Raw genomic sequence first — 55,002 nt, forward strand, 5'->3', positions numbered from 1 at the left:
CGGCCCCGCAACCTGCCGCCACCCCGGCAGCCACGGCGGAGACCCCGGCAGAGGTCGAGGAATCCGAGCCCGAATTGCTGAGCGCCCCGCGCGACGGCCGCGAGGCGGATGATCTGAAAAAGATTTCCGGCGTCGGGCCGAAGCTTGAAGAGCTGCTCAATTCCATGGGCTTCTGGCATTTCGACCAGATCGCCGCCTGGGGTCCGTCCGAAATCGCCTGGGTCGATGCGCGCCTCAAGTTCAAGGGCCGGATCGAGCGTGACAATTGGGTCGCACAGGCCAGCGAACTGGCCGGGTCCTGATCCTCTGCCCTTTGACGAGCGGCCGGAACCCGGCACCCTTGCAGGGCGCGCTGTAGGGGCATGTGCCCTGTTTCGGGCGTCGGGATGGATGGCAGTCACAGGAGGCCGACGTGATTCATGACTATGAAACCATGTTCAAAGGCCATGTGGAGCAGTCCGAACGGCGTCAGGCCAATGCTGACCTCATGGCTGAAATCCTGTGGAGCTATGTGCAGCCGAAATCGGTCATCGACCTTGGCTGCGGGCTCGGGTTCTTTCTGAAATCCTGCAAGGCGCGGGGCGCGACGATCAAGGGCGTGGATGGCGATTGGCTGGCACCGGGCGATAGTGTCATCGCGAAATCCTACCGGCAGACAGCCGATCTCAATCAGCCCTACACGGCCCGCAAGCGCTATGATCTGGCGGCCACGATCGAAGTGGCGGAGCATCTCTCGCCGGAGCGGTCGGAGGGGTTCGTGGATGATCTCTGCGCCTTGTCGGACGTGGTTCTGTTTTCCGCCGGTGTTCCGGGGCAGGGCGGGGCCGGGCATATCAATCTGCGGTTTCAGGGCGACTGGGCGGCGATGTTCCAGGATCGCGGCTATGGGTGCTACGATCCGATCCGCCGCCGCATGGGGGCGTTCGAGTCGGTCCTGCCTTGGCTGATGCAAAACGTGCTGCTCTACGTGAAGGACGGGGTGGAAATCGGCCCGGCCCTGGCCGAACATCGCATCCATCCCCGTGCAGCCTCTTACGTGTGCGATTGGCACTACAACAAGCGGGTCAAGACGTTTCAGCGCCGCTTGCGGGCCGCAAAACGCAAGTCGTAACCCCTTTTCCAAGAAAATCCTTCACAGATCGGGGGCGGCTGGTGTCTACTTGCCGCAATTGGGAAACAGGGGAATTGTTATGTCTGCACAGAATGACAGCACCAGCTGCCATACGAACTGCCTGATTGCCGGGGTCGTCCTTGGGGTCTTGCTGTTCCTGATCCTGAAATTCGCCGCCGGGTGGGGCCTCTTGATGGCGCTGATCCTCGGTCTCGTGGTGGCGGTGCTTTTGACAATCGTGCTGCGCATGGTCTTGTGTGTCGAGAGCGGGGCAGGGGCGTCTGCCTCGACGCCGGCATCTTCGCCCGCGCCAGCTCCGACAGCTCCGCCCGCACCGACCCCGACAGCTCCGCCCGCACCGGCACCGGCGGCCGCTCCGGAGCCGGAAGCCGCCCCGGAACCCGTCGCGGAAAGCGTTCCAGAGCCTGAACCCGAAGCCGCGCCCGAACCCGAAGCGGTATCTGAACCGGAACCGGCGGCAGAGCCGGAACCGGAGGCGACGCCAGAACCCGAGGAAACCCCGACGCCAGTCGCCTCTGCGCCGGAACCGATCGAGGAAGAGGCCCCCGCCGCGCAACCCGCCGCCATGGAGGCCGCGCGAGAGGGTGGGCCGGATGATCTGAAGAAGATCAAGGGCGTGGGGCCGAAACTGGAGCAATTGCTGCACTCGCTCGGTATCTATCACTTCGACCAGATCGCCGCCTGGGGGCCGTCCGAAGTGGCCTGGATGGATGACAATCTGCAAGGCTTCCGGGGCCGCGTGACCCGCGATGACTGGGTCGCGCAGGCAGGGCTATTGGCCGCAGGTGGAGAGACGGATTTCTCAAGAAAAGTTGACGGCGGGGATGTATATTGACCTCTGGGAGGATGCGTTTGATCATCCAAGAGGACAACCGACATGAAACTTGCAGAAGACATCTGGCTGGGATCTGTCGCGGCCCGTAACAACCTGATTGCGGCCGCGAACTACTCGGTCGCGTTCTACGGAAATGCTGCGGTGCAGAGCTGGTCTTTGGGCCTGACCGCGCCGCAGGTGTTCTGGTCCGCGATGGCCCGTGCCTTCGACGACACGCCCGGAAATGCCGATGAGGCACCGGTTGCGGAAGCACCCGTCGCGGAGGCACCGGTTGCTGTTGCGCCGGTTCTGGCCGTGGTCGAGGCCGCTCCGGAGCCTGCCGTGGCAGAGCCGGACCCGGTCATGGTCGAGGAAGACATCCCCGCCGCGACCCCGGACGCTGCCACCCCCAATCCGCATCTGCTGGACGAGCCACGCGGCGGCGTGGCCGACGACCTGAAACTGGTCAAGGGCATCGGCGCCAAGCTGGAGGCGGGCCTGAACGAGATCGGGATTTACCATTTCGATCAGTTGGCCGCGCTTGACGCGGCCGGAATCGACTGGCTGGACGAGCATCTGCCGGGCTTCAAGCGCAGTTGTGCGCGGTTCGATCTGGTCACGGGCGCAGGCGAATTCGTCTGATCCCGCCGCCATAGCGCAGCAAAAACCAAACGCGTCGGCCCGTCCGGCGCGTTTTTCCGTTTTCCGCTTGCGATTTGCGCCGCCGGACAGTGGACAATCCCCGCCGCTCTGCCGTAAACCGGGCCAAACCGCTAGCGACCCGAGGCCAGGCCAAATGCCCGATGCCCCCCGGACTGTTTCCCCCCAGGCCCGCAAGGCCCGCATCGCCGCTGTCGTTATGGCCGTGACGATGATCTTGTGGATGGGGGCGCAGCTTGTGGGTGGACAGTTGGGCCTGCCCGTGCGCTATGTGTTTCTGTTCGACCTTGCGGCAATTGCGGCTCTGGTCTGGGCCCTGATCGTGACGTATCAGGTCTGGCAAGCCCGCCGCGCAGAAAGGGACTGAGGATGCTTCAGGACAAAGACCGGATCTTTACGAATATCTACGGCATGCACGACCGCACCCTCGCGGGCGCCAAGGCGCGCGGCCACTGGGACGGCACCAAGGACCTGATCGGTCTGGGCCGCGACAAGATCGTCGAGATCATGAAGGCGTCCGGCTTGCGCGGGCGCGGCGGGGCTGGTTTCCCCACCGGTCTGAAATGGTCCTTCATGCCCAAGGAAAGCGATGGCCGCCCGTCCTACCTGGTGATCAACGCCGATGAATCCGAGCCCGGCACCTGCAAGGACCGGGAGATCATGCGCAACGATCCCCATACGCTGATCGAAGGGGCACTGATCGCCAGCTTCGCCATGGGCGCGCATGTCAGCTACATCTATATCCGCGGCGAATATATCCGCGAACGCGAGGCGCTGCAGGCCGCGATCGACGAGGCGTATGACGCGGGCCTTCTGGGCAAGAACGCCGCCGGATCTGGCTTCGACTTCGATTTGTACCTCCATCACGGGGCCGGGGCCTATATCTGCGGCGAGGAAACCGCGCTCATTGAAAGCCTTGAAGGCAAGAAGGGCATGCCCCGGATGAAGCCGCCTTTCCCGGCGGGCGCGGGCCTTTACGGCTGCCCCTCGACCGTGAACAACGTGGAATCCATCGCCGTGGTGCCGACCATCCTGCGCCGGGGCGCGGACTGGTTCGCGGGCTTTGGCCGCCCCAACAATGCGGGCACCAAGCTGTTTGCCATCTCGGGCCATGTGAACAATCCTTGCGTGGTGGAAGAGGCGATGTCGATCAGCTTCGAGGAGCTGATTGAAAAGCATTGCGGCGGTATCCGCGGGGGCTGGGACAACCTGCTGGCGGTGATCCCCGGCGGCTCCTCCGTGCCGTGCGTGCGCGGCGAAAACATGCGCGACGCGATCATGGATTTCGACTATCTGCGCAATGACCTGCAATCGGGTCTGGGCACCGCTGCGGTCATCGTCATGGACAAGTCCACCGATATCGTGAAAGCGATCTGGCGGCTGTCGAAGTTCTACAAGCACGAAAGCTGCGGCCAGTGCACGCCCTGCCGCGAAGGTACCGGCTGGATGATGCGGGTGATGGATCGCCTTGTGCGGGGCGAGGCCGAACTGGAAGAGATCGACATGCTGTTCCAGGTGACCAAGCAGGTGGAAGGCCACACGATCTGTGCCCTTGGCGATGCGGCGGCCTGGCCGATCCAGGGTCTCATTCGCAACTTCCGCGATGAGATCGAGGACCGGATCAAGTCGCAGAAAGCCGGACGCGTCAGCGCGGTCGCTGCCGAATAGGGATGCATCTGGCCCAGTTCAATATCGGCCGCATGGCCTATGAGCTGGACGATCCCCGCATGGCCGGTTTCAACCGCGGGATCGACATGCTGAACAGCATCGCGGAACGGTCCGACGGGTTCGTCTGGAAATACGAAACCGCCTTCGGGGGCGTTGTCCCCGAAGAGGTCGATGGCGACCCACGCATTCTGGTGAACCTGACCGTCTGGGACAGTGTTGACAGCTTGCGCTTCTATGTCTGGAACACGCTGCACAAGCATTTCGTGACCCGCCGGGCGGACTGGTTCACGCCGATGGACGAGGCCCATCTGGTGATGTGGTGGGTCCCGGAAGGGCACCGCCCGGATCTGGCGGAGGCTTTGGCTAAGCTGGAACATCTGCGCCAGAACGGAGAGACCGCAGACGCGTTCGGCTGGAATGCCGTTTCGAAGGCGTGACCGGGCGCTGTCCATCAAGCCCTTGATTATATGTGCAATAGGCCCCTAGGGTTCTTCAGATTTTTTTGACGGAGGCCATTCCATGAAACCCATTTCTCTCGCCATCGGCATTTCGCTCGCCCTGACCGGTCTCGCGCAGGCTCAAACCCTTGAAGATCTGATCGCAGGCGAGATGACTTTCTCGCTGGAGGAATATGGCGACCTTGTGCGCACCAATTTCCGCGTCTCGGCCTCCGGGCATTCGAACGGCATCGCCTACACGCTGACCGGCGAGCGGGGATCGTCCATCTTCACCGGCTTTTCCAATGATGGGGAGGATCAGGAATTCAACGATCTGCCCATGCCCCATGACGCGATTCACGTTGGCAGCAACTTTTCCATCACCTTTGATGAACCGGTTCAGGCGCTGATCGTTGCAACGGCCAATGACAACGCCACCGGGGACGGGTTCGACTTTGTCATGACGCCGCTGGAAACCGTCGATATCGAGATGCAGGGCACCTTCATGCGCAGCGAGGACCATCGCGGGACGCTGGCGCTGTTCGTTCTGGTGGAGCCGAGCGACACCTGGGAAAGCCTCTCGGAGGATGCTATTTCCGACGGGATCGACCTGGCGTTCTTTGCCTATCCGGTCTGGCCGCCCGCCTCAGAATAAGTACCTGCGTCACGCCATCTGGCGGAGGGCGCACCAAAACGGGAGGACGAGATGGCAGACACGGAAACCACACCGGCGCGCAAAGGGTGGTTGACGCGAGAGCGCAACGGCATTGCGTCTTTCGCGGATCTGTCCCGTATCCTTCTGGCGGTGATCGCCGGTCTGGTGGCGTTCTGGCAGTTCAACCAGCAATGGCGGATCGAGAATGAACGCGGCGCGCGGGCGGCCTATCGCGAGTTCCTGATCATCTCGATGAACAACCCCGAGCTGTCGCGGCCCGACCTTCTGGACCAGGACGCGACCCCGATCGAGAACGAGCGCTATTTCTGGTATGTCAATCTGATGAGCCAGACCTTCGAAGAGGTCTTCGCCCATGTCCCCGAGGTCGACGCGTGGGTGGCCATCGCGGAAATCCAGATCGCCTTTCACTGCGGGTTCTACCTTGGCGACGACTATGATCCGTCGCTGTACTCCGCGCGGTTCCGGGAGACGGTTGACCGGATCATCGACGAGGACCCCCTCGGGTTCTGCTACTGACCTGTGTCCCATCTGCCCATGAAGCGTTCTGCGGCCCCTTGAAAGCGTTGATGAATCCTATCCGAAAGGGTAGACTGTATCCAAATGGCACCCGAAAACGGGGCGAGTGGGTTCCTCTGTGGAGGCGGCAGTGACAGATCAACGTGCATATGACGGCGGCAGGCCGGTCTTGGTCGGTGTCTACCGGGTATGGGTGGTCGCCGTATTCGTGTCCTTCGCGGCGCTTGGCATCTGGCTGGGATATACCTGGGGTATTGGCGGCTCCATCCTCGGCACGGTGATCGGTGTGATGCTGGCAGGCATGGTCATGATGGTGCTGAACACGCCGGAGAAACTGGAAGCGGCGATTTACACGACGCTCGGGATCGCGTTCGTGGCGCTGATCATCTACCTGATCATCGCCTATTGGGGCGTGCGGATCTGAGCGGGGTGAACCGGCGGGAACGGGCCGATTCAGGCGGATAGCAATCGCCTGATATTGAATGTCAGACCGCAATGCCCCCATTTTGGCGCAGGGTCCGACTACGCCAGCCAAGGATTTTGCAATATGTCTCGATGTTTTCCCCTTCTTGTTATGTGCCTGTTTTTGGCACAGCCGGCGCGCGCTGATGATTGGGATGTGCTGCGCAATGACCCGGTGCTGAGCGAGGGGCTGGTGGCCTTTGCCATCGCACGCCACATCCATAATCGCTGCGACTCGATTTCCGCCCGGCGGTTGCGTGCGCTCGGGTTCATCAACAGCCTTGTCGGGCGGGCGACCGATCTTGGCTTTACCCGCTCGGAGATCGAGGATTTCGTCTTCAACGAAGACGAGCAGCAGCGCGTGCGCGCGATTGCCGATGCCCGACTGGCAGAACGCAACGCATCGCCCGATCAACGCGAAGGGTACTGCACCGTCGGCGAAGAAGAAATCAGTGCGAACAGTCAGATTGGCCGCCTTTTGCGGTAACCTTTTCTTTCCAATTTCATGCTTCAAGCCCATGCCCGCCCCCAAATGGCGGGCATGCGCGCATTGGGCGCGGTCATATACCGTTGTATACCGGGTTATCGGCTTGAAAAATGCCGCCATCACGTTGCAAAAGCGCGTCAATCGCGGCACTAGGGTGGCACGGCAATTTTCCGCGTGAATCCGGGCGGGGCTTGCGGTAGACACGCCGCCAACCGGAGCCAAGCGACGCGCAAGGGTGAAGCATGACCGATCTACGCAAAATCATCATCGACGACAAAGAGATCGAGGTCGATCCCGCGATGACATTGATTCAGGCCTGTGAAGAGGCTGGGGTCGAAGTTCCGCGGTTCTGCTATCACGAGCGTCTGTCGATTGCCGGCAACTGCCGCATGTGCCTGGTGGAGGTCGTTGGCGGCCCGCCGAAACCCGCCGCCTCCTGCGCCATGCAGGTGCGCGACCTGCGCCCCGGCCCCGAAGGCCAGCCGCCGGTCGTCAAGACGAACTCCCCCATGGTCAAGAAGGCCCGTGAAGGGGTGATGGAATTCCTGCTGATCAACCATCCGCTGGACTGTCCGATCTGCGACCAGGGTGGCGAATGCGACCTGCAGGATCAGGCGATGGCCTACGGCGTGGATTTCTCCCGCTACCGCGAACCCAAGCGCGCCTCCGAGGAACTGAACCTCGGTCCGCTCGTCTCGACCGCCATGACCCGCTGCATTTCCTGCACCCGCTGCGTGCGCTTCACGACCGAGGTTGCGGGCATCTGGCAGATGGGCCAGACCGGGCGCGGCGAGGATAGCGAGATCACCAGCTACCTCAATGAGACGCTCGATTCGAACCTGCAGGGCAATATCATCGACCTCTGCCCGGTTGGCGCACTGACCTCCAAGCCCTACGCCTTCACCGCCCGTCCGTGGGAACTGACCAAGACCGAAACCATCGACGTGATGGACGCGCTTGGCTCGAACATCCGCGTTGACACCAAGGGGCGTGAAGTCATGCGCATCCTGCCGCGCAACCATGACGGCGTGAACGAGGAATGGATTTCCGACAAGACCCGCTTCATCTGGGACGGTCTGCGCCGCCAGCGTCTGGACACGCCCTATATCCGTGAAAACGGTCGCTTGCGCAAAGCCAGCTGGCCCGAGGCGCTTTCTGCTGCCGCTAACGCCATGAAGGGCAAGAAGGTCGCGGGCCTCGTGGGCGATCTGGCCCCGGTCGAAGCCGCGTTTGCGCTCAAAGGTCTGATCGAAGGGCAGGGCGGCAATGTGGAATGCCGCACCGATGGCGCGAAGCTGCCTGCCGGCAACCGGGGCGCCTATGTGGGCACCGCGATGGTCGAGGATATCGACAGCGCCAAGACCATCCTGCTGATCGGCACCAACCCGCGCGACGAAGCGCCGGTTCTGAACGCCCGCATCCGCAAGGCGTGGATCAACGGCGCGCGCATCGGACTGATCGGCCCCAAGGCCGACCTGACCTATGACTACTACCATTTCGGGTCCGACCGGAAGGCGCTGACCGATCTGGTCGCCAAGGTCGAAGCCAAGCCCGATACGATCGTGATCGTCGGTCAGGGCGCGCTGCGCGAAGCTGATGGCGAAGCGGTTCTGAGCCAGGCATTGGCCTATGTCGAAGGTTGCGGCGCGAAGCTGATGGTGCTGCACACGGCTGCGTCCCGCGTCGGTGCGATGGATGTGGGTGCGGTGACCGAGGGCGGTCTGCCTGCGGCCATCGACGGGGCAGAGGTGATCTACAACCTCGGTGCCGATGAGGTGGATATCGCCGCTGGCCCCTTCGTGATCTACCAGGGCAGCCATGGCGACCGGGGCGCGCATCGCGCCGATGTGATCCTGCCGGGCGCGGCCTACACGGAAGAACAAGGTCTCTTCGTCAACACCGAAGGCCGTCCGCAACTGGCGCTTCGCGCGGGCTTTGCGCCCGGTGAGGCCAAGGAAAACTGGGCGATCCTCAGGGCGCTTTCGGCGGAACTGGGCGCGGCGCTGCCTTACGACTCGCTTGTGCAGCTGCGCAACGCGATCGTCGACGCGGTTCCGCATCTGGCGATGATCGACGAAGTTCCGATGAACGAGATCGCGGCCCTGGAGCTGCGCGCACCTGCCGAGGCCGATTTCGTGCCAGCGGTGAAGGATTTCTACCTGACCAACCCGATTGCCCGCGCATCGGCCGTGATGGCCGAGCTGAGCGCTGCGGCAAAGGCGCGGTCTGAGGCCGCGATCGCGGCGGAGTAAGCGGAGTGCCGGGCGGCGGAACGCTCCGGCCCTTCGTGGGTGGCGGTGCCATGGTTCTGGCGCTGGCGGGCTGTACGCCCGATCCGGCGGCCACGCAGGACCGGCATCCGGCGCTGTTTGAGTATCTGGGGGTCGAAACCCGTCTCCTGGATGAAAATCTGGTGAATTTCCGCGTGGAGATGCGCGGTGCAAGGGGGCGAGAGGACGTGGCGGCCTATGCCGAATGTGCAGCAGCTCAGTACACGCTGATCCGGGGCTACGGATTTGCGCGACATGTCCGCACAAATGTGCAGGAAGAGGCTGGCCTTTGGCACGCAGATGCGGTTTACACCGTGTCACCGGCGCTCCCCCGGGGGGTGCAGACGATAGACGCCGAAGTGGTGGTCGCCGACTGCGCCGAGCAAGGCATACCGACGGTGTGAGGACAGATGGCTGAATTCTTTACAACCACTCCCGGCATCGCGCTGATTATTATCGCGCAGTGTCTTGCGGTGATCGCATTCGTGATGATCTCGCTTCTCTTCCTGGTCTATGGCGACCGGAAGATCTGGGCGGCGGTCCAGATGCGCAAGGGCCCCAACGTGGTGGGGGTCTTCGGGCTACTGCAGTCGGTCGCGGATGCCCTGAAATACGTCATCAAGGAAGTGGTGATCCCGGCGGGCGCTGACAAGCCCGTGTTCATCCTGGCACCGCTGACCAGCTTCGTTCTGGCGATGATTGCCTGGGCGGTGATCCCCTTCAACGATGGCTGGGTTCTGGCGGATCTGAACGTCGCCATTCTCTATGTCTTCGCCGTCTCCTCGCTGGAGGTTTATGGCGTGATCATGGGCGGTTGGGCATCGAACTCCAAATATCCGTTCCTCGGTTCGCTGCGCTCTGCCGCGCAGATGATTTCCTACGAGGTTTCCATCGGCCTGATCATCATCGGTGTGGTGATCACCACAGGCTCGCTCAACTTCTCTGACATCGTGCGCGCGCAGGACGGGTCTTACGGGTTCTTCAGCTGGTACTGGCTGCCGCATTTCCCGATGGTCTTCCTGTTCTTCATCTCGGCCCTGGCCGAAACCAACCGCCCGCCCTTCGACCTGCCAGAGGCGGAATCGGAGCTGGTCGCGGGCTATCAGGTGGAATATTCGGCGACGCCCTTCCTGTTGTTCATGGCCGGGGAATACATCGCCATCTTCCTGATGTGCGCCCTTGTCACGCTGCTTTTCTTCGGCGGCTGGCTGTCCCCGATTCCGGGCCTGCCCGATGGCGTGCTGTGGATGGTCGGCAAGATGGCCTTCTTCTTCTTCATCTTCGCCATGGTGAAGGCGATCACGCCGCGCTACCGCTATGACCAACTGATGCGGATCGGTTGGAAAGTGTTCCTGCCGCTGTCTCTGGGCTGGGTCGTGATCGTGGCCTTCCTGGCAAAATTCGAACTCTTCGGCGGTGCCTATGCCCGCTGGATGATCGGGGGCTGATTGATGACGCAGATCGACTACACCCGCGCCGCGAAATACTTCCTGCTGGCGGATTTCGTCAAAGGCTTCCAACTGGGGCTGAAGTATTTCTTCGCGCCCAAAGCCACGGTGAACTACCCGCATGAGAAAGGCCCGCTCTCGGTCCGCTTCCGGGGTGAACACGCGCTGCGCCGCTACCCCAACGGCGAAGAGCGCTGCATTGCCTGCAAACTGTGCGAGGCGATCTGCCCGGCACAGGCCATCACCATCGACGCCGAACCGCGCGAGGATGGCAGCCGCCGGACCACCCGCTACGACATCGACATGACCAAATGCATCTATTGCGGCTTCTGCCAGGAGGCGTGCCCGGTGGATGCGATTGTCGAAGGCCCTAATTTCGAATTCGCCACCGAAACCCGAGAAGAGCTGTTCTACAACAAGGAAAAGCTGCTGGAGAACGGCGCCCGGTGGGAAGCCGAGATTGCCCGCAACCTTGAGCTGGATGCCCCCTACCGATGACCAAAGCCCCGCAAAACCCCTTCGCGGCGCTGATGGCGCAGACGCAGGACATGGCCAAGGATTGGGTCAAGCAGGTCAATCCTGCGATGGCGCAGTTCACGCCGCAGGGCTTTGAAAAGCTCTGGCCGACCATGCCTGCCGAGATGATGGAGGCGTTCATGGGCAAACAGTTCAACCCCGATGGGCTGGATGCCAAGACCCGCCTGCTGCTGACGCTTCAGGGCCTGACCATCCAGGGCGCCGTGGCGGAACCGCAGATCCGCCTGACCGTGCGCCACGCGCTGGAGGCCGGGGCATCGAAACAGGAAATTGCCGAAACCATCGCGCAGGCCGCCATGTTCGGGGGGGTCCCCGCCATGACCAAGGCGATGGAGCTTGCCCGTCAGGCCATCGACGGAACCGAGGAGTAACCCCATGGGTATCGCCGATTTCACCTTCTACCTCTTCGCCATCACCACCGTGGTGGCCGGCCTCTTCGTGGTGGTCAGCCGCAACCCGGTGCATTCGGTCCTGTGGCTCATCCTGGCCTTCCTCAGTTCTGCCGGGCTCTTCGTCCTGATTGGGGCGGAGTTCGTGGCGATGCTGCTGGTGATCGTCTATGTGGGCGCGGTCGCCGTGCTGTTCCTTTTCGTCGTCATGATGCTGGATGTGGATTTCGCCGAACTGAAGGCGGAGATGGCCAAATACATCCCCATGGCGGGCCTTATCGGCGTGATCATCCTGATCCAGCTGTCCATGGCGTTCGGCCCCTGGGCCACGGCCGAAGGCGTTGACCTTCTGGCGACCCCCAATGCCACGCCCGAAGGGGCCGCGCACAATACCGCTGCTCTGGGGGCCGTGATCTATGACCAATACTTCCTGCTCTTCCAGCTTGCGGGGCTGATCCTGCTGGTGGCCATGATCGGCGCCATCGTGCTGACCCTGCGCCACCGCACCGACGTCAAGCGCCAGAACGTGCTGGCCCAGATGTATCGCGATCCGGCCAAGGCGATGGAACTGAAGGACGTGAAGCCGGGGCAGGGGCTCTGATGGCTTGGTGGGGTTGGGTGGCCATTGCCGTTGCCCTGGCCGCCGCAGTTTACACAACGTCCCGCAAACGGGGCGGAACCGACCGGAACTGAGACCGGTCACAAAGAACTCTGGCCGCACCGGCAAAGGTGCGGGCGCGATTGAATAACCAAGGGGTGACAGGCCCCGGAGGGACGAGATGAGTATCGCACTGGAACATTACCTGACGGTGGCGGCGGCGCTGTTCGTCATCGGGATTTTCGGGATTTTCCTGAACCGCAAGAACGTGATCGTCATCCTGATGTCGATCGAACTGATGCTTCTGGCGGTCAACATCAACCTCGTCGCCTTTTCCGCCTATCTGGGCGATCTGACGGGGCAGATCTTTACTCTCTTCGTGCTGACCGTCGCCGCCGCCGAGGCCGCGATTGGTCTGGCTATCCTCGTCTGCTTCTTCCGCAACCGCGGCACCATCGCCGTGGAAGACGTCAACGTTATTAAGGGCTGAGCCGACATGGAAACCTTCCTCCTCTTCCTCCCGCTCGTTGGCGCGATCATCTGCGGCTTTTCCTGGCGTCTGATCGGGGAAACGGCGGCCTGTTGGGTGGCAACCGGCGCGCTGTTCCTGTCCTGTATCCTCAGCTGGTTTGTCTTCCTTGGCTTCGATGGCGAGACCTATACCCGCGATCTCTTCACCTGGATCGCGTCTGGCACGCTGGACACCAGCTGGTCGGTGCGCATCGACCGTCTGACTGCGATCATGCTGATCGTGATCACCACGGTCTCGGCGCTCGTGCATCTCTACTCCTTCGGCTACATGGCCCATGACGAACATTTCCGCGAGGGCGAGAGCTACCGCCCCCGGTTCTTCGCCTACCTGTCCTTCTTCACCTTCGCGATGCTGTCGCTGGTGACCGCCGACAACCTGCTGCAACTGTTCTTCGGTTGGGAAGGGGTGGGCGTCGCGTCCTACCTGCTGATCGGCTTCTACTTCCGCAAGCCGAGCGCGGGCGCTGCTGCCATGAAGGCCTTCATCGTCAACCGGGTGGGCGACTTCGCCTTCCTGCTTGGCATTTTCGCGATCTACAAGCTGACCGACAGCATCAACTTCTCGGTGATCCTGGCGGAAGGTCCGCACCTGGCGGAGCAGACGATCAGCTTCATGGGGCGTGAGTTGAACGCAGCCAACACCATCGGCATGCTGCTCTTCATCGGGGCCATGGGGAAATCGGCGCAGCTGTTCCTGCACACCTGGCTGCCCGACGCGATGGAAGGCCCGACCCCGGTGTCGGCGCTGATCCACGCCGCGACCATGGTGACGGCGGGTGTCTTCCTGGTCTGCCGTATGTCGCCGATCATGGAATACGCGCCCTATGCGACCAATTTCATCGTGATCATCGGGGCCGCGACAGCCTTCTTCGCGGCGACCGTGGGTTTGGTGCAGAACGACATCAAGCGCGTGATCGCCTATTCGACCTGTTCGCAGCTTGGCTACATGTTCGTGGCCGCCGGTGTGGGCGTTTACTCGGTGGCCATGTTCCACCTCTTCACCCACGCCTTCTTCAAGGCGATGCTGTTCCTTGGTGCAGGCTCGGTCATCCATGCGATGCATCACGAGCAGGACATGCGGAACTATGGCGGTCTGCGCAAGAAGATCCCCTTCACCTTTGCCGCGATGATGATCGGCACGCTGGCCATCACCGGCGTCGGCATCCCGCTGACCGGCTGGATCGGCTTTGCGGGCTTCGCCTCCAAGGATGCGGTGATCGAGAGCGCCTTTGCCTTCGGTGGCGGTCTGGGAACCTACGCCTTCTGGATGCTGGTCGTCGCGGCCTGCTTCACCAGCTTCTATTCCTGGCGCCTCATTTACCTGACCTTCTATGGCAAGCCGCGCGGCGACAAGCATGCGCATGAGCATGCCCATGAAAGCCCCAAGACCATGCTGATCCCGCTGGCAGTGCTGGCGCTTGGCGCGGTCTTCTCTGGCGCGATCTGGTACAACCAGTTCTTCGGCCATACCGATACCGTGGGCCGCTTCTTCGGCGTGCCTTACGCGGTTGAGGGCCACGCGGATGAGGCTGGCCATGGCGAGGAAGCGATGGCGGCGGATGGTCATGGCGAAGCGGCAACCGACGGTCATGGCGAAAACGCAGCCCCTGCCGACAGCCACGCCACCGAGGACAGCCACGCAGCCGCGGATGACGGCCATGGCGAGGCGCATTATGTCTTTACCGGCCACGCGGGCGAAGGGGCCATTCACATGGCACCGGATAACCACGTGCTGAATGACGCGCATAGCGTGCCGAAATGGGTCAAGCTGGCGCCCTTCGTCGCCATGATCATCGGCTTTGTCACCGCGACGCTGTTCTACATCGTGCGTCCGACCCTGCCCGCCCGCACCGCCGAGCTGTTCCAGCCCGCCTATCAGTTCCTGCTGAACAAGTGGTATTTCGACGAGATCTACAACTGGATCTTCGTCATCCCCGCCGCCTGGATCGGGCGGACCCTGTGGAAGCGCGGCGATGGCAACATCATCGACGGCGGCATCAACGGGCTGGCCATGGGGATCATCCCCTTCTTCACGCGGCTCGCGGGCCGGGCGCAGTCCGGTTACCTCTTCCACTATGCCTTCGCGATGGTTCTGGGCATCGCGGTGCTGATCACCATCGCAACCTTGAGCTTCGGGGGCTGAGAGCAGAGACATGCAAGACAATCTTCTCTCCATCGTTACCTTTCTTCCCCTGGTGGCTGCGCTGTTCGCGCTGATCCCGGATGGCAAGTCTGAAGGCGGCAAGAAGAACGCGAAATACTTGGCGCTGGCCGCAACGCTTGCGACCTTCGTGATCTCGCTGTTCATCCTGCTGGAATTCGACGCCTCCAACCCCGGCTTCCAGCTGGTGGAAGAAGGCGAATGGATGCTTGGCCTGACCTACAAGGTCGGCGTCGACGGTATCTCGGTGCTCTTCGTGATGCTGACAACCTTCCTGATGCCGCTGGTCATCTGGTCGTGCTGGGAGGTGGAGCATCGCGTCAAGGAATACATGATCGCGCTCCTGGTTCTGGAAAGCCTGATGATCGGCGTCTTCGTGGCGCTGGATCTGGTCCTTTTCTACCTGTTCTTCGAGGCGGGCCTCATCCCGATGTTCCTGATCATCGGCATCTGGGGTGGTCAGAACCGTATCTATGCCGCGTTCAAGTTCTTCCTCTACACCTTCCTCGGTTCGGTGCTGATGCTGGTTGCGATGATCGCGATGTATGTGGATGTAGGGACCACGGATATTCCGACGCTGCTGACCCACCAGTTCAGTTCTGACACGATCTCGATCATGGGCTGGCATATCGTCGGCGGCTTGCAGACGATCCTGTGGATCGCCTTCTTCGCCAGCTTCGCGGTGAAGATGCCGATGTGGCCGGTCCACACCTGGTTGCCCGACGCGCACGTTCAGGCGCCCACGGCAGGCTCGGTCGTTCTGGCCGCGATCCTTCTGAAGATGGGCGGCTATGGCTTCCTGCGGTTCAGCCTGCCGATGTTCCCCGTTGCCTCTGACCTGATGGCAGAGTTCGTCATGTGGCTTTCCGTCATTGCCATCATCTACACCTCGCTTGTTGCGATGGTGCAGGAGGATATGAAGAAGCTCATCGCCTATTCCTCCGTCGCCCATATGGGCTACGTCACCATGGGCATCTTCGCGGCAAACCAACAAGGCATTGACGGGGCGATCTTCCAGATGATCAGCCACGGCTTCGTGTCCGGCGCGCTCTTCCTTTGTGTCGGCGTCATCTATGACCGGATGCACACACGCGAGATCGACGCCTATGGCGGCCTCGTGAACCGGATGCCCGCCTATGCGCTGGTGTTCATGCTGTTCACCATGGCCAATGTCGGTCTGCCGGGCACGTCGGGCTTCGTGGGTGAATTCCTGACGCTGATGGGGGTCTTCCAGGTCAATACCTGGATCGCGGTCTTCGCCGCGACCGGTGTGATCCTGTCGGCAGCCTATGCGCTGTGGCTCTACCGCCGGGTGGTCTTTGGCGACCTGATCAAGGAAAGCCTCAAATCCATCACCGACATGACCCCGCGTGAACGCATGATCTTCGCGCCGCTCATCGTGATGACCCTGCTTCTGGGCGTCTACCCGAGCCTCGCCCTCGACGTGATCGGCCCCTCGGTCGAGAACCTTGTCCACCATTACGACCTGGCCGTCGGACAACCCATGTCCGACACCGCCGTCGCCGCCAGCCACTGAGGTCCCGAGATGTTTGCGTCCGATATCGCCATTCTCCTGCCCGAGATCGTCCTGTCCGTTTTCGCGATGGCGGGGCTGATCGCAGCGGTCTACACCTCCAAGGACGGGATGGCCCCGGCCCTTGTCTGGCTGACTGCCGCGCTGCTGGCGCTGATGGGCATCTATATCGGCCTGACGGGTGAGGGCAGCCAGGTCGCGTTTGACGGCATGTTCATCAATGACGGCTTTGCGCGCTTCGCCAAGGTGGTGATCCTGCTGTCGGCTGCCGCGATCCTGCTCATTGGCAAGGATTTCATGCAGCGCGACGACCTGCTGCGGTTCGAATATCCGATGCTGATCGTGCTGGCGACGGTCGGCATGATGGTCATGGTGTCCTCGGGCAACCTGATGACGCTTTACATGGGGCTGGAGCTGCAATCCCTGTCGCTCTACGTCGTTGCCGCCATGCGCCGCGACAGCGTGCGGTCCACGGAAGCGGGCCTGAAATACTTTGTCCTCGGGGCGCTGTCCTCGGGCATCCTGCTGTATGGCGCGTCGCTGACCTATGGCTTTGCTGGCACCGCCGATTTCGCGGGCATCGTGGCGGCGGTCGAGGGTGGCGCATCGCTTGGCCTGATCTTCGGTCTGGCCTTCATGGTCGCGGGTCTGGCCTTCAAGGTTTCCGCCGCGCCCTTCCACATGTGGACGCCGGATGTCTACGAAGGCTCGCCCACCCCGGTCACCGCCTTCTTTGCCACCGCGCCCAAGATGGCCGCCATGGGCCTGCTGGCCCGCCTGGCCCATGATGCCTTCGGCAGCGTGGTCAGCGACTGGCAGCAGATCATCGCGCTGCTGGCGGTTCTGTCCATGTTCCTCGGTGCCATTGCCGCAATCGGCCAGACTGACATCAAGCGCCTGATGGCCTATTCCTCGATCTCTCACATGGGCTTTGCCCTGATGGGTCTGGCCGCGGGCACCGAACAGGGTGTCAGCGCCATGCTGATCTACATGGCGATCTATGTGACCATGAATGTCGGCACCTTTGCCTTCATCCTGTCGATGCAGAAGGATGGCCGCCACGTCACCAATATCTCGTCGCTAAACGCCTTCTCGACGAAAGAGCCGATCAAGGCCGCCGCGATCCTGATCCTGATGTTCAGCCTTGCCGGTGTGCCGCCGATGGTGGGCTTCTTCGGCAAATACGCGGTGCTTCTGGCTGCTGTGGATGCGGGCCTGAACCTGGTGGCGATCCTGGGTGTGGTGGCGTCTGTCATCGGTGCCTTCTACTACCTGCGCATCGTCTACTTCATGTATTTCGGTGAGGAACGCGAAGGCATCGACGGCAAGATGAGCCCGCTGGCCTATGCCGGTCTGATGGCCGCCGCCGCGATCATGCTGCTTGGGGTGTTCAACCTCTTCGGTGTGGACAGCCTGGCCGAAGCCGCTGCCGCGACGCTGGTCCGCTAAGACATGACTGGCTGGCCCGAGGGCGTCGGCCGCAGGGTTCTGCAAACGGTCGATAGCACCATGGCCGAGGGCGCGCGCATTGCGCCCTCACTGGCCGGGCCTGAATGGGTGCTGGCGCTGGAGCAGACGGCAGGCCATGGCCGCAGGGGCCGGGCCTGGTCCTCGCCCAAGGGCAATTTCTTCGCCTCACTGGTGTTGCAGCCAAAGGAAGCCCCCGATCAGGTGGCGCTGCGCAGCTTCGTTGCGGCCCTGGCCCTGCGTGATGCCTTTGTCGCGGCGACGGGGCGGGCGGAGGCGTTCAAGCTCAAATGGCCCAATGACGTGCTGCTGAATGGCGGCAAGGTTGCGGGCATCCTGCTGGAAAGCATTGGATCGGGGCAGGGGGTCACGCATCTGATCATCGGGATCGGCGTGAACCTTGTGGCCGCCCCCGGGGCCGATCAGGTGGAAGAGGGCGCGGTTCTGCCCGTCAGCCTGCTGTCCGAAACCGGCATTCGCGTCAGCCCCGAAGAGTTCCTCGACCTGCTGGCCGTCGCCTATGCCCGGTATGAGCAGCAATTCACCACTTATGGTTTTGCCCCCATCCGCACCGCCTGGTTGCAGGAGGCCGCGCGGTTGGGCGAGACCATCACCGCCCGCACCACCGCCGAGACGATGACCGGGCGCTTTGAGACCATCGACGACAGCGGTAACCTGATCCTGACCACGCCCAAAGGGCAGCGGGCTGTACCGGCTGCCGACATCTTCTTCTGACCAAAAGGGGGCAACGCCCATGCTTCTGGCCATCGACACCGGCAACACCAACACCGTTTTTTCCATCTGGGACGGGCGGCAGATGCTGGCCACCTTCCGCACCACGACCGAACATCAGCGCACGGCGGATCAGTATTTCGTCTGGCTGTCGACGCTGATGGCGCACAAGAAACTTGATGTGACGATCACCGATTGCATCATTTCCTCCACCGTGCCGCGCGTGGTGTTCAACCTGCGCGTTCTCTGTGACCGCTATTTCGACTGTCGTCCGCTGGTGGTGGGCAAGCCCGATTGCCTGCTGCCCAACCCGCCCCGCGTCGATGCGGGCACGCAGGTGGGACCCGACAGGCTGGTCAATGCCGCTGCGGCCTTCGACCGGCATGGGGGCGATTTGATCGTCGTCGATTTCGGCACCGCCACCACCTTTGACGTGGTGGCCAGCGACGGGGCCTATGTGGGGGGCGTCATTGCGCCGGGCGTGAACCTGAGCCTGGAGGCCCTGCACCACGCCGCCGCCGCGCTGCCCCATGTGGACGTAACCAAGCCGCAAAACGTCATTGGCACCAATACCGTGGCCTGTATGCAGTCGGGCATCTTCTGGGGCTATGTCGGCCTTGTGCGCGGGATCTGTGACCGGATCTGCACGGAATACGAGAAACCCATGCGGATCATTGGCACCGGCGGGCTTGCGCCATTGTTCTCGCAGGGGGATGTGCTATTTGACCTGATCGAAGACGACCTGACGATCCACGGGCTGACCGTGATCCACAAATACAACAAGGATAACGGGCAGATATGACCTCCTCCCCTCGACTGATCTACCTTCCCCTCGGCGGCGCGGGGGAGATCGGGATGAATTGCTACCTCTATGGCTATGGGCCTCAGGGGGATGAGCGGTTCATCCTCGTCGATGTGGGCGTGAGCTTCCCCGATATGGATGGCACCCCTGGCGTAGACCTGATCCTGCCCGACATCGCCTGGATCGCGGAGCGCGCGGACCGTCTGGACGGCATTTTCATCACCCACGCGCATGAAGACCATGTCGGCGCGCTTGGCCATCTCTACCGCCATTTCCGCAAGGTGCCGGTCTTTGCCCGGCCCTTCACCGCCGCCATCGCCACCCGCAAGATGGAAGAGGCGGGGCAGGATCCGGCCATGGTGCAGGTTGCACCGGTCTGGCCGGAGACGGTGACTGCCGGTCCCTTCACCGTGGGTTTCGCGCCGACCTCGCATTCCATCCCCGAGGCGTCGGCGCTTGTCATCGACAGCCCCGAGGGCCGTGTCGTGCATTCCGGCGACTTCAAGATCGACCCCGATCCGCGCGTGGGGGAGCCGTTTGATCCTGCGATGTGGGAGGCGATCGGCAAGACCGGCATCCGGGCGCTGATCTGCGATTCCACCAATGTGTTCTCGCGCCATGCGGGCCGCAGCGAAAGCGATTTGCCGGAACCGATCACCAAGCTGGTGGCAGAGGCGCGCGGCATGGTCGTGGCGACCACCTTCGCCTCCAACATCGCACGGGTGAAGACGCTGGCCGAGGCGGGCCGCGCTGCCGGCCGCTCCGTGTGCCTGATGGGCCGGGCGATGAAGCGGATGGTAACGGTTGCGGTGGAAACCGGCGTGCTGACCGACTTCCCCTCGACCATCAGCCCCGAAGAAGCCACGCAGGTGCCACGCGAAAACCTGATGCTGATCGTGACCGGCAGCCAGGGCGAACGGCGTGCGGCCTCGGCGGCGCTGTCTCGCGGCAAGTATCTGGGTCATGAGTTGAAAGAGGGCGATACGTTCCTCTTCTCCTCCAAGACCATTCCGGGCAACGAGGTGTCCGTGGGACGCATCCAGAATGCGTTGTCGGAAATCGGTGTCGACATCGTCGATGAACAATCCGGGTTCTACCACGTCTCGGGCCATGCCAATCGCCCCGATCTTGAACGGATGCACGGGCTGTTGAAGCCGCAGATCCTGGTCCCCAATCACGGCGAACACCGCCACCTGCGGGAACACTGCAAGGTGGGGGCGGCGGGCGGCATGACCCCGGTTCTGGCGCCCAATGGCTCCATGGTGGAGCTGTCGGGCAACAAGCCGGGCATCGTCGAACATGTGGACGTGACGCGGGCCTATCTCGATGGCTCCCGCGTGATCGGGGCGCTTGATGGCGTGGTGCGCGACCGGATGAAACTGGCGCTCAATGGTCTTGTGATCGTGGCGCTGATCATCGACGAGGAAGACGAGCCACTGGAAGATTGCTGGGTCGAATTGCGGGGCCTGCCAGAGATGGTGGGCAATCAGAGCCTGTCGGAGATGATCGAGGACCAACTGGCCGAGATGTTCCCGCGCCTGACCCACAAAATGGTCATGCATGACGATAAGCTGCAAGACGAGGTCAAGCGCGTCGTCCGGCAGGTTTGCGTGTCCGAGATTGGCCGCAAGCCAGAGGTCACGACCATCATCTCGCGCCTGATGGCGGGCTGATGGCCCTTCGGGTGGAACACCTTCCCGGCCTGTCCGGGTGGGCCCCCGCCATGCTGCATGAAAACGGAAACAGCTGGCTGAGCCTGCCGGTGGCCAGCGGCCATGCGGAGTTTTCCATCCGCCTGCCGCTGACCGAACCCCACGTCGCTGCCCTGCGTGCCGACCCGGCGCGCGCCTGGATCATCTTTGGCGCGCTACACGCACGGCTGCAATCGCTTGGCCCCCGCGTGGGACAAAGCCTCGCGCCGGACATCGCGGCGGCCATCCTGCCCCGTATTCTCGGGGCCGAGGATCTTGGCCGTCTTTGCACCGATCTGCGCGCGGAGGTGCCGGATTTCGACAATGCCATCGCACAGGCTTCCGACCACAGCTTTCACGCGCCCTGAAGGCGGGAACGCGACCTTCTGCCGGTCGGAAAAGGGTTAGACTGCGGGCTGTCCCCGGCGTTTCCTGACCGAAACGGCTATGGGAGGACGCCATGTGGACTGCAGATGATCTGATCGACCGGGAACGCTATCCGATCCACGAGCATGGCCCGGCCCGAGATGCGGTGCTGGCCAAGGTGCGCGCCGATCTGGCGCAAGACGGCTGCGCGGTCATCAAGGGATTCCTGACGCCGGCAGGCGTTGCGGCCCTGGCGGCGGAGGCCGACAGCGTCGCCGACAAGGGCCACCGCAGCTACAACCGCACCAATGCCTATTTCACCGCCGATGACCCGAGCCTGCCCGAGGATGACCCGCGCCGGCAGTTCTTTGACCGCTCCAACGCCTTCATTCCGGCGGATAATTTTGCCAAGTCCGGTCCGCTGCGCACCATCCATGACAGCGCGGGGTTTGACGATTTCATCCGCGACTGCCTGCAGGAAACCCGGTTCTACCGCTATGCCGACCCGCTGGCCGATGTGATCGTGAACGCGGCGGGCGAGGGCAATGGATTCCCCTGGCATTTCGACACCAACAATTTCACCGTGACGCTGGCCATTCAGAATGCGGAAGGGGGCGGGGCCTTTGAATATGCCCCGATGATCCGCGAGACGGACGAGAATTTCGACGAGGTGTCCCGCGTGCTGAACGGCACGTCAGACCGGGTGACGGTGCTCAACCTCGAACCCGGTGACCTGCAGCTGTTCAAGGGGCGCTATTCCCTGCACCGGGTCGCGCCGCTGAAAGGCCCCCGACCGCGCTATGTCGCCATATTCTCTTACGTGGATCAGCCCGACATGGTGGGCGCGCCGGAACGCACCCGCCAGCTATACGGCCGCACGCTGCCCATCCATCACGAACGGGCAGGCCAGCGAGGGGATACGCTGATCGACTGAAGGGGGCCTCAGGCGGCGTTTTCGCTGTCGCCGTTGTCGCTGGCTTCGGCATAGGTTTCCGCCTCCTGCGGGGCCTCTGCGGGCTCTGCAGCCTCGCCGCGGCGTTCCGCGAAGCTCAGCGCGATGAAGCTTGGCATGTGATCGCCCATGCCGACCACCTGTTTGCCGCCCCTGTCGCTGCGGTCACCGCGACGCCCGCCGCCGGATTTGCCGCGTGGCTCGGACTTGCGCGCTTCCGGCTTGCGGGGTTCGGCCTGAACGGGGGCTTCTTCGGCGCTGGCGTCTTCGGATTTCCGGGACCGCGACCGGCTACGCCGGGCGGGCTTTTCTTCGTCGGGTTTGGCGTCGGCCGCATCCCGCCGGGCGGAGGATGCGCTTGGTTGCCACGGTGCCTCGGCGCGCGGAATCGTCGACTCGGTCAGCGATTCGATGGCGGCCAGCAGTTTGTCATCCGCCGGCACGGCAATCATGATCGCGGTGCCCTTGCGGCCTGCGCGGCCGGTGCGCCCGATACGGTGCACGTAATCCTCGGCATGGCCGGGCACGTCGTAGTTGAACACATGGCTCACGTTCGGAATGTCGAGCCCGCGCGCGGCCACATCCGAGGCCACGAGATACTTGATCGACCCATCCCGGAACCCGTCCAGCGTGCGCATGCGGTGCGACTGGTCGAGATCGCCGTGGATCGGTTCGGCGTTCAGCCCGTGCTTCTTCAGCGACTTGGCGACGATATCCACGTCCACCTTGCGGTTGCAGAAGATGATCGCGTTGGTGCAGCCTTCGCCTTCTTCCTTGATCAGCGCGCGCAGCATTTCGCGTTTCTGCTTGGCGGTCTGGTCGCGGCGGGTAGGTTTGAATTCCACCAGCTTCTGGGTGATCGTGTCCGATGTCGTCGACTGCCGCGCGACTTCGATCTTGGCGGGGTTCGACAGGAAGGTGTTGGTGATCCGCTCGATCTCCGGCGCCATGGTGGCCGAAAAGAACAGCGTTTGCCGCGTAAAGGGGGTCAGGCCGAAAATCCGCTCGATATCGGGGATGAAACCCATGTCGAGCATCCGGTCGGCCTCGTCCACGACCATGATCTTCACGTCGTTCAGGATCAGCTTGCCGCGCTCGAAATGGTCGAGCAGGCGGCCCGGCGTGGCGATGAGAACATCGACGCCTTTGTCGATCAGCGCCTCCTGTTCCTTGAAGCTGACCCCGCCGATCAGCAGCGCCTTGGTCAGTTTCACGTATTTGGCGTAGATGTCGAAGTTCTCTGCCACCTGCGCGGCAAGTTCGCGCGTCGGGCACAGCACCAGGCTGCGCGGCATCCGGGCACGGGCGCGGCCACGGGCCAGCGCGGTGATCATCGGCAGGGTAAAGCTGGCGGTCTTGCCGGTGCCGGTCTGCGCGATGCCAAGGACGTCGCGTCCTTCCAGGGCTGGGGGGATGGCGCCCGCCTGGATCGGGGTGGGCGTTTCGTAGCCGGCTTCTTCAACGGCTTTCAGAACCTTGGGGTTAAGGCTGAGATCGGAAAATTTCGTCATATGCGTCCAGTCTGGCGGGGTCATTTGCCCGCGTCATGTGAGATGGAGCGCATCTGCCACATCGCGCTCCGCGGTTCGGACATCGCGCGTGTCGCGATGCTGCGAATGCACATAAAACAAAACGCGGAAATGGTCAAATCCAAGCCGATTTGCGGGGTTATGGCGTGTCCGGTTGTTGCGAACGGGTCGTCATATAGCGGAACAACGCGGCCGGGGCGTGAATCCCGATGCGGCCATAGGGGCCGAGCAGATGGGCGCTGAACCCTTCGCGCGTGGCACGTTCGATCATACCGGGGCCAAGCGCGATGAAGCCGAGCGCGTCGTTTCGGCAATGCCCGTGCGTGCAGCCGAGCCGGTGATCGAGCCGCCGAAAGGGCAGTTCGCGGCCCGAGTGATACGCCCCGGAGATGCGCAACCGGTGCACCCCGTCGCGCCTGTGGCTGATCACCAATGCCCGGACCGGCGCAGCGTCGTCACCCGTCAGCACCACCACATGACCATAGAGCACATGGTGCGGATGGTCCGAAATCACGACCTGATGGGAGTATGTACCGGTAATCCCCGTGACTGGTGACGCGAACTCGCCGCCCGCAGTTACGCAGGCGGCGAGGCCCACGCAAATCACTAGATACCGGTACATCCGGCCAAGATGCGCATCAAAAGGTAAACAGAAGATTAACAGGGGTTTAGCGGTTACTCTTCACCCCGGTCAGACCATCATTTCCTTCGTCGCCGTCAGCTTCACATCCGGGTAATCCCGGCCCACGCGGTCGATATCCCATTGCAGGCGGGTCAGGAAAACCGGGTCGCCGTCATTGTCTGTGGCCATGTGCTGCTTGTTGGCGGCGGCGAATTTCTCCACCGCCAGACGCTCGCCCTGAACCCACCGGGCCGAGGTGAACTGAGAGGGTTCGAACCGTACCGGCAGGCCGTATTCCAGCTCGATCCGGCTGGCCAGAACCTCGAATTGCAGCGCGCCGACGACGCCCACGATAAAGCCAGAGCCGAAAGTGGGCTTGAAGATCTTGGCCGCGCCTTCCTCGGCAAACTGCATCAGCGCCTTGTCCAGATGCTTGGCCTTCAGCGGGTCGCCCGCACGGCAGGTCTGCAACAGTTCCGGCGCGAAGGAGGGGATGCCGGTGAAGCGCAGGGCCTCGCCCTCGGTCAGCGCATCGCCGATTCGCAATTGCCCGTGGTTCGGGATGCCGATGATGTCGCCCGCCCAGGCCTCCTCCGCCAGTTCACGGTCGCTTGCCAGGAACAGTACCGGGCTGGAAATGGCCATCGGTTTCTTGGAACGCACATGGGTCATCTTCATGCCGCGTTGGAAATGGCCAGAGGCCAGCCGCACGAAGGCCACCCGGTCGCGGTGCTTGGGGTCCATATTGGCCTGCACCTTGAAGACGAAACCGGTGACCTTCTTTTCCTCCGGCGCGACCTCGCGCGGGGTGGCGGTCTGGACCTGCGGTTCGGGGCCGTAGCCTGCGATGCCGTCCATCAGTTCCTTGACGCCGAAGCTGTTAATGGCCGAGCCGAACCAGATCGGCGTCAGGTGCCCTTCGAGGAAGCTCTGCTTGTCGAGCGGCGGCAGCAGCTCGCGCGCCATTTCCACCTCTTCGCGCAGCTTTTCCAGCAGGTCGGCAGGGATATGTTCTTCCAGTGCCGGATCGTCCAGCCCCTCGATCTTGATCGACTCCGCCACCTTGTTGCGGTCGGCGCGGTCCATCAGTTCCAGCCGGTCACGCAGCAGGTCATAGCAGCCGAGGAAATCGCGGCCCATGCCAATCGGCCAGCTTGCGGGGGTCACGTCGATCGCCAGATTTTCCTGGATCTCGTCAATGATATCAAAGACGTCGCGGCTTTCACGGTCCATCTTGTTGCAGAAGGTCAGGATCGGCAGGTCGCGCAACCGGCAGACCTCGAACAGTTTCTGCGTCTGGCTTTCCACGCCCTTGGCCCCGTCGATCACCATGATCGCGGCGTCAACGGCGGTGAGCGTCCGGTAGGTATCCTCGGAAAAGTCGCTATGCCCCGGCGTGTCCACGAGGTTGAAGCGGTATTTGCCGTAATCGAAGGACATGGCCGAGGCCGAAACCGAAATGCCCCGGTCCTTTTCCATCTGCATGAAGTCCGAGCGCGTGCGCCGCGCCTCGCCCTTTGCACGCACCTGTCCGGCCATCTGGATGGCGCCCCCGTAGAGGAGGAATTTTTCCGTCAGCGTCGTCTTGCCCGCGTCGGGATGCGAGATGATCGCAAAGGTCCGGCGGCGGGCGATTTCGGGCGGCAGGTCGGGGCGGTTCGTGGGCGTGTCCAGCATGGCCGCGCGTATAGGCGCAGCCATGCGGATTGGCAAGGAAATCCGGGTCTCGGGCAGAATGCCCTCGGGCGTTGTCCGTCGTTATCACCGGTCCTTGGCAGGTGGTCGAGATGCCGGGGCCATGCCCACCCACAGGCCGCGCCACGCGACGAAGGCATAGTACGACCGGAGCCGCCTAATCCGTCTGTCCGCGACTGGCCCGGGTCAGGCGTTCGGCGGGGTCCCCGGCCTCTGTCAGGGCCTTGTCATCGACCTCGATATCGGCGGCCAGCAGGCGGTCGGCATCGGTCTGTTCAATCTCTACATCGTCGGGCAGGGCGGCGCGGGTCTGGGGGGTGACCAGCAGGCTTTCGACCGCGACACCCTCGGCATAGATGATCTCATGCGCGCCAAAGAGGATCTGGTAGCTTTCGATGAAGCCCCCTTCCTCGCGCCGCACCGTGTCGCCATTGACCAGATGCGCGGCCTTGACCAGCACCTCGGCCCGCCCCGTCCCAAGCTCGTCGCTGCGCTGCCAGATGAACAACCGGTGATGCGGAAAGAGCCGCAGGTCATTGGCGGTGTTGAGCGTGCCTTCGCGGATTCGGATCGGGGCCAGGGCACCGGTGGCCCGCTGCACCTGTTGGCCGATCCAGCGTACTTCCTGCGGTCCGTGATCTCGGGTCAGCAATCGGTCGCCCGCCTGCAACTCCTCCACCGGCACCTGCCGCCCGTTGGCCATCGTCAACCGCGTCCCCGCGATGAAGCTGACGCTGGCGATATCGGCCAGCCGCTGCGCGGCCAATGCGGGTTCTGATGCGACAAGCTCGTATTCCCCGCGCGGGGTCATCGGGGCCAGTGGCAGGAAATGGCGGGCGGTGTCTTCGTCGCCCGTCACGGTCAGGATCAGCAGTTCCACGAAGGTGCCTTCGGGGGCCATCATGCTGTGGCAGACCTCCAGCAGAACCTTGTCGCCCGGTTGCCCGACGCCGGAGCCGTCCGCCACTTCGGTGCCCTCCGGCCCATCCCAGATCGCCAGAGCCCGCGGCTGCGCGTCACGGGACAGGCGGTAGCTGTCGCCGGCCACGACGTCCTGCAGACCACCGATCGGATCGCCCTCATTGGCCCCCCAATGCACGATCAGGTCGCTGGCGGTATAGGTGGGAAAGCTGAACTGGGCGGTACGACGGGACATCACGAATTCCTTTGCGCCTTGGCTAGTCCCGAGCAGGGCGAACCGTCAAGCGGTCAGAAGGTGGCAGGGCCGATATCAGCATGGTAAGGCACTGGTTAACGAAACATGAATGACGGGGAAAAGGATCATGGATCTGGGAATTTCTGGCAAGCGCGCATTGGTCTGCGCCTCGTCCAAGGGGCTTGGGCGTGGCTGTGCCGAGATGCTGGCGGCCAATGGCGTCAACCTGGTGATGAACGCGCGCGGGGCCGAAGCGCTGGAAAAGGCGGCAGAGGATCTTCGCGCTGCCCACGGGGTGGAGGTGATGGCCATCGCCGCTGACATCACCACCGAAGAGGGCCGCGCCAAGGTGCTGGCAGCCGCCGGTGACGTCGATATCCTCGTCAACAACGCGGGCGGTCCGCCGCCGGGCAGCTGGCAGGACTGGGAGCGTGAGGATTTCATCAAGGCGCTCGACGCAAACATGCTGACCCCGATTGCCCTGATGAAGGCGCTGATGCCGGGGATGATGGCGCGCGGATGGGGCAGGGTGGTGAACATCACCTCGCAATCCGTGAAGGCTCCGATCGCGGTTCTGGGCCTGTCGAACTCGGCCCGCGCCGGGCTGACCGGCTATGTTGCGGGGACGTCCCGGCAGGTGGCCGGAAAAGGCGTGATCATCAACAACCTTCTGCCGGGCATCCATGCGACCGACCGGGCCGTTTCGCTCGATACGGCCGCCGCCGCACAGGATGGCATCACGCTGGAAGAGGCCATGGACCGCCGCGCCGCGACGATCCCGGCCGGGCGCTATGGCACGGCAGAGGAGTTCGGGGCGACCTGTGCATTCCTGTGCTCTCAATACGCGGGCTATATGGTCGGTCAGAACATCCTTCTGGACGGCGGTTCGACGAATGCGACGCTGTAGAGGCGTCGAATTCGTCGATTCCGGACAGGGGCTTGCGTGAGACTCCGCCTATAACATCCTGACTCCGAACAAGTTTCTCTCGTCTCAGCGAGACGGGAGGGCTTGTCTTTCCCGAACAGATCAATCTGGTGACACATTGAAGGCGCCCTTGGCTGTCTTCGGTGGATCACCTGTATGTGTGAAATTGACTCAAATTAGTACGCAGCAACGAGCCTTTGCCGAGGATACGGGCAAACAGGCGTGTCCTGGCGGCTAATCTGTCAGAAAATGGATTCCAGATTCACGGACTCAAACTGCGCAATCAAAGCCTGACTCAGCAAAAAGATTCCAGAATCACGATATTCTGTGGTGGAAGAGATGATTTTATGCCTTCTCGCCAGCTCTTGACCTGAGATCAGAATAAATTTTTGATCATAAATGGGATTCTTTGGACGGAATCCCAAGGATAGGACCCTTTCAAAGGCTCTCGCCCGCCTGCAAGCGCCAGTAGGGCTGTCCCGTGCAGAAAGAGAGGGCCGAGTGCTGCTTCGATCCATTGATTTCCTGTGGATAAACCTGTGCATAGTCTGGATTCAGTGCTGGATTCCATAATGATATGCGGGGAAGCTGAAACAATACCTTAATCCAGATCGAGCACGCATTCCCGGACAAGGCGTCAACATGCCCGCCTGACGGGAACTTGAAACATGCGTGCGGGGCTGATAGCTGCGAAATCCGAGACAATTGATCGGAATTGCGCCCGTGCAACAGCCCCCCAGACTGGCCGTTCAGAACCTGTCCTGTGATTTCGCGGGGCGGACGGTCTTGCGGGATGTCTCGCTGCGGGTGGCGCCGGGCGAAGTCATGTGTCTGCTCGGGCCGTCAGGGTGCGGCAAGACAACAACGCTCCGGGTTATTGCCGGGATCGAGCGGCAAAGCTCTGGCAGCGTTTCCGTCGATGGCCGTGTCCTCGCGGATGGCGCTTTGCACCTGCCGCCAGAGGCACGGGGGGTCGGGCTGATCTTTCAGGACTTCGCGCTGTTCCCGCATCTCAGCGTGGCGCAGAATATCGCGTTCGGTCTGACCGGCACCAAAACCGACAAGGCCAAGCGGGTCGAGGAACTGCTCGCCCGCGTCGATCTCAAAGGCTACGGCGACAAGGCCCCGCATATGCTGTCGGGCGGGGAACAGCAGCGCGTGGCCCTCGCCCGCGCCCTCGCCCCGCGCCCTGGCGTGATGCTGATGGATGAGCCCTTCTCGGGGCTCGACAACCGCCTGCGCGACGGCATCCGCGATGAAACGCTGGAGCTGCTGAAGGAAGAGGGCACCGCCGTCGTTCTGGTCACCCATGAACCGGAAGAGGCGATGCGGATGGCCGATCAGATCGCGCTGATGCGTGGCGGGCGGATCGTGCAGCAGGGCGCGCCCTATAATATCTACAACGCCCCGTGTGACCGCGATGCAGCGGCGTTTTTCTCGGACATCAACGTGATCACCGGCACCGTTCAGGGTGCCTTGACCGACACCGCTTTCGGCCAGTTCCTTGCCCCCGGGCATCCCGATGGCACCGAGGTGGAGATCATCTTTCGCCCACAACACGTCAAGATCGACTTCGACCGGGGCGGACGCGGTCCGAACCCAACCCCCCTGGACGGAGCACCTGCGCGCGGCGTGGTCGAACGGGCCCGCTTCATGGGGCATGAAAGCCTTGTGGAATTCCGCATGGATTTCAACAACCAGATCCTCAAGGCAACGGTTCCCGCGGTCTTCCTGCCCAAGCCCGGAATGGCGCTTTGGCTGACGATCCGGCGTGACCGTTGTTTTGTTTTTGCCAAGTGATCCGGGCGATTGCCGCATCTTTCGGCCGTTTTCTGCCTGCATGTGACAGATTGGGGCTTTGATCCGGCCCGCAGAATCCATAGGTATATGCGGTGACACTCACGGAGGCGGGTCATGACCGCCCCGGACAAGGGAGACTGACATGCTCAACAATATTGGCCTGCCGGGCCTTCTGCTGATCGCGGTTGTTGTCCTCGTGCTGTTTGGCCGTGGCAAGATCGCGGGCCTCATGGGCGAAGTGGGCAAAGGCATCACCGCATTCAAGCGCGGCGTCCGCGACGGCACCGAGGAAATCGAGAACGCGGCCAATGAAGATGGCGAAGCGGCCCGCGACGTGACCCCCGAACGCGATCGTGAAAACGCCTGATCCCCGGCTTGGGGTCGGCACAGTCGGGTTGAGGGACTGCCATGTTTGACATCGGCATGTGGGAACTGATGGTCGTGGGCATCGTGGCGTTGATCGTCGTGGGGCCCAAGGACCTGCCCAAGATGTTCAGAACGCTCGGTCAGGTGACCGGGCGCATCCGTGCAATGGCACGCGAGTTCCAGACCACCATGAACGCCGCCGCCAGTGAGACCGGGCTCGACGAGATGGCCAAGGATCTCAAGAAGGCGACCGACATAACCCGCGACCTGCGCAAGGTGACCAGCCCCCGCAAGATGGGGATGGAGGCGGTGAAGAAAGCCGCCGGGTCCGCGCTGGATGACGAGGCAGAGGCTGACCGCCCCCTGACCGAAACCGAGAAGCTGGCGCAACAGCGCCGCCAGGAGGCCGAGGCGCGCGTTGCCGCCGCGCAGGAACGGGCCGCCGCCCGCGCCAGTGCCGCCGCCGAGGCCGCCGAGGACGCAGCCGCCATCGCAGATGATGACCTGCCGCCCCCGGCAGAGACCCGCACCGGAACCGCCGACACATGAAAAAAGACGAGATCGAAGACAGTTCCGCCCCGCTGATCGAGCATCTGGCAGAGCTTCGGACCCGCCTGATCTGGTCGGTGCTGGCCTTCGTGATCGCCATGGTGGCCTGTTTCACCGTGGCAGAACCGATCCTGGAGTTCCTGTTCCAACCGATCCGCACGATCCTGCTGGAGCGGGGGGAAGACCCGCGGCTGATCTTCACCGCCCCGCAGGAAAAATTCTTCACCCTGATCCGGGTATCGGTCGTTGTAGGCTTTGGCCTGGCCTTCCCGGTCATCGCCTACCAGATGTGGCGGTTCGTGGCGCCGGGGCTCTACAAGACGGAAAAGAATGCGTTTCTTCCCTTCCTGATTGCCTCGCCCCTGTTGTTCCTGGCAGGCGCGGCTTTCGCCCATTTCGTGGTGACGCCGCTGGCGATGCGGTTTTTCATCGGGTTTTCCGACGTGATCCCGGCGCTGACCTCGCTGATCACGGGGATGGAATCCGGCGTCGAACCCGGCTCGAACGAAGAGTTGCAGACCATCTTCCTGGGCTCGGTCAAGGAATCGCTCGACCTGGAGCTCAAGTTCATCTTCGCCTTCGGCATCTGTTTCCAACTGCCAGTGCTGCTGACCCTGATGGGCAAGGCCGGGTTGGTCTCGGCCGAAGGGCTTGGAAACGTTCGCAAATATGCTGTGGTGGGCATTCTGGTTCTGGCCGCACTCGTGACGCCGCCCGATGTCATCACGCAGCTCATTCTTTTCGTTGTGGTCTATGGTCTCTACGAGATTTCCATCCAGTTGGTGAAACTGGTGGAGCGCAAGCGCGAGAAGGATCTGCGGGCAGAGGGGCTTTGGGTGGATGATGAGGAGGAGGCCGACAGCTCTGCCGAAACCGAAGCCGAGGATAGCTCGAAATGAGCGATGACGGCGACCTGAAGCGGATCGCCGAGGCGCTGGAACGTCTGCGCCCCGCGCCCGCTGCAGCGCCGGACTGGTCTGCCGCAACCGCCTTTGTCTGGCACGCCGACCCGGATCGGCTGGACCCGGTCGAGACCGTCAATCGCGTGGACCTGTCACTGCTTCTGGGCATCAACCGGGCGCGCGATATCCTGATGGAGAACACCCGCCAGTTCGCAGATGGTCTGCCCGCCAACAATGCCCTTCTCTGGGGCTCTCGGGGGATGGGAAAATCCTCTCTCGTCAAGGCGGTGCACGGCGCGATTGAAGCGGATTTCCCGGATCTGAAACTGGTTGAGGTGCAGCGCGAAGACCTGCCGTCGATCGGGCGCTTGCTGGCCATTCTGCGCAAGGCGCCTGTGCGGATCATTCTCTTCTGCGATGACCTCAGCTTCAGCCATGACGATCAGCACTACAAGTCGCTCAAGGCGGTGCTGGATGGCGGGGTCGAGGGCCGGCCCGACAACGTGATCTTCTATGCCACGTCGAACCGCCGCCACCTGATGCCACGCGACATGATCGAGAATGAACGCTCCAGCGCCATCAACCCGTCAGAGGCGGTGGAGGAAAAGGTGTCTTTGTCGGATCGCTTCGGACTCTGGCTCGGCTTCCACCCCTGCGATCAGGACGCCTATCTGGCGATGATCCGGGGCTATTGCGACGCCTATGGGGTCGAGATCGACGATGGCACATTGCGCGCCGAAGCCATTGAATGGCAGGCCACGCGCGGGGCGCGCTCGGGCCGGGTGGCGTGGCAGTATTTCACCGATCTGGCCGGACGCAGGGGCGTCAGGATCTGATCGCAACCCACTGACCGGAAAAGAAAAGGGCACCCAGTGGGTGCCCGTTTTCGTTACTCGATATAGGGGGTCGGATCGACCGACTCGAAGCCTTGCCGCACCTCGAAATGCAGGAAGGCGGGGTCGCCTTCGCCGACATCCGCAATGGTCTGGCCCCGCGAAACCGTGTCGCCCCGTTCCACGCGGATATTGTCGATATTGGCATAGACCGTCAGCAGGTTGCCGGGGTGGCGCAGCACCAGGATTGGCACCTGATCGGTGTCGCGGGTGATGGCCGCGACTTCACCCGCCGCAGCCGCACGAACCGGCGTTCCGGCAGAGGCAGACAGGTCGATGCCTTCGTTCCGGGCGCTGTAGGGGCGCAGGATCTGGCCGGGCACCGGGCGCTGCATCTGCGGTTCGGAATTGGCCGCCGCCGTTTCCTCGGGCGTCGGGGTGGGCGCATCCAATGCCGGGGCCTCGGGCAGTTCCGCGGTCGAGATCGCCTCCGGCAACGGCTCTGACGCCGATGGCGGCACCGGCGTGGTGGAATTGCCGGGGCTATTGCCGTCCGGGGAGTCCGATGCCTCTTCCAGCACGATCGGGATGATCAGGAACTGACCCTCGCGCACTGTCAGTTCCGGCCCCAGCCCGTTCCAATCCGCAAGCGACCGCACAGACACGCCATAAAGCCGCGAGACGGAATAGGCGGTTTCCCCGCGCGCCACGCGGTGGCGGACGGGTTCGGCCCCGCCCTGAACCTGCAGCACGGGCGCAGAAGGTGCCGCCGGTGCATCCGCATCCGCCCGGTCGATGGCCGCCGAAGCGATGGAGGTGATGTCGGTGGTGCTGGCGGACGCCCCCGGCGGGGTGATCCGGCGGGGCAGGGCCAAGACCTCGCCATCGCGCAGGATGTCGGTCTCGTTGCGTCCATTGAAGCGCGCCAGTTCGCCGGCATCCATGCCGATCCGGTTGGCCACCGTGCTCAGGCTGTCGCCCCGGTTGGCGACGACCACCTGATAGGTGGGGTAGGTGATCAGCCCGAACTGATCCGGTTCCGGACGCGCGGCGGTGGCCGCCTCGCGGACGGGCGCGGCGGCGTTGATGCCGTTGTTTCGGAAATCGAAATCGAAGCCACCCGGCGTGTTGCAGGCCGCCAGAAGCGGCAGGGTCAGGCCCAGGGCGAGCATGGGAAATCTGGTCATCGGCACTGCAACCTCAATTCTATCTGGTTCAAAAGCCCCTTGGAAACGGGGTCTTGCCGCGGCAATTGTCCCGCAGCTTTTGCAGGGTTTTACACGCGAATCGCCTTGGGTTTCCAGCCCCAAGGCCGTTCAGTCCTGCGCCATGCCCTCGATCAGCGGAACGAAGCGCACCGGGCAGAGCTCGTCATAATGCAGACCTTGCGCGGTCTTGGTGACCTTGATCAGGCTTTGCACCGCGTCCGACTGGCCGACGGGCAGCACCATGATGCCGCCCATCTTCAACTGTGCAAGCAGCGGCCCCGGCGGGTCTTCGGCGGCGGCGGTCACGATGATCCGGTCAAAGGGCGCCTGTTCTGGCAGGCCAAAACTGCCATCGCCGGTGATCACGGTGATGTTGTTCAAGCCCATGAAATGAAACAGTTTTTCCGAGTCCCGCGTCAGGCGGCGGTGGCGATCCACCGTGTAGACCCGGCGCGCGAGGTGGCTCAGGATTGCGGCCTGATAACCCGACCCGGTCCCGACCTCCAACACCTTGTCGCGCGGTTCTACTTTCAGCGCCTGCGTCATCATCCCGACAACCGAAGGCTGGCTGATCGTCTGGCCGGAACTGATCGGCAGGGGCATATCGTCATAGGCCCGCGCCTCGAAATGGCCCTTCACGAACAGACCGCGATCGACCTTCTCCATGGCGCCAAGCGTGCGCGAGTCCGTCACCCCCTTCTGGCGAAGGTGGAACAGGAACTGCATCTTCTGCTCGGCATCCCAGGTCATTCGAGCCGCGCCTTCAGATCGGCCAGCACGTTATGGGCCGTCAGGTCGGCGCGCAGCGGCGTGACCGAGATGAAGCCGTCCAGATTGGCCTGTGCGTCGCTGTCGGGCGCGGTCGGGTTGTGCTGGCTGCCACCCGTGATCCACAGGAAGCGGCGTCCATTCGGGGCGCTGTGCGGCTGTGCGGAAAAATGCGTGCCCCGCCGAAAGCCCTGGCGCACCACGCGGCGGCCCTTGACCTGGCTGGCCGGGACGGGCGGGAAATTGACGTTGTAGAAGGTGCGGTAATCTTCCTCATCCCAATGCCCATGATCCAGAAGCGCGCGAATGGTGGCGGCCCCGTGCTGCAGCGCCGCCTCGAACGGGTCATCCAGTTGCAGGTTGTCGGGCCCGAAATACTGCGAGAGCGCGACCGAGGGCACGCCTTGCAACGCGGCCTCCATGGCTGCGCCTATGGTGCCGGAATACAAGACGTTTTCAGCGGCATTGTTGCCCCGGTTGACGCCCGACAGCACCAGGTCGGGGCGGCTGTCCTTCATCACGTCATGGAGCCCCGCCAGAACGCAGTCTGCGGGCGTGCCTTCCGCCGCGTAGCGGTTGGCCCCGAGGCGGGAAATCATCGTGGGGTGCACATAGCTGATGCAATGGCCGACTCCCGATTGTTCGAAGGCGGGCGCGACGGTCCAGACCTCTCCCTCCGGGCCCGCGATTTCGCGCGCGATGGCCTCCATCACCTTGAGGCCGGGGGCGTTGATGCCGTCGTCATTGGTGATGAGAATGCGCATGAAACCGCCTTTGAAAACCTGCCGATACGCCCTGTTAGCCGAGGGGGCAGGTCCGGTAAAGGGGCGCAAAGGGGTTCAGGCTGTCCGGATGCCCCGCAGGGCCTCCCACACCAGCAGGGCCACGCCTGCGCCGGTGGCCGCCACGAAGGCCGTAGAGCCGCCCAGATTGGCAACGATCACGCCGACCAAAGCCCAGATGGCCGCGACCGCATAGGCGGGTTGCGGCATCACGCGTAGCACTGCCACCGCCGTTCCCAGGGCCCCTGCAAGGCCGATCCAACTGCCGACCAGCGGAGTTAGGGCGGTGAAGCCCACGACAGTGGTCGTCAGTGCCACCCAGGACGCCGCCGTCAGCCAGCCAGCCAGTAGGGCCAGCGGGACGTGCATCCACCATGTCTCGGGGGTTTTCAGGCCCGCGCGCAAGGCCAGCAGCGCGCCGCCAAGCATGATCCAGATCGTGACCGTGGCCATGACGGGAGAGACCTGCGCAATCCCGATCCATGCCGCGCCAATGGCTTGGGTGACGAAAAGCGGCCAGCGCGTGGCGTCCCATCCTGCATCCGTATCGCGTTTGACTAACCCATAAAAAGCATTCAGGATCAGGGCGATAAAGATCACACCCCAGATCGAGAACGCATAGCCCGCAGGGGTGAGCGGCAGGTCTTCGACCGGATAGGGGAAAGCCGCCGGGTCGAACCCGCCAAAGCCCGAAGACATGGCAGACCCCGCCGCGAAGGCCAGCGCGCCGCAGACGACTGCAATGGCCTTCATCTGGGGCGTGCCGCCGTCGCTTGGCGCGGGCTCAGACAAGCGAACCGTCCGCTGCCAGCCGGGTCTTGCCGCCCAGATAGGGGTGCAGCGCCTCGGGCAGATCGACCGATCCGTCCGCCTGCTGGCCGTTCTCCAGCACCGCAATGAGGCAGCGGCCCACGGCCACGCCGGACCCGTTCAGCGTGTGAACGAATTCCGGCTTGCCGCCGCCTGTGGGCCGGAACCGGGCATTCATCCGCCGTGCCTGGAAGTCGCCGCAGACGGAACAGGAGCTGATCTCGCGATAGGTGTTCTGGCCGGGCAGCCACACCTCGATATCATGGGTCCGCCGCGCGCCCGCGCCCATATCGCCGGTGCAGAGCACCACGGTACGGTACGGAAGCCCCAGTTTTTCAAGGATTCCCTGCGCGCAGTCGGTCATCCGGTCCAGCTCCGCGCGGGAGTGGTCTGGATGGGTGATGGACACCATCTCCACCTTCTCGAACTGGTGCTGGCGCAGCATGCCGGCGGTGTCGCGCCCTGCGCTGCCGGCTTCCGAGCGGAAGCAGAGCGAATGCGCGGTGTAGCGGCGGGGCAGGTGGCTTTCCTCGACGATGTGACCGGCAACGATATTGGTGAGCGGCACCTCGGAGGTCGGGATCAGCCACCAGCCTTCGCGGGTCTGATAGCTGTCTTCGCCGAATTTCGGCAGCTGGCCGGTGCCATACATGGTTTCCGACAGCACCAGAACGGGCGGGTTCACTTCCGTCAGTCCGTTCTCAACCGTATGAATATCCAGCATAAATTGCGCGAGCGCCCGGTGCAGGCGGGCCACACCGCCCGACAGCATCACGAAGCGCGAGCCGGAAAGCTTGGCCGCCGTCTCGAAATCCATGCCGTCTTGAGTGGCGGCAAGCTCGTAGTGTTCCCTGGGGTCGAACGCGAACTCCCTGGGCGTGCCCCACCGGTGGATTTCCACATTGTCGGCCTCGTCCGATCCGTCCGGCACATCCTCATGGGGGAGGTTCGGCAGCGCCTCCAACAGCTCCTTCAGGGCCACATCCTTGGATTTGGCATCCTCCTCCAGCCGCGCGATTTCGTCTTTCTTTTCAGCGACTAAGGCGCGCAGCCGTTCGAACTCCGCCTCATCGCCGGAGGCCTTGGCCTTCCCCACATCCTTGGAGGCCGCATTGCGCTCGGCCTGCGCGGATTCCGCCGCAGAAATGCAGGCGCGGCGCTCTTCATCAATCGCCAGAATGGCGGGCGATTGCGGCGGCAGGCCACGGCGGGCCATGGCGGTATCAAAAGCGGCGGGGTTGTCTCGGATGGCGCGGATATCGTGCATTCTGGGCCTCTTTCGGCGGGCGTTTCGCAGGTTCTATGCCCGAAACCGGGGCGGGTTTGAACCCTGAAATGAGGGGGGTGCCATGCGTACACCCCCCGTACACCCCCTGTGCACCCCCCGTACAGACAGATCGGCGGTTGGGGCGGGGTGTCCTGCCCCGCGAAAGGGGGGAGGCTCGCCTGCGCGGGGGTGACAGGGGGAGCGGTATCGACGACGCGCGTGGGGGCGATGCTGCCTCTCTTCGGAGCGCTTTATCCCGGCCAAGCCCGGATGACCTCAATCGTCTGCGCAGGCGTCAGCCAAATCGCCTCCGCGTGGGAGCGGTGAGGGGGGACGGTCGCGCCAGTGGCACGGCGCAAGCCCCCCGAACGCGATGGCGCGCGACGCCCCCCCCAAGCGCCATCGACGACGCGCGCGGGGGCGATCCAACCGCTGATCCGAGCGCTTTATCCCGGCCAAGTCTGGGCGACCTCAATCGCCCGCGCAGGCATCAGCCAAATCGCCTCCGCGTGGGGGCGCGTCGGCGATGGCGCGGCGGCTTCGCCTTTATTCCGCGCGGGGTGGGGATTGAGGGGAGGTATAGTGGCCGGTTTGCCCACCATGAGGGGTTGGAGGGTTGTGGGCACAACTGCCCACCCTACGCTAGCTAGACTCGAAAGGTTGATGGCGTGCACCGAGCATTGCGGAACAGAGAAATCACCTTTTCATCCAACTCTAAGTCGTTAAGTGAGTGGATGCACTTGATTCCACTTCCGAGAACCATTCCCCTGTCGTCTCCGGCGAACCGACCTACAATTTCTTCGAAGTACCGCGTTTCAGGAATTCTGTAGTTTGAAGATGTCTTATTAACGCATTGGTACACGGCATGTGCGGCGAAGTCCGCGAACTCAAGCAGAGGCTCTTCTCCCTTTGCTCGTGTCGAAATAGAGAATGGATTTAAGGCAGACAATGCTCGGCTTTCGGGGTAAATTGGATTTTCTTTTACCTTCATCAAATAACGAATCATTGCATCATAGTCGTGATTTCGTCGTTCCAGAATCACTGAGATATTTTCGGCATTGCCTCCAAAGCGAAGCAAATATCCGCACACAATTTCAAGAAGGTACTTTGTGCACTTATTATAGAACTTCTGTGGGTTTGCGTCGATAAACTCCTTATAAACACCAAGTGTGCTCTTGTTGGAGACAACGGAGAAAACTCGTACGTGAAGGTCCGCCATCCTACGGGCAATCAATACCTTTTCCGGATGACCCAAATCTGTCGCATGTTTCCAATTCTTTTTTCCAATCTCAGACTTTACCGCATCAAGCATCTGCTTCGCTGCGATCATTGTTGCAGGCTGCATCACCACCGCGGAAATTACAAAATACGGAGACGCACCGCCCGATTTTTCAGATCGAACTTTTTTGATACCTGCTTCACCGCTTTCATCGACAAAGACCGTGAAAGCCATATTTCACTAACCTCACTCACCCAAACACCTCCACAAACTCCCTCCATTCCCCTGCGCTCATCCCAGACGTCTCCTGCGTCACCGCCTCGCCAGCGAGCCGCCGTTTGATCACCTCGACGCCCTTGCCGCTCAAATTCACGCCGCCCATCCGGTAATCCTCGAACGCGCCATAGGCCGCCGGGACCCAGTCTTTCACCATCTCGGCAATCGCCTCGGCATAGACGCGGATTTCGTATTGCGCATGGGCATCGGCGCGCAGGCGGAGGAAGTGGAAGAGGTTGTGCAGGTCGGTCTTCCAGTACCATTGGGTGTAGACATTGGCGGGCAGGTTCATGCGGGCGAGCTCCCTCGCCAGACCCTGCTGGCCGTCCTGGGACAGCATCGACTGGTAATTGTCATAGGCGCGCGTCGAATCGTCCTTTAGGATGCGCAACACGCGCTCGGCCTCCTCCCCCTGCAGCACGTCCCCGCGCCCCTGGTTGTTCACCACCGATTGCGCGGCGAGCGCGTCGGGGGCGGGGATGTAGAATTCGCGGTCGAGGATCGAATAGCGGGCGGAGTATTCGTTGACATTGGCGGTGCGGTGGCGGATCCACTGGCGCGCGACGAAGACGGGCAGTTTGACATGCAGCTTGATCTCGCACATCTCGAACGGGGTGGAGTGCCAGTGGCGCATGAGATAGCGGATCAAGCCACTGTCATCGCGGGCCTTTTTGGTGCCGGCGCCGTAGCTGACGCGCGCCGCCTGAACGATGGCGGCATCGTCGCCCATATAGTCCACCACCCGCACGAAGCCATGGTCGAGAACCGGCTGCGCGGTATAGAGGTGCTTTTCCATCCCCGGGGCCACCGCGCGCAAAGTGGGTTGCGCATTTTCGCGGGCTGCGGTGATATCGGCCAATTGATCGTCGCTGAGCGGCATCGTTTTTCTTTCTTCTTCGGGGAATCGCACGGTTCCCCATATTTTGCCCCACCGGGGCGCAGGACCGCAAGATAAAGGGGCATTTTGAGCATGGCAGATCGCGGAACCGCCTTTCTGGAACGACGATTGGGGGATTGGGCGCGGGCGCGGCTGCATCCTTACGCGGCGGAATTCATCATGTTCGTGCTGAAACAGGGCTGGGCCGCGATGTTCGGCATCCTGTTCCTGGTGGCCATCATCGGCACCAAGGCGGTGTGGCAGGAGGATTGGGCGCTGGCGCGGTATGATGCGCTGTTCCTGTTTGCGGTGGTGACGCAGGCGGTCTTCGTCTGGCTGCGGCTGGAGGAATGGGAGGAGGTGAAGGTGATCGCGCTTTTCCACCTGACGGGCACGGTGATGGAGATCTTCAAGCTGGCGCAAGGGTCATGGGACTATCCGGAACAGGGGATTTTCGAACTGGGCGGCGTACCGCTTTTCTCCGGCTTCATGTATGCCAGCGTGGGCAGCTACATCGCCCGCGTGATCCGGGTTTTCCACATGGAATTCGCGCCTTACCCGCCCTTCTGGACGACGCTGCTGCTGGCGGGTGCGATCTATGGCAATTTCTTCGCCCACCATTTCCTGCCCGACATCCGGATGGGGCTGTTCCTGGCCACGGTGCTGCTCTTCTGGCGCACCCGCATCTGGTTCTTTCCCGGCACCGACCCGCGCTGGATGCCCCTGCCGGTGGCCGCGGGGCTGGCGGCCGTGTTCATCTGGATCGCCGAGAACATCGGCACCGTCACACGCACCTGGGCCTATGCGGGGCAGGGGCAGTTCGACATGGTATCGCTTGGCAAGCTGGGGTCGTGGTACCTGCTGCTCTATGTCAGCTTCGTGACCGTGACGCTGATCATGCGCGATGAGCTGAAGCCGCATCCGGTGCGCCCCGCCCCACGAGAAATTTATCGCGGTCCCCACGCGACAAGTGACACTGGCCGCGCTACCATTCCCTGAAACGATCAGAGGAACAGTGATGTCCATCCGCTACTACCACACAATGGTTCGGGTCAAAGACCTTGAGAAATCCATAGCATTCTACCAGCTCCTGGGCCTTGAGGAGACACGTCGCTACGACAGCGAGGCAGGCCGCTTCACCAATGTCTTCATGGCCGCCCCGGATCAGCCGGACTATCCGCTGGAACTGACCTATAACTGGGACGGCGACGAAGGCCTGCCGTCGGATAGTCGCCATTTCGGGCATCTGGCCTACCGGGTCTCTGATATCTATGCGCTGTGCCAGCATCTGATGGACAATGGCGTCGTGATCAACCGCCCGCCGCGCGATGGCCATATGGCCTTTGTCCGCTCGCCCGACAATATCTCGGTGGAGCTGCTTCAGGAGGGGGAGGATCTGCCCCCGGCCGAACCCTGGGCCAGCATGGGCAATACCGGGCATTGGTGATCCGCGCCGCCCTCCTGGCGCTGGTCGCGGCGCTGCTTTCGGGCCCGGCTGCCGCGCAGCAGACCTGTCGGCTGGCGCTGTTGCTGGCGCTCGATGTCTCGGCCTCGGTCGATGACGCCGAACATCAGATCCAGCGCAACGGGCTGGCGGCGGCGCTTTTGGCGCCCGAGGTGATGGACCCTCTGCTCAACGGGCCTGGCCCGGTGGCACTGGCGATCTACGAATGGTCCGGGCGCTTCCAGCAGGATGTGATCTCTGACTGGCGGCTGGTGACGTCCCGCGCGCAGGTGCTGGAGATCGTGGAGGAATTACAGACAACCCCGCGCACGACGGGGGAATTTCCAACGGCCATCGGCTATGCGATCGGCTTTGCTGCAACCATGTTCGAACAAGCGCCGCCATGCCTTTTCCAGACCCTGGACGTGGCGGGGGACGGACAGAACAACGATGGCTTCGCCCCGGCGCTGGCCTACCAGCATTTTCCGCTGGATGGCGTCACCGTGAACGGGCTGGCCATAGGCGGGGCCAGTCGACAGATCGAGCAATATTTCGCGGATGAGATCATCCGGGGTCCGGGGGCCTTCGTGGAACATGCGCTCAATCATCAGGAATTCGAAGCCGCCATGCGCCGCAAGCTGGAACGCGAGCTGCGGGTGATGGTGCTCGGCGCGCTCGTTCCCTGATCCTTTCAGCTTGGCAAAAATACCTCGGGGGAGTCGCCGCAGGCGACGGGGGCAGCGCCCCCACCGACAGGGAACGCTCTTGAGAAGAACGTTGGGGCAGGCGGATCGGTGCCGCAGACACCAATCCGCCCCTCCGGCGTCAGGATCGCGGCCCGCAAGGGCCGCGCGGGTCGACATGCGCGAAGCGCATGGCGAAACCTAACTGCGGCGGTCAATCGCGCCCGGAACGGGCGCGCGGGTCGATGCGCCCGAAGGGCGCAGCGAAATCCCTCAGACAGGCAGCAGGGCCGCCCCGACACGACGCCCCTCGGCCAGCAGCACGTTATAGGTGCGGGCAGCAGAGGGTGACCCCATCGGTTCAATGGGAAGGTCCGCGGCCTCCAGCACCCGTCGCAGCTCTGCCGGCATCGGCATCATGTCAGCGCCGGTTCCGATCAGCAGCACATCCAGTGCCCCGGCCAGTGCCACCAGCGCGCCCGCATCCTCCAGCCCGCCCCAGGCGCGCACGCCACCGGGCAGGCACAGGACCGGACCCTCGAAGACCTCTCCGCCGACGCGGAAGAAGCCGGGGCCATAGCCATCCACCGGCCGCGCCTCGCCAAAGCTGATTTCGTTCATGCGCATTGCGGTTTTCCCTATTCCCAGATCGGCAGTCCGGTGACCAGCGCCAGCCCGATCACCCCGTAGGCGGCTCCTCGATACAGAGTCTCGTGGCGGGGATCAAACAATGCCTGCCCCATGAGCGATGTCAGGAAATAGGGCAGGGACAGGATCAGCGCCAATACCATGACGCCAAGCCCCACCGATCCGCGCAGCAGCAGGTTGCCCACCACCACCACGTCGAGCATTGCCAGAAACAGGATCGTGTTGGCGCGCACCGAGGCGACGCCGCTCTGCCCGGCAAGGTAGAACAGGATCACCGCAGGCCCCGTCAGCCCGGTCAGCCCGCCGATGCCGCCTGCCGCCGCGCCGATGCCCAGAAGGCCCGGCACCGCCACCTGGCCGCGATAGCGCCAGCCCGCGATCAGGGCGGTCAGGGTCACCAGCGCCACAGCGGCCACGATCCAGCGCACTGTATCGCGGTCCAGAAGCGTCAGCAGCCACAGTCCAAGCGGCACGGTCACCAGTGCCGCCAGCCCCATCGTGCCCACTTCGCGCCGATCGGCCTGTCCCCAGGCGCGCGGCAGCAACGCGGCGGTGCTGGCCACGCCGGTCAGCGTGATCAGGGCGATGACGATCTGCGGTTCAAGAAAGATGCCCGCCACGGGCACGAAGATCAGCGCCGTCCCGAACCCGGTAAAGCCGCGCACGATTCCGGCGGCAGAGATGGTCAGCAGCAGCCAGACCAGCCCCGGCGTCGCCAGGGCCGTGGCCAGGATATCAGGCATCGATATTGGCGAACTGGGTGCCGCTGGCCCCGCCGCCATCGGTCTTGGACCAGTCGCGCTTGACGCCGAGGCGCAGCAGGATCGCCGAGGCCACGAAGACCGAACTGTAGGTGCCCACCACGATGCCCCAGATCATCGCGAAGACGAAGCCGCGGATCACATCGCCACCCAGTACGAACAGCGCAATGAGCGCGATCAGCGTGGTGAAGGAGGTCATGACCGTCCGGCTGAGCGTATCGTTGATGGACAGGTTCAGCACCTCTTTCAGCGGACGTTTCTTGAACTTGCGCAGGTTTTCCCGCACCCGGTCGAAGACGATCACGGTGTCGTTCAGGGAATAGCCCACGATGGTCAGAAGCGCCGCGATGATGGCCAGGTCGAAGCGGATCTGCAACAGGCAGAAGATGCCGATGGTCAGCGTCACGTCATGGATGAGCGCCGCCACGGCACCAAGCGAGAACTGCCACTCGAAGCGCAACCAGATATAGATCAGCACCGCCGCGATGGCGAGTGTCACCGCGATGATCGCGGTTTGCACCAGTTCGCCGGACACGGTCGGGCCGACGCTTTCGACCGAGGGGAAGGTGATGGTTGGATCGACCTCCTGCAACACCGCTTCGATGGCGGCGATCGTCTCGGCGCTGACCGATTCCTGCCCGTCCTGCGCCTGCACATTGACCAGCGTCACATGTTCATCGGCCGCGAAAGTCGGGTCGAACACCTCGGTGATCGAGATATCGCCCAGGTCCAGCCCCTGAAGCGCCTCGCGATAGGCCGCGACATCCACCTCGGAATGGGCTTCGGTGCGGATCGTGGTGCCGCCCCGGAAGTCGATGCCGAAATTCAGGCCGATGACGAAGAACAGCACGATCGAGGCCATAACGGCCACGCCCGACGCCACCAGCGCGACGCTGCTCAGCCGGAAGAAATCCCAATTGGTTTCGGAGGGTACAAGCTTCAGACGCATCGGATTACACCTCGATCTTCTTGGGGCGGCGGCGTTCGAACCAGAGCAGGATCAACAGCCGGGTGATGTAAATGGCCGTAAAGACCGACGTGATGATCCCAAGCCCGAGCGTGATCGCGAAGCCGCGCACCGGACCCGACCCCATGACATAGAGGATCACCGCCGTGATGAAGGTGGTGATATTGGCGTCATAAATCGCCGAGCGGGCCTTTTCATAGCCAAGCTCGATGGCGCGGGCAGGCCCCTTTGCGGTCTTCAGTTCCTCGCGGATACGCTCGAAGATCAGAACATTGGCGTCCACCGCCATACCGATGGTCAGCACGATCCCGGCAATGCCCGGCAGGGTCAGCGTGGCCCCGATGGCCGAAAGCAGACCGAAGATGAGGCCCACATTGATGATCAGCGCGATATTGGCGAAGACGCCGAACAGCCCGTAGCTTCCGATCATGAAGATCAGCACGGCGACGCCCGCCACCATGGCCGCCACTTCGCCCGCCGCGATGCTGTCGGCGCCCAGTTCCGGGCCGATGGTGCGTTCTTCGAGGAAGGTCATCTCGGCGGGCAGCGCCCCGGCGCGCAGCAGAACCGCCAGTTCGGTCGAGCCTTCGACGGTGAAGTTGCCGCTGATCTGGCCGGACCCTCCGCAGATCGCCTCGCGGATCGTCGGGGCGGACAGCACCTGTTCATCCAGCACGATGGCAAAGGGTGCGCCGACGTTGTTCTGGCTGTAGTCGCAGAAGGTCCGCGCCCCGGCGGTGTTCAGGCGGAAGGTAACGACCGGCTGCCCGTTCTGGTCGAAAGCGGGCTGTGCATCCGTCAGATCCTCGCCCGACAGCACCGGCGATTGTTCCAGCCGGTAGAGCAGGCCCTCATCCTCCACATCCGGCAACACGATCTCGCGCGCACCGGCCTCCACGTCGCTGCCGCTGCCGCGCCCGGTGACCGGGTGGAAGGTCAGTTGCGCGGTGGTGCCGATCAGGCGCTTGAGCTCTTCGGCGCTGCCGATGCCGGGCACCTGGATCAGGATGCGGCGGTCGCCCTGGCGCTGGATCGTGGGTTCGCGGGTGCCGACCTCGTCGACGCGGCGGCGCACGATCTCGATCGACTGGCGCATGGTGCGGTCGTCGGTGGCGGCGCGTTCGGCCTCGGACAGGGTCACGATGATCGTGTCTCCCTCGGCCCGGATGTCCAGCGTCATGGCGCCAACAGCGGTGACGCTGCTGACCGGCTGGGACAGGGCGCGGACAGCGGCAAGCGCGGCGGTCATGCCGTCGGGCTGGGAAATGCGCACATGCAGTTCGTCGGGGGGAGAGTCCTGCCGGCGAATGGTGCCGACCGTGTCCCGCTCGTCGCGCAACGCGTCACGCACCTGCGGCCACAGCCCATCCATCCGCGTGGCATAGACATCCTCGACCTGAACCTCGGCCAGCAGATGCGCGCCGCCCCGCAGGTCGAGACCTAGATTAACCAGCGAGGAGGGCAGGAAGCCGGGCCAGCCCGACAGGTCGTCTGCGACCTCCTCCTCGGTTGCGGTGCCGGCCTCGATGGCGGCTGCGGCGTCGTTATGGCGTTCCACGCGGGGGTAGAACAGGTTGGGCATCGCAAACGCGAGCCCGAGGGCGACGAGGCCCCAGATCAGAACCCGGTTCCAGAGGGGGATATTGAGCATCGTCGCGCCTTCAGGTCAGATTATTCGCTTGCGGGTTCGGTCTTGTTCACGACGCGCACGATGGTGTTGCGCACGACGCGGACCTTGACGTTATCGGCCAACTCGACCTCGACCTCGTCATCATCCTTGACCTTGGAGATCTTGCCGATGAAGCCGCCAGAGGTGATCACCTGGTCACCCCGGCGCAGCGCCGCAACCATCGCCTCATGCGCCTTGCGCTGTTGCTGCTGCGGGCGGATCATGAGGAAATACATGATCACGAAGATCAGAATGAGCGGGATGAACCCGGCGATACCTTCCATGGGGGCGTCCTTCTTGTTCCGTGGCGCGGGGCCTTTTGTTGGTCTCTTGCCCCCGCGAAATCGGCGGCACGTTACTGGCGCAAGGGAAGAAGCGCAAGGCGCGCGGACCGCGTTTACCCCTCCCCAAGGCCGGTTAATGGGGGATATGGTGTGAGTTGGGGGAAACGCAATGCGTGGAAGGAGCTTTCGGTGCGCGACATTTGCGGTCCGATTGTTCAGAGCCGCGCCATTGACGACGCGCGCGGGGGCGCGTCATGCCGGAGGCATGCTTTCAGCATGACGATGGCGCGGCGGCTTCGCCTTGATTCCGCGCCCGGCAGGGGGGGGGGTGTCGTAAGGGAAAACGCCGCGAGCGGTGTCCCCCTCGCGGCGCCTGTCTTTTCCGGATCACCGGATGGTTCAGAGCTTTTGCAGCTCCACCGCCGAGGCGCGGCCGTCGCGGCCTTCGCGCAGCTCGTAGCCGATTTTCTCGTTATCGGCGAGGCCGGTCAGCCCCGATCGTTCCACGGCCGAGATGTGCACGAACACATCCTTGCCGCCGTCGTCAGGCGCGATGAAGCCATAACCTTTGGTGGTATTGAACCATTTTACGGTGCCAGTGGGCATGTCCGTTCTTCCTTCTCAAGTCTTCCTTGGTGCCACCCGCGAGATGCGGCGGCGTGGTGCCGACAGACACCCCCTGTCTGACGTCCTTGAGAGAGCGGGACAGCGAAAACCTGTTGTCACGGCAGAAAAGATGGGGTGATTTCAGAAAAACGCAAGGAATTTCGTGCAGCTGTCTTGGGAATGTCATGGGGCTGCACATGTAGGAGGCTGAAATGGAGCTATATGGGCTGAAGACCTGCGACACCTGCCGGAAGGCGCTGAAATCGCTGGAGACGGCGGGGCGTCCGGCGCGTTTCGTGGATGTGCGGGCGGAGCCTTTGGGGGCGGATCGGTTGGCGGAGTTTCTGGGGGCGTTCGGGGATGCGCTGGTGAACACACGCTCCACCACATGGCGCGGCCTGTCAGAGGAGGAGCGCAAGGGCGCGCCTGCCGATCTGCTAGCGGCCCACCCCGCCTTAATGAAACGCCCCGTGCTCCGGGCGGAGGACGGGACGCTTTACCTTGGTTGGGGCAAGGAGGTTCAGGCGGCGCTGATCTGAGGCGTCGCGCGGGCCCGCAGGGCGGCGTCGACCGAGACCGGCCCCGCGCCGCGGAAGACCATATAGGCCAGCAGGAACACCCAGAAGGCACGCTGATCGAGGATCAGGCTGTCAGAGCCCGCATCGAACCAAGCGCCGATCACGTCCGAGCCGACGCCATGGCCGACGATATCGACATAGCTTTGTACGAGGACAAAACCGATCATCCCAAGCGCGGCCAGCCGGGTGAAGAGCCCAAGCACAATCAGCGCGGGCAGGATGAACTCTGCCCAGGTGCCTGCCAGCACCACCAGCCGCCAGAATGCCCCGAGCTGGCTGGCGTCATAGCCTACCGCCTCTGACATGCGGGGCAGGATCTGCACATAGGCGTTGAAATTGGGCTGGAAGAGGCCGGAGAGGCCCTCACCCAGCTTGGTCAGCCCGGAATTCCAGTAATAGATCATCAGCGTCGCGGCAAAGACGAAACGCGCAAGCGTCGGCATCAGGATCGGCGCGAGCGTGGTTTCCAGCGTGTCGAAGAGGCGGGTGTGCAGGGAAACGAGGGTCCTCATTGGTCGGGTCCTTTCTGGAATGTCAGCGCGCCCGAGGTCAGGAACAGCGTCAGCAGCGGGGCGAGGTCGATCCCCGGTTCGGCCTCAATGCTGCGTTCCAGGGCGAGGGCGATTGTTGTGCGGCCATCGAGCGCCCTTGCGAAGGCCGTGCCGCCTGCGGGCAGAAGATGCGGGATCGGGTCGAACTCTGGCCGGGTGATCATGACGGTTTCGGCCGTGGGCTGCGGTTTAGGCGCGTCGGTCTGCGTGTTGCGCCGCCAGATGCCGTGGATCGGGTAGGGCGAGGTGACGATCTGGGTGGCGGGGGCAAGGACCGGCGTCAGCTCCATCAGCGTGTCCGGGTCCATGCCCGCCGCGTTCAGCGGGTCCGCATCGGCGGCGTGGTAGGAGCGGCGGATCGCCAGTTCCAGACGAGCGATATCGGCGAGGTAAGGATAGGCCGCAAGCGGTTGAAACTCTTCCAGAAACGCTGGCATCGCTGCCCCGTATTGTGACAGGGCGCGGCTGGTTGGGGGATGGGTGCGAGAGAAGATCAGGGCGAGCGTCTTGAAGCTTTTCTCGCCCAGAAGCTTCAGCAGAACCGGAAACCCGGTTTCCAGCGCGTCAGTGAGCGAAGCGGCGAGGTTGTTGCGGTAGACGTTGAAACGTTTGCCCGCCGGGCGGCCCTTTGGGTCCACCATGCCAGACGGTATGGGGGCGGTGGGGTCGAGGATCGCGGCAGTGAAATCGGATTGCAGCATCGGATCACACCAAGGCCGGTTGCAGGATCATGTCGGCGCGGGCGGCTTCGGCCTCCAGCACCGGGAAATCTGGAACGTTGTTGTCCCATTCAATGAGCGTCGGCTTGGCGCCGCCGCGGGCGATGGTGTGGGTATAGAGCGCCCAGACCGGGTCCACCACTTCGCGCCCATGGCTGTCGATCAGTAGGGGCGCGCCGTGCTCGTCTTCATCCTCATCATGACCACCCAGATGGATTTCGCCCACCTGCGCCAGCGGGAAGGCGTCGATATAGGCGACCGGGTCCCAGCTCTGGTTGGTGGCGGACACAAAGACATTGTTCACATCCAGCAGCAGCCCGCAGCCGGTGCGCTTTGCGATTTCCGAAAGAAACGTGACCTCATCCATCGTGGATTCGGCAAAGGCGAGGTAGGTGGAGGGGTTTTCCAGCAGCATCGGACGCCCCAGAACCTCTTGCACCTCGTCGATATGGGCGCAGACGCGGGCCAAAGTGGCCTCGGTATAGGGCAGGGGCAACAGGTCGTTCAGGTAGGTGTCGCCATGGGTGGACCAGGCGAGATGTTCGGAAAAGCTGGCGGGGTTCAGCCAGTCGCAGAGATGCTTGAGGCGGGCGAGGTGATCGGGATCGAGCGGGCCTTCGCCGCCGATGGACAGGCCCACACCGTGAACCGAGATCGGAAAACGGTCTGCCAATGCGCGCAGTTGGGCCAGCGGGCGGCCGCCACCGCCCATGTAGTTTTCGGCATGGATCTCCAGCCAGCTGACCGCGCCGGGTGCGCTGATAAGGGATTGGAAATGCTGGGGCTTGTAGCCGATGCCCGCAAGTTGGGGCAGACGGTTATCCTGCGCGAGGTCATACATGGCGTGTCCCTTGGGTCTTTGGCAGAACCCCCCGGCCCTTTGTGGACCGGGGGGGAAGGTCAGCGCGATCAGCTGTCCATTTCTTCTTCCATCATCGAGACGTCGCGGTACTGGGCCAGAACGTCCTCGGCCAGACCATCGGGAAGATCGCGGGCCAGACCGATGTAACCGTCGGCTTCCAGCGAGGCCTCGGATTCGCCCATGCGGCCGTCGGGCAGCTCGATCTCGGCGCAGGTGCCGGCGGGGACCAGCGTCCAGGCGTTGCCCTGATAGTCGATGGTGGAGGACCCGGCACAGGTGGTGCCGGGGCCAGCGGCGCAGCCGTTTTCACCGGCCAGCGACACGCCGTAACACTTCTCCATCGCCTGCGCGGAGGCAGAGGTGGTGGTGACAGCGCCAAGTGCGGCGGCAACGGCGCCCATCAGGGCCAGCGATTTGATTTGGGTCGACATGGGGTAGCTCCCTAAAACTGATATTTTCCGTGTCCCACCCGTCGAGCGGGTGATGGGGAAGTGGTAAGTCGCCGGGTCGATCACTGGCCAGTCACAGGCCCGTCAAGCACGCGTGCGTGACCCTCTGTCAGGGTGGCGTGAGGCGGGCCTGTTGTGCTGGAAGGTGTGATTATCGAATGAAATCATGTAATTGCGGGGAAGATTCCACCTAGGGGAAGGTGACGGGTTTCTGCCTTCCGCCTCGTCCCGTCGGTGAAATGTTTCAACCGAAAGTGGTGCCTTGGGCTTGGCTGTCTGGCAGATCGTGCCTATCTCGGGCTCCGAACAGGCAAGAAACCAACGGAGAGCCTTCATGCGCAACGCAGCCCTCGTTCTGGGAATCATCGGTGGCATTCTGGGAATGATCGTCGGGTTCTTCGGCTATGGTTACGTGACCTTCATCGACCATTTCGGCGAGGTGCCGGACATTGCCAGACAGGTGGACAACCCCGATCTGATCAAGGCGGCGAGCATCATATCGCCCATACTGGCGCTGGCCGGCGGGGCCATGGCGCGGGCACGGGCGCTGTGGGGCGCCATCTTCCTGCTGCTGTCGGCGGCGGGGATGTATTATGCCTTTGGCTTCGGCGTCTTCACCATGTTCCCGATTGCGCTGTGTGGTCTGGGGGGGCTGCTGGCCATCGCGGCGGGGCGACCGGATGAGGAAGTGAGCCACTTCTGAGGGGTTACAGAACCGCGCGCAGCACCGACAGCGCACCGCGTTTCCATGGCACCCTGTGGGTCACGCCCGCGCCCTTGGCGATCCGGTCACGGTTCGCCAGATACCAGTCGAAGTTGCGCAGCAGCGCGTCGATATTGGAATGGCGCGGCACGAAGCCCAACCTGTCGCGGGCGCGGTCGATGCTGACGAAACTGTCCTTCGACGCGGTCTCGTAGATCCATTTGTAAAGCGGCGACAGATGCACCGCTTCCAGCCCGCGCAGGGTCCAGATGGCGGGGGTGGCGGGAAAGCCGATGATGCGTTTGCCGAAGCCCGCGCGGTCCAACACCGCCTGAAAGCTTTCGCGCATGGTGCCGAACTCTGCCGCCCCGATATTGAACGTGTCGTTGACGGTCCGGGCCTCGCCAAAGGCGCTCAGGCAGATCGCCGCGTTCAGGTCGTCCACATCCAGCAGCTGATAGCGATTCTGGCCCGATCCGAGGACCGGGAAATTATGCCCGGTCGAGGCGAAATCATAGAGCAGCTCAAACGCGCCGAGCCGTTCGGGGCCGACAAAGCTTTTCGGGCGAAGGACCGGCAGCACCAGCCCATCCGCGCGAAACTGTCGGCAAAGCTTTTCCGCGGCCACTTTCGATTCCCCGTAAGGCCCCACGCCCTGCATCGGATCGGCCTCCACCAGCGGGTGGTGATCGGGGATGCCGTAGACGGCGGTTGAGGAGATATGAACAAAGCGGCGGATTCCCTTGCGCAGCGCCGAGGCGAGCAGCATTTGGGTGCCGTCCACATTGGTGGAATGAATTTCCTCTGCGCTGGCCAGCGGCAGGGCCGCCGCGCAATGAATGACGATGTCGATGCCCCCGAAAGCGCGGTCATGAAGCGCGAGGTCGCGGATATCGCCGTGAAGCACGTCGATCCTGTCTGCTTCGGGATAGGCGAAGGGGGCTATGTCCCAACTGCGCAGGGAATGGCCCCGGTCCAGCAGGTATCGGATCAGGTTGATCCCGAGGAAGCCTGCCCCGCCGGTGACGAGGATGGACTTGGGGCTGGCTGAGGAAATGGTTGGCGTTGTCATTCAAGAACTAAAGCCAGATTTCCGGCGTCGGGATATGATTTGGATCAACGAAAAGGCCGGCCCCAAGCGGAACCGGCCTTCTTATCATGTGATCTGCAGCTCAGCGCTGATCAGGCGCGATTGCATCGGCGGCGAGGCTTTCGACGACCTCATCCAGCGACAGGACCGAGGTCCGCTTTTCCCCAAGGCGACGCAGGGTGACGGTGCGGTCCTCCACCTCCTTGCGGCCGATGGCGAGGATCACTGGCACCTTGCCCACGGAATGTTCGCGGACCTTGTAGTTGATCTTCTCATTGCGGATATCGGCCTCGGCCCTTACACCTCGCGCGGTCAGGGCTGACACGACCTCCTGCACATAGTCATCGGCCTCGGACACGATGGAGGCCACGACCACCTGACGCGGGGCCAGCCAGAAGGGCAGTTTGCCTTCCCAGTTCTCGATCAGGATGCCGATGAATCGCTCGAAGGACCCAAGGCAGGCGCGGTGCAGCATGAAGGGCCGGTGCTTGGCCCCGTCCTCACCGGTATAGTTCGCATCCAGCCGCTCGGGCAGGTTCGGATCGACCTGAAACGTGCCGCATTGCCAGACCCGGCCAATGGCGTCGGTCAGGTAGAAGTCGAGCTTCGGCCCGTAAAACGCCCCGTCGCCCGGTTCCAGCGTGTAATCGCGGCCCACGGCCTTGATGGCGTTTTCCAGCGCGCCTTCGACATAGTCCCAGCTTTCATCGCTGCCGACGCGCTTTTCGGGGCGGGTGGCGAAGCGGATTTCAAACTCGGGGAAGCCGAGCTCTTCATAGACATTGGCAAGGAAGTCGATGAAGCGCGCGCATTCCTCCTGAATCTGATCCTCGGTGCAGAAGATATGTGCATCGTCCTGGGTAAAGCCCCGCACCCGCATGATCCCGTGCAGCGCGCCCGAGGGTTCGAACCGCGCGCAGGAGCCGAATTCCGCCAGACGAAGCGGCAGGTCGCGATAGCTTTTCTGACCCTGGTTGAAGACCTGCACATGACAGGGGCAGTTCATCGGCTTCAGCGCATTGATCCGCGTTTCGGCCCGGTTCTTGGCGGAGGCATCGTCATTCTCGCCATCGCGGCTTTCATCCACTTCGACGATGAACATGTGATGCTGGTACTTTTCCCAGTGGCCAGAGGCCTCCCACAGCTTGCGGTCCACAACCTGCGGCGTGTTGATCTCGCGGTAGCCCCCGGCACGCTGCTTGCGGCGCATGTAGTCCTGAAGCGTGGTGTAGATCGTCCAGCCGCCCGGATGCCAGAAGACCTGACCGGGGGCTTCTTCCTGCATGTGGAACAGGTTCATTTCACGGCCAAGCTTGCGGTGGTCGCGCTTGGCGGCCTCCTCCAGCATCGTCAGATGGGCCTTTAGGTCGTTCTTGTTGCGGAAGGCGACGCCATAGATCCGCTGCAACATGGCGCGATTGCTGTCGCCACGCCAATAGGCACCCGCGACGCTCATCAGTTTGAACGCATCCGCCGGAACCTGCCCGGTATGCTGAAGATGCGGACCACGGCAGAGATCCTGCCAATGCCCGTGCCAATACATGCGAAGCGGTTCGTCGCCGGGAATGGCCTCGATCAGCTCCACCTTGTAGGGTTCGTTGTTGGCCTCGTAGAACTTGACCGCGCGGTCGCGCTCCCAGATTTCGGTGGTGACGGGATCGCGGCGGTTGATGATCTCGCGCATCTTGGCTTCGATCTGGCCGAGGTCTTCGGGGGTGAACGGTTCCGCCCGGTCGAAATCGTAATACCAGCCGTTGTCGATCACCGGGCCGATGGTGACCTTTACATCCGGCCAGATCTCCTGCACGGCGCGGGCCATGATATGGGCGCAGTCATGGCGGATCAGCTCCAACGCTTGCGCGTCGTCGGCCATGGTGTGAATGGCGATGGAGGCATTGTCCTCGATCGGCCATTGCAGGTCCCAATGGGCACCGTTCACGGTGGCGGAGATGGCCTTCTTGGCCAGCGAGCTGGAAATGCCGGCGGCCACATCGGCAGGCGTCACGCCAGCCGCGTAGTCACGGGAATTGCCATCGGGGAAAGTCAGGGAAATCTGGGCCATCTGGCACAAGCTCCTCGTCGGTTTGGCGCCCACGGAACGCCCGGTTGCGGGTATATGGTTTCGGGGGGCAGAGGTGACGCCTGGCGCGGCGCGTGTCAAGGGCGGATGCACCGGCCCGGTCTGATCCCCTATCCCCGGCATTAACCTTAACCCCGTCTGTTAACGTTGATGGGGCAGGGGCGGCCCGTGCCTGACGCAATGTCATGCCGTCAATCTTCGCGCATTTCCGGGGGCGAGAAGCATAAAAACTTGTCCCATCTCCCCGCCGCAGGCAAAACCGGTGGGACGATCAGGGAGGACGCCGCCAAATGACCCCACAAACGCTGACCACACGGCAGGGACGCACCATCGCCTTTCATCAGACCGCCGGTTCGGGTCCGGGCGTGGTGTTTCTGGGCGGGCTGAAATCCGACATGCAGGGCAGCAAGGCGGTGCATCTGGAGGCCTGGGCCAAGCGCACGGGCCGCGCTTTCCTGAGGTTCGACTATTCCGGGCATGGCGAAAGCTCTGGCGCCTTCACCGATGGGTGTATCGGCGATTGGGCCGAGGATGCCGAGGCCGCGATCCTGACGCTGACCGAAGGCCCGCAGATCCTCGTTGGCTCGTCCATGGGCGGGTGGCAGGCGCTGCTCTTTGCCCGCAAGCACCCGGAATTGGTGGCAGGGCTTGTAGGTATCGCTGCCGCGCCCGATTTCACCGAGGACGGGATGTGGGACAGTTGGTCTGATGCCCAAAAGGCCGAGATGGACCAGACCGGGCAGGTCGCGCTGCCCTCGGATTATGGTGAACCCTACATCATCACCAAACGCATGATCGAAGACGGTCGGCAACAGCTGGTCCTGCGCAGCCCCCTGACCGTCAATGCCCCCGTGCGGCTGTTGCAAGGCACGGCGGATGCGGATGTGGACATGTCCGTCGCCTTACGCCTTCTGGATCACATGGAAGGCCCTGATATCCGGCTGGAACTGGTGAAGGGGGCCGACCATCGCTTTTCCGACGACTATTGCCTGTC

General features: G+C 63.1%; 59 protein-coding genes and 2 pseudogenes (1 of these 61 only partly in view). 38 read left to right on the forward strand and 23 right to left on the reverse strand.

The window, feature by feature from the left end; genetic code table 11:
- The 26 genes and pseudogenes from RBB16_RS07320 to RBB16_RS07445 all read left to right on the forward strand — a co-directional run.
- Window positions 1–302, forward strand: a pseudogene (locus tag RBB16_RS07320) (NADH-quinone oxidoreductase subunit E); the annotation flags it as partial.
- A 110-nt stretch (window positions 303–412) separates the two neighbouring features.
- Window positions 413–1,111 carry a methyltransferase domain-containing protein gene (locus RBB16_RS07325; protein WP_306045544.1) on the forward strand — a complete coding sequence of 233 codons (699 nt, stop codon included), beginning with the start codon at window positions 413–415 and terminating at the stop codon, window positions 1,109–1,111.
- Between the two features lie 79 nt (window positions 1,112–1,190).
- Window positions 1,191–1,967, forward strand: coding sequence for a hypothetical protein (locus tag RBB16_RS07330; protein ID WP_306045545.1), 777 nt, complete (start codon window positions 1,191–1,193; stop codon window positions 1,965–1,967).
- Window positions 1,968–2,009: 42 nt separating this feature from the next.
- Window positions 2,010–2,588, forward strand: coding sequence for a hypothetical protein (locus RBB16_RS07335; RefSeq protein ID WP_306045546.1), 579 nt, complete (start codon window positions 2,010–2,012; stop codon window positions 2,586–2,588).
- Between the two features lie 154 nt (window positions 2,589–2,742).
- On the forward strand, window positions 2,743–2,973 hold the full coding sequence (locus tag RBB16_RS07340) for a DUF5337 domain-containing protein (RefSeq protein WP_071688461.1): 231 nt from the start codon (window positions 2,743–2,745) through the stop codon (window positions 2,971–2,973).
- 2 nt (window positions 2,974–2,975) lie between these two features.
- Window positions 2,976–4,274: an NADH-quinone oxidoreductase subunit NuoF gene (gene nuoF / locus RBB16_RS07345; protein WP_306045547.1), complete on the forward strand. Its 1,299-nt coding sequence runs from the start codon at window positions 2,976–2,978 to the stop codon at window positions 4,272–4,274.
- Window positions 4,275–4,276: 2 nt separating this feature from the next.
- A complete protein-coding gene (locus RBB16_RS07350) occupies window positions 4,277–4,711 on the forward strand; it encodes a DUF3291 domain-containing protein (RefSeq protein WP_306045548.1) in 435 nt (144 codons plus the stop codon).
- Window positions 4,712–4,793: 82 nt separating this feature from the next.
- Complete coding sequence (locus RBB16_RS07355) at window positions 4,794–5,366, forward strand: hypothetical protein (protein WP_306045549.1); 573 nt, start codon at window positions 4,794–4,796, stop codon at window positions 5,364–5,366.
- A 51-nt stretch (window positions 5,367–5,417) separates the two neighbouring features.
- Window positions 5,418–5,903, forward strand: coding sequence for a hypothetical protein (locus tag RBB16_RS07360; RefSeq protein ID WP_306045550.1), 486 nt, complete (start codon window positions 5,418–5,420; stop codon window positions 5,901–5,903).
- 130 nt (window positions 5,904–6,033) lie between these two features.
- Window positions 6,034–6,327: a hypothetical protein gene (locus RBB16_RS07365; RefSeq protein ID WP_127560873.1), complete on the forward strand. Its 294-nt coding sequence runs from the start codon at window positions 6,034–6,036 to the stop codon at window positions 6,325–6,327.
- Window positions 6,328–6,489: 162 nt separating this feature from the next.
- Window positions 6,490–6,852 carry a DUF5333 domain-containing protein gene (locus tag RBB16_RS07370; protein ID WP_306045552.1) on the forward strand — a complete coding sequence of 121 codons (363 nt, stop codon included), beginning with the start codon at window positions 6,490–6,492 and terminating at the stop codon, window positions 6,850–6,852.
- A gap of 242 nt (window positions 6,853–7,094) precedes the next feature.
- On the forward strand, window positions 7,095–9,104 hold the full coding sequence (nuoG, locus tag RBB16_RS07375) for an NADH-quinone oxidoreductase subunit NuoG (protein ID WP_306045553.1): 2,010 nt from the start codon (window positions 7,095–7,097) through the stop codon (window positions 9,102–9,104).
- A gap of 50 nt (window positions 9,105–9,154) precedes the next feature.
- A complete protein-coding gene (locus RBB16_RS07380; RefSeq protein WP_371931224.1) occupies window positions 9,155–9,526 on the forward strand; it encodes a hypothetical protein in 372 nt (123 codons plus the stop codon).
- Window positions 9,527–9,532: 6 nt separating this feature from the next.
- Complete coding sequence (nuoH, locus tag RBB16_RS07385) at window positions 9,533–10,570, forward strand: NADH-quinone oxidoreductase subunit NuoH (RefSeq protein WP_071688453.1); 1,038 nt, start codon at window positions 9,533–9,535, stop codon at window positions 10,568–10,570.
- A 3-nt stretch (window positions 10,571–10,573) separates the two neighbouring features.
- Window positions 10,574–11,068 carry an NADH-quinone oxidoreductase subunit NuoI gene (gene nuoI / locus RBB16_RS07390; RefSeq protein ID WP_071688452.1) on the forward strand — a complete coding sequence of 165 codons (495 nt, stop codon included), beginning with the start codon at window positions 10,574–10,576 and terminating at the stop codon, window positions 11,066–11,068.
- Window positions 11,065–11,478, forward strand: a complete 414-nt coding sequence (locus RBB16_RS07395; protein ID WP_071688451.1) for a carboxymuconolactone decarboxylase family protein — start codon at window positions 11,065–11,067, stop codon at window positions 11,476–11,478. Before nuoI ends, RBB16_RS07395 begins: the two co-directional genes overlap by 4 nt.
- Window positions 11,479–11,488: 10 nt before the next feature.
- Window positions 11,489–12,097 (forward strand): NADH-quinone oxidoreductase subunit J, encoded by a 609-nt coding sequence (locus tag RBB16_RS07400; RefSeq protein ID WP_306045620.1) that lies wholly within the window; start codon window positions 11,489–11,491, stop codon window positions 12,095–12,097.
- A gap of 178 nt (window positions 12,098–12,275) precedes the next feature.
- Window positions 12,276–12,584 carry an NADH-quinone oxidoreductase subunit NuoK gene (nuoK, locus tag RBB16_RS07405; RefSeq protein ID WP_306045555.1) on the forward strand — a complete coding sequence of 103 codons (309 nt, stop codon included), beginning with the start codon at window positions 12,276–12,278 and terminating at the stop codon, window positions 12,582–12,584.
- Window positions 12,585–12,590: 6 nt separating this feature from the next.
- Entirely contained in the window at window positions 12,591–14,768 is a 2,178-nt protein-coding gene (gene nuoL / locus RBB16_RS07410; RefSeq protein ID WP_306045556.1) for an NADH-quinone oxidoreductase subunit L, read from the forward strand.
- A 10-nt stretch (window positions 14,769–14,778) separates the two neighbouring features.
- Window positions 14,779–16,323, forward strand: coding sequence for an NADH-quinone oxidoreductase subunit M (locus RBB16_RS07415; protein WP_306045557.1), 1,545 nt, complete (start codon window positions 14,779–14,781; stop codon window positions 16,321–16,323).
- Between the two features lie 9 nt (window positions 16,324–16,332).
- Entirely contained in the window at window positions 16,333–17,769 is a 1,437-nt protein-coding gene (gene nuoN, locus RBB16_RS07420; RefSeq protein WP_306045558.1) for an NADH-quinone oxidoreductase subunit NuoN, read from the forward strand.
- A 3-nt stretch (window positions 17,770–17,772) separates the two neighbouring features.
- Window positions 17,773–18,522: a biotin--[acetyl-CoA-carboxylase] ligase gene (locus tag RBB16_RS07425; protein ID WP_306045559.1), complete on the forward strand. Its 750-nt coding sequence runs from the start codon at window positions 17,773–17,775 to the stop codon at window positions 18,520–18,522.
- 19 nt (window positions 18,523–18,541) lie between these two features.
- On the forward strand, window positions 18,542–19,321 hold the full coding sequence (locus RBB16_RS07430) for a type III pantothenate kinase (protein ID WP_306045560.1): 780 nt from the start codon (window positions 18,542–18,544) through the stop codon (window positions 19,319–19,321).
- Window positions 19,318–20,994 carry a ribonuclease J gene (locus tag RBB16_RS07435; protein WP_306045561.1) on the forward strand — a complete coding sequence of 559 codons (1,677 nt, stop codon included), beginning with the start codon at window positions 19,318–19,320 and terminating at the stop codon, window positions 20,992–20,994. Before RBB16_RS07430 ends, RBB16_RS07435 begins: the two co-directional genes overlap by 4 nt.
- On the forward strand, window positions 20,994–21,380 hold the full coding sequence (locus tag RBB16_RS07440) for a hypothetical protein (RefSeq protein ID WP_306045562.1): 387 nt from the start codon (window positions 20,994–20,996) through the stop codon (window positions 21,378–21,380). The genes RBB16_RS07435 and RBB16_RS07440 overlap by 1 nt, the downstream gene beginning before the upstream one ends.
- Window positions 21,381–21,472: 92 nt before the next feature.
- Window positions 21,473–22,312, forward strand: coding sequence for a phytanoyl-CoA dioxygenase family protein (locus RBB16_RS07445; protein WP_306045563.1), 840 nt, complete (start codon window positions 21,473–21,475; stop codon window positions 22,310–22,312).
- An 8-nt stretch (window positions 22,313–22,320) separates the two neighbouring features.
- Here the strand turns inward: RBB16_RS07445 and RBB16_RS07450 are convergent, their stop codons facing one another.
- The 4 genes from RBB16_RS07450 to RBB16_RS07465 all read right to left on the reverse strand — a co-directional run bounded on the left by RBB16_RS07450 (window position 22,321) and on the right by RBB16_RS07465 (window position 27,332).
- Complete coding sequence (locus RBB16_RS07450; protein WP_306045564.1) at window positions 22,321–23,841, reverse strand: DEAD/DEAH box helicase; 1,521 nt, start codon at window positions 23,839–23,841, stop codon at window positions 22,321–22,323.
- Between the two features lie 157 nt (window positions 23,842–23,998).
- Window positions 23,999–24,481 carry a hypothetical protein gene (locus RBB16_RS07455; protein ID WP_306045565.1) on the reverse strand — a complete coding sequence of 161 codons (483 nt, stop codon included), beginning with the start codon at window positions 24,479–24,481 and terminating at the stop codon, window positions 23,999–24,001.
- A 69-nt stretch (window positions 24,482–24,550) separates the two neighbouring features.
- The gene (locus RBB16_RS07460) at window positions 24,551–26,158 is read right to left on the reverse strand and encodes a peptide chain release factor 3 (protein ID WP_306045621.1); all 1,608 of its coding nucleotides are present in this window, start codon (window positions 26,156–26,158) and stop codon (window positions 24,551–24,553) included.
- A gap of 175 nt (window positions 26,159–26,333) precedes the next feature.
- The gene (locus RBB16_RS07465; RefSeq protein WP_306045566.1) at window positions 26,334–27,332 is read right to left on the reverse strand and encodes a Hint domain-containing protein; all 999 of its coding nucleotides are present in this window, start codon (window positions 27,330–27,332) and stop codon (window positions 26,334–26,336) included.
- Between the two features lie 127 nt (window positions 27,333–27,459).
- On the opposite strand from RBB16_RS07465, the gene RBB16_RS07470 reads away from it, so the two are divergent.
- From RBB16_RS07470 to RBB16_RS07495, 6 genes are all read left to right on the forward strand, one after another.
- Window positions 27,460–28,239, forward strand: coding sequence for an SDR family oxidoreductase (locus RBB16_RS07470; RefSeq protein WP_306045567.1), 780 nt, complete (start codon window positions 27,460–27,462; stop codon window positions 28,237–28,239).
- 741 nt (window positions 28,240–28,980) lie between these two features.
- Window positions 28,981–30,057, forward strand: coding sequence for an ABC transporter ATP-binding protein (locus tag RBB16_RS07475; protein ID WP_071688476.1), 1,077 nt, complete (start codon window positions 28,981–28,983; stop codon window positions 30,055–30,057).
- Between the two features lie 142 nt (window positions 30,058–30,199).
- Window positions 30,200–30,424 carry a twin-arginine translocase TatA/TatE family subunit gene (locus RBB16_RS07480; RefSeq protein ID WP_071688437.1) on the forward strand — a complete coding sequence of 75 codons (225 nt, stop codon included), beginning with the start codon at window positions 30,200–30,202 and terminating at the stop codon, window positions 30,422–30,424.
- 41 nt (window positions 30,425–30,465) lie between these two features.
- On the forward strand, window positions 30,466–30,972 hold the full coding sequence (tatB, locus tag RBB16_RS07485) for a Sec-independent protein translocase protein TatB (protein WP_306045568.1): 507 nt from the start codon (window positions 30,466–30,468) through the stop codon (window positions 30,970–30,972).
- Window positions 30,969–31,871 carry a twin-arginine translocase subunit TatC gene (tatC, locus tag RBB16_RS07490; RefSeq protein WP_306045569.1) on the forward strand — a complete coding sequence of 301 codons (903 nt, stop codon included), beginning with the start codon at window positions 30,969–30,971 and terminating at the stop codon, window positions 31,869–31,871. The genes tatB and tatC overlap by 4 nt, the downstream gene beginning before the upstream one ends.
- Entirely contained in the window at window positions 31,868–32,710 is an 843-nt protein-coding gene (locus tag RBB16_RS07495) for an ATP-binding protein (protein ID WP_306045570.1), read from the forward strand. Before tatC ends, RBB16_RS07495 begins: the two co-directional genes overlap by 4 nt.
- A gap of 53 nt (window positions 32,711–32,763) precedes the next feature.
- Here RBB16_RS07495 and RBB16_RS07500 read toward each other — a convergent pair whose 3' ends face one another.
- The 7 genes from RBB16_RS07500 to thyX all read right to left on the reverse strand — a co-directional run bounded on the left by RBB16_RS07500 (window position 32,764) and on the right by thyX (window position 39,917).
- Window positions 32,764–33,894, reverse strand: coding sequence for a peptidoglycan DD-metalloendopeptidase family protein (locus RBB16_RS07500; protein ID WP_071688433.1), 1,131 nt, complete (start codon window positions 33,892–33,894; stop codon window positions 32,764–32,766).
- A gap of 129 nt (window positions 33,895–34,023) precedes the next feature.
- Window positions 34,024–34,665 carry a protein-L-isoaspartate(D-aspartate) O-methyltransferase gene (locus RBB16_RS07505; RefSeq protein ID WP_306045571.1) on the reverse strand — a complete coding sequence of 214 codons (642 nt, stop codon included), beginning with the start codon at window positions 34,663–34,665 and terminating at the stop codon, window positions 34,024–34,026.
- Window positions 34,662–35,447 (reverse strand): 5'/3'-nucleotidase SurE, encoded by a 786-nt coding sequence (gene surE / locus RBB16_RS07510; RefSeq protein ID WP_306045572.1) that lies wholly within the window; start codon window positions 35,445–35,447, stop codon window positions 34,662–34,664. The genes RBB16_RS07505 and surE overlap by 4 nt, the downstream gene beginning before the upstream one ends.
- Before the next feature lie 75 nt (window positions 35,448–35,522).
- Window positions 35,523–36,257, reverse strand: a complete 735-nt coding sequence (locus RBB16_RS07515) for a hypothetical protein (RefSeq protein ID WP_306045573.1) — start codon at window positions 36,255–36,257, stop codon at window positions 35,523–35,525.
- Entirely contained in the window at window positions 36,250–37,542 is a 1,293-nt protein-coding gene (serS, locus tag RBB16_RS07520) for a serine--tRNA ligase (protein ID WP_306045574.1), read from the reverse strand. The genes RBB16_RS07515 and serS overlap by 8 nt, the downstream gene beginning before the upstream one ends.
- Window positions 37,543–38,188: 646 nt before the next feature.
- A complete protein-coding gene (locus tag RBB16_RS07525; RefSeq protein ID WP_306045575.1) occupies window positions 38,189–38,995 on the reverse strand; it encodes a DUF3800 domain-containing protein in 807 nt (268 codons plus the stop codon).
- A 16-nt stretch (window positions 38,996–39,011) separates the two neighbouring features.
- Window positions 39,012–39,917: an FAD-dependent thymidylate synthase gene (gene thyX, locus RBB16_RS07530; RefSeq protein ID WP_306045576.1), complete on the reverse strand. Its 906-nt coding sequence runs from the start codon at window positions 39,915–39,917 to the stop codon at window positions 39,012–39,014.
- A gap of 90 nt (window positions 39,918–40,007) precedes the next feature.
- Here thyX and RBB16_RS07535 point away from each other — a divergent pair, with 90 nt between their 5' ends.
- The 3 genes from RBB16_RS07535 to RBB16_RS07545 are packed head-to-tail and all read left to right on the forward strand — an operon-like array spanning window position 40,008 to window position 42,044.
- Window positions 40,008–40,913 (forward strand): DUF817 domain-containing protein, encoded by a 906-nt coding sequence (locus RBB16_RS07535; protein WP_306045578.1) that lies wholly within the window; start codon window positions 40,008–40,010, stop codon window positions 40,911–40,913.
- A gap of 19 nt (window positions 40,914–40,932) precedes the next feature.
- Window positions 40,933–41,361, forward strand: coding sequence for a VOC family protein (locus tag RBB16_RS07540; protein ID WP_306045579.1), 429 nt, complete (start codon window positions 40,933–40,935; stop codon window positions 41,359–41,361).
- Window positions 41,358–42,044, forward strand: a complete 687-nt coding sequence (locus RBB16_RS07545; protein ID WP_306045580.1) for a DUF1194 domain-containing protein — start codon at window positions 41,358–41,360, stop codon at window positions 42,042–42,044. The genes RBB16_RS07540 and RBB16_RS07545 overlap by 4 nt, the downstream gene beginning before the upstream one ends.
- Before the next feature lie 270 nt (window positions 42,045–42,314).
- On the opposite strand, the gene RBB16_RS07550 is transcribed toward RBB16_RS07545, so the two are convergent.
- The 6 genes from RBB16_RS07550 to RBB16_RS07575 form a co-directional block, all read right to left on the reverse strand.
- Window positions 42,315–42,668 (reverse strand): Mth938-like domain-containing protein, encoded by a 354-nt coding sequence (locus RBB16_RS07550; RefSeq protein ID WP_306045581.1) that lies wholly within the window; start codon window positions 42,666–42,668, stop codon window positions 42,315–42,317.
- An 11-nt stretch (window positions 42,669–42,679) separates the two neighbouring features.
- Entirely contained in the window at window positions 42,680–43,432 is a 753-nt protein-coding gene (locus tag RBB16_RS07555) for a TSUP family transporter (protein ID WP_306045582.1), read from the reverse strand.
- The gene (gene secF, locus RBB16_RS07560; RefSeq protein ID WP_306045583.1) at window positions 43,425–44,399 is read right to left on the reverse strand and encodes a protein translocase subunit SecF; all 975 of its coding nucleotides are present in this window, start codon (window positions 44,397–44,399) and stop codon (window positions 43,425–43,427) included. The genes RBB16_RS07555 and secF overlap by 8 nt, the downstream gene beginning before the upstream one ends.
- 4 nt (window positions 44,400–44,403) lie before the next feature.
- Complete coding sequence (secD, locus tag RBB16_RS07565) at window positions 44,404–46,068, reverse strand: protein translocase subunit SecD (RefSeq protein WP_306045584.1); 1,665 nt, start codon at window positions 46,066–46,068, stop codon at window positions 44,404–44,406.
- 20 nt (window positions 46,069–46,088) lie between these two features.
- Window positions 46,089–46,370 carry a preprotein translocase subunit YajC gene (gene yajC, locus RBB16_RS07570; protein ID WP_071688421.1) on the reverse strand — a complete coding sequence of 94 codons (282 nt, stop codon included), beginning with the start codon at window positions 46,368–46,370 and terminating at the stop codon, window positions 46,089–46,091.
- A 399-nt stretch (window positions 46,371–46,769) separates the two neighbouring features.
- Entirely contained in the window at window positions 46,770–46,976 is a 207-nt protein-coding gene (locus RBB16_RS07575) for a cold-shock protein (RefSeq protein ID WP_071688420.1), read from the reverse strand.
- A gap of 212 nt (window positions 46,977–47,188) precedes the next feature.
- On the opposite strand from RBB16_RS07575, the gene RBB16_RS07580 reads away from it, so the two are divergent.
- Window positions 47,189–47,515 carry an arsenate reductase family protein gene (locus RBB16_RS07580; protein WP_306045585.1) on the forward strand — a complete coding sequence of 109 codons (327 nt, stop codon included), beginning with the start codon at window positions 47,189–47,191 and terminating at the stop codon, window positions 47,513–47,515.
- Here the strand turns inward: RBB16_RS07580 and RBB16_RS07585 are convergent.
- The 4 genes and pseudogenes from RBB16_RS07585 to RBB16_RS07600 form a co-directional block, all read right to left on the reverse strand.
- Window positions 47,497–48,066, reverse strand: coding sequence for a DoxX family protein (locus RBB16_RS07585; RefSeq protein WP_306045586.1), 570 nt, complete (start codon window positions 48,064–48,066; stop codon window positions 47,497–47,499). The genes RBB16_RS07580 and RBB16_RS07585 overlap by 19 nt on opposite strands.
- The gene (locus RBB16_RS07590) at window positions 48,063–48,806 is read right to left on the reverse strand and encodes a DNA-binding domain-containing protein (protein ID WP_306045587.1); all 744 of its coding nucleotides are present in this window, start codon (window positions 48,804–48,806) and stop codon (window positions 48,063–48,065) included. The genes RBB16_RS07585 and RBB16_RS07590 overlap by 4 nt, the downstream gene beginning before the upstream one ends.
- A 4-nt stretch (window positions 48,807–48,810) precedes the next feature.
- Window positions 48,811–49,665: a DUF692 domain-containing protein gene (locus RBB16_RS07595; RefSeq protein ID WP_306045588.1), complete on the reverse strand. Its 855-nt coding sequence runs from the start codon at window positions 49,663–49,665 to the stop codon at window positions 48,811–48,813.
- 140 nt (window positions 49,666–49,805) lie between these two features.
- Window positions 49,806–50,117 (reverse strand): annotated as a pseudogene (locus RBB16_RS07600) (DUF2282 domain-containing protein); the annotation flags it as partial.
- A gap of 352 nt (window positions 50,118–50,469) precedes the next feature.
- Between RBB16_RS07600 and RBB16_RS07605 the strand changes: the two are divergent.
- Complete coding sequence (locus RBB16_RS07605) at window positions 50,470–50,838, forward strand: hypothetical protein (RefSeq protein ID WP_306045589.1); 369 nt, start codon at window positions 50,470–50,472, stop codon at window positions 50,836–50,838.
- Between the two features lie 4 nt (window positions 50,839–50,842).
- Here RBB16_RS07605 and RBB16_RS07610 read toward each other — a convergent pair whose 3' ends face one another.
- The gene (locus RBB16_RS07610) at window positions 50,843–51,910 is read right to left on the reverse strand and encodes an NAD(P)-dependent oxidoreductase (protein ID WP_306045590.1); all 1,068 of its coding nucleotides are present in this window, start codon (window positions 51,908–51,910) and stop codon (window positions 50,843–50,845) included.
- Window positions 51,911–52,010: 100 nt separating this feature from the next.
- A complete protein-coding gene (gene thrS, locus RBB16_RS07615) occupies window positions 52,011–53,990 on the reverse strand; it encodes a threonine--tRNA ligase (protein ID WP_306045591.1) in 1,980 nt (659 codons plus the stop codon).
- 308 nt (window positions 53,991–54,298) lie between these two features.
- On the opposite strand from thrS, the gene RBB16_RS07620 reads away from it, so the two are divergent.
- Window positions 54,299–55,002 carry the 5' portion of an alpha/beta hydrolase gene (locus RBB16_RS07620; protein WP_306045592.1) on the forward strand. 43 nt of this gene lie beyond the right edge of the window, so the window shows 704 of its 747 coding nt (coding positions 1–704); its start codon is at window positions 54,299–54,301; the stop codon falls past the right edge of the window.

The organism is Nioella sp. MMSF_3534, assembly GCF_030732985.1.
Classification (GTDB): domain Bacteria; phylum Pseudomonadota; class Alphaproteobacteria; order Rhodobacterales; family Rhodobacteraceae; genus Nioella.

What these genes read in the sequence shown, in the direction of transcription:
- RBB16_RS07330 (WP_306045545.1), top strand. Translation starts at nt 1,191, where the DNA reads ATGTCTGCACAGAATGACAGCACCAGCTGCCATACGAACTGCCTGATT.
- RBB16_RS07335 (WP_306045546.1), top strand. Translation starts at nt 2,010, where the DNA reads ATGAAACTTGCAGAAGACATCTGGCTGGGATCTGTCGCGGCCCGTAAC.
- RBB16_RS07340 (WP_071688461.1), top strand. Translation starts at nt 2,743, where the DNA reads ATGCCCGATGCCCCCCGGACTGTTTCCCCCCAGGCCCGCAAGGCCCGC.
- nuoF (WP_306045547.1), top strand. Translation starts at nt 2,976, where the DNA reads ATGCTTCAGGACAAAGACCGGATCTTTACGAATATCTACGGCATGCAC.
- RBB16_RS07350 (WP_306045548.1), top strand. Translation starts at nt 4,277, where the DNA reads ATGCATCTGGCCCAGTTCAATATCGGCCGCATGGCCTATGAGCTGGAC.
- RBB16_RS07355 (WP_306045549.1), top strand. Translation starts at nt 4,794, where the DNA reads ATGAAACCCATTTCTCTCGCCATCGGCATTTCGCTCGCCCTGACCGGT.
- RBB16_RS07360 (WP_306045550.1), top strand. Translation starts at nt 5,418, where the DNA reads ATGGCAGACACGGAAACCACACCGGCGCGCAAAGGGTGGTTGACGCGA.
- nuoG (WP_306045553.1), top strand. Translation starts at nt 7,095, where the DNA reads ATGACCGATCTACGCAAAATCATCATCGACGACAAAGAGATCGAGGTC.
- RBB16_RS07380 (WP_371931224.1), top strand. Translation starts at nt 9,155, where the DNA reads ATGGTTCTGGCGCTGGCGGGCTGTACGCCCGATCCGGCGGCCACGCAG.
- nuoH (WP_071688453.1), top strand. Translation starts at nt 9,533, where the DNA reads ATGGCTGAATTCTTTACAACCACTCCCGGCATCGCGCTGATTATTATC.
- nuoI (WP_071688452.1), top strand. Translation starts at nt 10,574, where the DNA reads ATGACGCAGATCGACTACACCCGCGCCGCGAAATACTTCCTGCTGGCG.
- RBB16_RS07395 (WP_071688451.1), top strand. Translation starts at nt 11,065, where the DNA reads ATGACCAAAGCCCCGCAAAACCCCTTCGCGGCGCTGATGGCGCAGACG.
- nuoK (WP_306045555.1), top strand. Translation starts at nt 12,276, where the DNA reads ATGAGTATCGCACTGGAACATTACCTGACGGTGGCGGCGGCGCTGTTC.
- nuoL (WP_306045556.1), top strand. Translation starts at nt 12,591, where the DNA reads ATGGAAACCTTCCTCCTCTTCCTCCCGCTCGTTGGCGCGATCATCTGC.
- RBB16_RS07415 (WP_306045557.1), top strand. Translation starts at nt 14,779, where the DNA reads ATGCAAGACAATCTTCTCTCCATCGTTACCTTTCTTCCCCTGGTGGCT.
- nuoN (WP_306045558.1), top strand. Translation starts at nt 16,333, where the DNA reads ATGTTTGCGTCCGATATCGCCATTCTCCTGCCCGAGATCGTCCTGTCC.
- RBB16_RS07425 (WP_306045559.1), top strand. Translation starts at nt 17,773, where the DNA reads ATGACTGGCTGGCCCGAGGGCGTCGGCCGCAGGGTTCTGCAAACGGTC.
- RBB16_RS07430 (WP_306045560.1), top strand. Translation starts at nt 18,542, where the DNA reads ATGCTTCTGGCCATCGACACCGGCAACACCAACACCGTTTTTTCCATC.
- RBB16_RS07435 (WP_306045561.1), top strand. Translation starts at nt 19,318, where the DNA reads ATGACCTCCTCCCCTCGACTGATCTACCTTCCCCTCGGCGGCGCGGGG.
- RBB16_RS07440 (WP_306045562.1), top strand. Translation starts at nt 20,994, where the DNA reads ATGGCCCTTCGGGTGGAACACCTTCCCGGCCTGTCCGGGTGGGCCCCC.
- RBB16_RS07445 (WP_306045563.1), top strand. Translation starts at nt 21,473, where the DNA reads ATGTGGACTGCAGATGATCTGATCGACCGGGAACGCTATCCGATCCAC.
- RBB16_RS07450 (WP_306045564.1), bottom strand. Translation starts at nt 23,841, where the DNA reads ATGACGAAATTTTCCGATCTCAGCCTTAACCCCAAGGTTCTGAAAGCC.
- RBB16_RS07455 (WP_306045565.1), bottom strand. Translation starts at nt 24,481, where the DNA reads ATGTACCGGTATCTAGTGATTTGCGTGGGCCTCGCCGCCTGCGTAACT.
- RBB16_RS07460 (WP_306045621.1), bottom strand. Translation starts at nt 26,158, where the DNA reads ATGCTGGACACGCCCACGAACCGCCCCGACCTGCCGCCCGAAATCGCC.
- RBB16_RS07465 (WP_306045566.1), bottom strand. Translation starts at nt 27,332, where the DNA reads ATGTCCCGTCGTACCGCCCAGTTCAGCTTTCCCACCTATACCGCCAGC.
- RBB16_RS07470 (WP_306045567.1), top strand. Translation starts at nt 27,460, where the DNA reads ATGGATCTGGGAATTTCTGGCAAGCGCGCATTGGTCTGCGCCTCGTCC.
- RBB16_RS07480 (WP_071688437.1), top strand. Translation starts at nt 30,200, where the DNA reads ATGCTCAACAATATTGGCCTGCCGGGCCTTCTGCTGATCGCGGTTGTT.
- tatB (WP_306045568.1), top strand. Translation starts at nt 30,466, where the DNA reads ATGTTTGACATCGGCATGTGGGAACTGATGGTCGTGGGCATCGTGGCG.
- tatC (WP_306045569.1), top strand. Translation starts at nt 30,969, where the DNA reads ATGAAAAAAGACGAGATCGAAGACAGTTCCGCCCCGCTGATCGAGCAT.
- RBB16_RS07495 (WP_306045570.1), top strand. Translation starts at nt 31,868, where the DNA reads ATGAGCGATGACGGCGACCTGAAGCGGATCGCCGAGGCGCTGGAACGT.
- RBB16_RS07500 (WP_071688433.1), bottom strand. Translation starts at nt 33,894, where the DNA reads ATGACCAGATTTCCCATGCTCGCCCTGGGCCTGACCCTGCCGCTTCTG.
- RBB16_RS07505 (WP_306045571.1), bottom strand. Translation starts at nt 34,665, where the DNA reads ATGACCTGGGATGCCGAGCAGAAGATGCAGTTCCTGTTCCACCTTCGC.
- surE (WP_306045572.1), bottom strand. Translation starts at nt 35,447, where the DNA reads ATGCGCATTCTCATCACCAATGACGACGGCATCAACGCCCCCGGCCTC.
- serS (WP_306045574.1), bottom strand. Translation starts at nt 37,542, where the DNA reads ATGCACGATATCCGCGCCATCCGAGACAACCCCGCCGCTTTTGATACC.
- RBB16_RS07525 (WP_306045575.1), bottom strand. Translation starts at nt 38,995, where the DNA reads ATGGCTTTCACGGTCTTTGTCGATGAAAGCGGTGAAGCAGGTATCAAA.
- thyX (WP_306045576.1), bottom strand. Translation starts at nt 39,917, where the DNA reads ATGCCGCTCAGCGACGATCAATTGGCCGATATCACCGCAGCCCGCGAA.
- RBB16_RS07535 (WP_306045578.1), top strand. Translation starts at nt 40,008, where the DNA reads ATGGCAGATCGCGGAACCGCCTTTCTGGAACGACGATTGGGGGATTGG.
- RBB16_RS07540 (WP_306045579.1), top strand. Translation starts at nt 40,933, where the DNA reads ATGTCCATCCGCTACTACCACACAATGGTTCGGGTCAAAGACCTTGAG.
- RBB16_RS07550 (WP_306045581.1), bottom strand. Translation starts at nt 42,668, where the DNA reads ATGCGCATGAACGAAATCAGCTTTGGCGAGGCGCGGCCGGTGGATGGC.
- RBB16_RS07555 (WP_306045582.1), bottom strand. Translation starts at nt 43,432, where the DNA reads ATGCCTGATATCCTGGCCACGGCCCTGGCGACGCCGGGGCTGGTCTGG.
- secF (WP_306045583.1), bottom strand. Translation starts at nt 44,399, where the DNA reads ATGCGTCTGAAGCTTGTACCCTCCGAAACCAATTGGGATTTCTTCCGG.
- secD (WP_306045584.1), bottom strand. Translation starts at nt 46,068, where the DNA reads ATGCTCAATATCCCCCTCTGGAACCGGGTTCTGATCTGGGGCCTCGTC.
- yajC (WP_071688421.1), bottom strand. Translation starts at nt 46,370, where the DNA reads ATGGAAGGTATCGCCGGGTTCATCCCGCTCATTCTGATCTTCGTGATC.
- RBB16_RS07575 (WP_071688420.1), bottom strand. Translation starts at nt 46,976, where the DNA reads ATGCCCACTGGCACCGTAAAATGGTTCAATACCACCAAAGGTTATGGC.
- RBB16_RS07580 (WP_306045585.1), top strand. Translation starts at nt 47,189, where the DNA reads ATGGAGCTATATGGGCTGAAGACCTGCGACACCTGCCGGAAGGCGCTG.
- RBB16_RS07585 (WP_306045586.1), bottom strand. Translation starts at nt 48,066, where the DNA reads ATGAGGACCCTCGTTTCCCTGCACACCCGCCTCTTCGACACGCTGGAA.
- RBB16_RS07590 (WP_306045587.1), bottom strand. Translation starts at nt 48,806, where the DNA reads ATGCTGCAATCCGATTTCACTGCCGCGATCCTCGACCCCACCGCCCCC.
- RBB16_RS07595 (WP_306045588.1), bottom strand. Translation starts at nt 49,665, where the DNA reads ATGTATGACCTCGCGCAGGATAACCGTCTGCCCCAACTTGCGGGCATC.
- RBB16_RS07605 (WP_306045589.1), top strand. Translation starts at nt 50,470, where the DNA reads ATGCGCAACGCAGCCCTCGTTCTGGGAATCATCGGTGGCATTCTGGGA.
- RBB16_RS07610 (WP_306045590.1), bottom strand. Translation starts at nt 51,910, where the DNA reads ATGACAACGCCAACCATTTCCTCAGCCAGCCCCAAGTCCATCCTCGTC.
- thrS (WP_306045591.1), bottom strand. Translation starts at nt 53,990, where the DNA reads ATGGCCCAGATTTCCCTGACTTTCCCCGATGGCAATTCCCGTGACTAC.